This window comes from Actinomyces israelii DSM 43320 (genome assembly GCF_000711965.1).
Classification (GTDB): domain Bacteria; phylum Actinomycetota; class Actinomycetes; order Actinomycetales; family Actinomycetaceae; genus Actinomyces; species Actinomyces israelii.
In genome coordinates, this window is sequence record NZ_JONS01000005.1 from 114,220 (window position 1) to 155,849 (window position 41,630).

31 protein-coding genes, 2 tRNA genes, 1 pseudogene and 2 riboswitches (1 of these 36 running past the window's edge) are annotated in these 41,630 nt (G+C 73.0%); of the genes and pseudogenes, 11 read left to right on the forward strand and 23 right to left on the reverse strand.

Annotated features, from left to right (window positions below; genetic code table 11):
- A protein-coding gene (locus tag O145_RS03850) for an SDR family NAD(P)-dependent oxidoreductase (protein WP_043559954.1) crosses the window boundary here: on the reverse strand, positions 1 to 823 show its 5' portion. It extends 8 nt beyond the left edge of the window; the window shows 823 of its 831 coding nt (coding positions 1-823); the start codon lies at positions 821 to 823; the stop codon falls past the left edge of the window.
- A gap of 250 nt (positions 824 to 1,073) precedes the next feature.
- On the opposite strand from O145_RS03850, the pseudogene O145_RS03855 reads away from it, so the two are divergent.
- Both O145_RS03855 and O145_RS03860 read left to right on the forward strand, forming a co-directional pair.
- Positions 1,074 to 1,451, forward strand: a pseudogene (locus O145_RS03855) (macro domain-containing protein); the annotation flags it as partial.
- Positions 1,452 to 1,548: 97 nt separating this feature from the next.
- On the forward strand, positions 1,549 to 2,421 hold the full coding sequence (locus O145_RS03860; protein WP_043559957.1) for an exodeoxyribonuclease III: 873 nt from the start codon (positions 1,549 to 1,551) through the stop codon (positions 2,419 to 2,421).
- 87 nt (positions 2,422 to 2,508) lie between these two features.
- On the opposite strand, the gene O145_RS03865 is transcribed toward O145_RS03860, so the two are convergent.
- Positions 2,509 to 3,450 carry a serine hydrolase domain-containing protein gene (locus tag O145_RS03865; protein ID WP_043559959.1) on the reverse strand — a complete coding sequence of 314 codons (942 nt, stop codon included), beginning with the start codon at positions 3,448 to 3,450 and terminating at the stop codon, positions 2,509 to 2,511.
- A gap of 7 nt (positions 3,451 to 3,457) precedes the next feature.
- A complete protein-coding gene (locus O145_RS03870; protein ID WP_043559961.1) occupies positions 3,458 to 4,294 on the reverse strand; it encodes an NADPH-dependent oxidoreductase in 837 nt (278 codons plus the stop codon).
- A 705-nt stretch (positions 4,295 to 4,999) separates the two neighbouring features.
- Between O145_RS03870 and O145_RS03875 the strand changes: the two genes are divergently transcribed.
- Positions 5,000 to 5,785: a 3'-5' exonuclease gene (locus O145_RS03875; RefSeq protein WP_043559963.1), complete on the forward strand. Its 786-nt coding sequence runs from the start codon at positions 5,000 to 5,002 to the stop codon at positions 5,783 to 5,785.
- Between the two features lie 51 nt (positions 5,786 to 5,836).
- Here the strand turns inward: O145_RS03875 and O145_RS03880 are convergent, their stop codons facing one another.
- From O145_RS03880 to O145_RS03890, 3 genes are all read right to left on the reverse strand, one after another.
- Positions 5,837 to 6,961 (reverse strand): hypothetical protein, encoded by a 1,125-nt coding sequence (locus O145_RS03880; protein ID WP_043560054.1) that lies wholly within the window; start codon positions 6,959 to 6,961, stop codon positions 5,837 to 5,839.
- Between the two features lie 575 nt (positions 6,962 to 7,536).
- Positions 7,537 to 8,196 carry a dCTP deaminase gene (gene dcd, locus O145_RS03885; protein WP_043559965.1) on the reverse strand — a complete coding sequence of 220 codons (660 nt, stop codon included), beginning with the start codon at positions 8,194 to 8,196 and terminating at the stop codon, positions 7,537 to 7,539.
- Positions 8,197 to 8,273: 77 nt separating this feature from the next.
- Positions 8,274 to 8,858, reverse strand: a complete 585-nt coding sequence (locus O145_RS03890) for a TM2 domain-containing protein (RefSeq protein ID WP_043559967.1) — start codon at positions 8,856 to 8,858, stop codon at positions 8,274 to 8,276.
- Positions 8,859 to 9,063: 205 nt separating this feature from the next.
- Here O145_RS03890 and O145_RS03895 point away from each other — a divergent pair.
- Positions 9,064 to 9,134 (forward strand) — tRNA-Gly (locus O145_RS03895).
- 86 nt (positions 9,135 to 9,220) lie between these two features.
- Here O145_RS03895 and O145_RS03900 read toward each other — a convergent pair.
- Together O145_RS03900 and O145_RS03905 are read right to left on the reverse strand one after the other, a co-directional pair.
- Complete coding sequence (locus O145_RS03900; protein ID WP_043559969.1) at positions 9,221 to 9,613, reverse strand: DoxX family protein; 393 nt, start codon at positions 9,611 to 9,613, stop codon at positions 9,221 to 9,223.
- A gap of 251 nt (positions 9,614 to 9,864) precedes the next feature.
- Entirely contained in the window at positions 9,865 to 10,578 is a 714-nt protein-coding gene (locus O145_RS03905) for a M50 family metallopeptidase (RefSeq protein WP_043560057.1), read from the reverse strand.
- A 229-nt stretch (positions 10,579 to 10,807) separates the two neighbouring features.
- Between O145_RS03905 and O145_RS03910 the strand changes: the two genes are divergently transcribed.
- Both O145_RS03910 and O145_RS03915 read left to right on the forward strand, forming a co-directional pair.
- Positions 10,808 to 11,344 carry an NUDIX domain-containing protein gene (locus O145_RS03910; RefSeq protein ID WP_043559971.1) on the forward strand — a complete coding sequence of 179 codons (537 nt, stop codon included), beginning with the start codon at positions 10,808 to 10,810 and terminating at the stop codon, positions 11,342 to 11,344.
- Between the two features lie 42 nt (positions 11,345 to 11,386).
- Entirely contained in the window at positions 11,387 to 12,097 is a 711-nt protein-coding gene (locus O145_RS03915) for a TetR/AcrR family transcriptional regulator (RefSeq protein ID WP_043559973.1), read from the forward strand.
- A gap of 118 nt (positions 12,098 to 12,215) precedes the next feature.
- Here the strand turns inward: O145_RS03915 and O145_RS03920 are convergent, their stop codons facing one another.
- Together O145_RS03920 and O145_RS03925 are read right to left on the reverse strand one after the other, a co-directional pair.
- Complete coding sequence (locus O145_RS03920; protein ID WP_043559975.1) at positions 12,216 to 12,437, reverse strand: hypothetical protein; 222 nt, start codon at positions 12,435 to 12,437, stop codon at positions 12,216 to 12,218.
- Complete coding sequence (locus O145_RS03925) at positions 12,434 to 16,972, reverse strand: DNA helicase (RefSeq protein ID WP_043559978.1); 4,539 nt, start codon at positions 16,970 to 16,972, stop codon at positions 12,434 to 12,436. The genes O145_RS03920 and O145_RS03925 overlap by 4 nt, the downstream gene beginning before the upstream one ends.
- Before the next feature lie 620 nt (positions 16,973 to 17,592).
- On the opposite strand from O145_RS03925, the gene O145_RS19525 reads away from it, so the two are divergent.
- Entirely contained in the window at positions 17,593 to 17,859 is a 267-nt protein-coding gene (locus O145_RS19525; protein WP_267489911.1) for an ATP-binding cassette domain-containing protein, read from the forward strand.
- 1,598 nt (positions 17,860 to 19,457) lie between these two features.
- Here the strand turns inward: O145_RS19525 and O145_RS03940 are convergent.
- The 7 genes from O145_RS03940 to O145_RS03970 form a co-directional block, all read right to left on the reverse strand.
- Positions 19,458 to 19,530: transfer RNA gene (locus O145_RS03940), tRNA-Arg, on the reverse strand.
- Positions 19,531 to 19,599: 69 nt separating this feature from the next.
- A complete protein-coding gene (locus O145_RS03945) occupies positions 19,600 to 20,541 on the reverse strand; it encodes a universal stress protein (RefSeq protein WP_043559983.1) in 942 nt (313 codons plus the stop codon).
- Between the two features lie 196 nt (positions 20,542 to 20,737).
- A complete protein-coding gene (locus tag O145_RS03950; protein WP_043559985.1) occupies positions 20,738 to 21,505 on the reverse strand; it encodes a C40 family peptidase in 768 nt (255 codons plus the stop codon).
- Positions 21,505 to 21,660: riboswitch (cyclic di-AMP (ydaO/yuaA leader) on the reverse strand. Its footprint overlaps the gene before it by 1 nt.
- A gap of 210 nt (positions 21,661 to 21,870) precedes the next feature.
- The gene (locus O145_RS03955) at positions 21,871 to 22,650 is read right to left on the reverse strand and encodes a C40 family peptidase (RefSeq protein ID WP_043559987.1); all 780 of its coding nucleotides are present in this window, start codon (positions 22,648 to 22,650) and stop codon (positions 21,871 to 21,873) included.
- A gap of 1 nt (position 22,651) precedes the next feature.
- Positions 22,652 to 22,839: riboswitch (cyclic di-AMP (ydaO/yuaA leader) on the reverse strand.
- A 296-nt stretch (positions 22,840 to 23,135) separates the two neighbouring features.
- Entirely contained in the window at positions 23,136 to 23,810 is a 675-nt protein-coding gene (locus tag O145_RS03960; protein ID WP_043559989.1) for a metal-dependent transcriptional regulator, read from the reverse strand.
- 158 nt (positions 23,811 to 23,968) lie between these two features.
- On the reverse strand, positions 23,969 to 25,252 hold the full coding sequence (locus O145_RS03965; protein ID WP_043559991.1) for an MFS transporter: 1,284 nt from the start codon (positions 25,250 to 25,252) through the stop codon (positions 23,969 to 23,971).
- Positions 25,253 to 25,719: 467 nt separating this feature from the next.
- On the reverse strand, positions 25,720 to 27,177 hold the full coding sequence (locus tag O145_RS03970) for an NCS2 family permease (RefSeq protein ID WP_043559994.1): 1,458 nt from the start codon (positions 27,175 to 27,177) through the stop codon (positions 25,720 to 25,722).
- A 249-nt stretch (positions 27,178 to 27,426) separates the two neighbouring features.
- Between O145_RS03970 and O145_RS03975 the strand changes: the two genes are divergently transcribed.
- The gene (locus O145_RS03975) at positions 27,427 to 28,404 is read left to right on the forward strand and encodes an NAD(P)-dependent oxidoreductase (protein ID WP_043559996.1); all 978 of its coding nucleotides are present in this window, start codon (positions 27,427 to 27,429) and stop codon (positions 28,402 to 28,404) included.
- A 78-nt stretch (positions 28,405 to 28,482) separates the two neighbouring features.
- Here the strand turns inward: O145_RS03975 and O145_RS03980 are convergent, their stop codons facing one another.
- A complete protein-coding gene (locus tag O145_RS03980; protein WP_229118332.1) occupies positions 28,483 to 29,919 on the reverse strand; it encodes a DUF3027 domain-containing protein in 1,437 nt (478 codons plus the stop codon).
- 943 nt (positions 29,920 to 30,862) lie between these two features.
- Positions 30,863 to 33,283, reverse strand: coding sequence for a helicase-associated domain-containing protein (locus O145_RS03985; RefSeq protein WP_043559998.1), 2,421 nt, complete (start codon positions 33,281 to 33,283; stop codon positions 30,863 to 30,865).
- A gap of 277 nt (positions 33,284 to 33,560) precedes the next feature.
- Between O145_RS03985 and O145_RS03990 the strand changes: the two genes are divergently transcribed.
- Complete coding sequence (locus tag O145_RS03990; protein ID WP_229118333.1) at positions 33,561 to 34,559, forward strand: arginase family protein; 999 nt, start codon at positions 33,561 to 33,563, stop codon at positions 34,557 to 34,559.
- Positions 34,560 to 34,726: 167 nt separating this feature from the next.
- On the forward strand, positions 34,727 to 36,406 hold the full coding sequence (locus O145_RS03995) for a DNA repair helicase XPB (protein WP_043560000.1): 1,680 nt from the start codon (positions 34,727 to 34,729) through the stop codon (positions 36,404 to 36,406).
- A gap of 167 nt (positions 36,407 to 36,573) precedes the next feature.
- Here the strand turns inward: O145_RS03995 and O145_RS04000 are convergent, their stop codons facing one another.
- The 3 genes from O145_RS04000 to O145_RS04010 form a co-directional block, all read right to left on the reverse strand.
- Entirely contained in the window at positions 36,574 to 37,545 is a 972-nt protein-coding gene (locus O145_RS04000; protein ID WP_043560063.1) for a type 1 glutamine amidotransferase, read from the reverse strand.
- A 78-nt stretch (positions 37,546 to 37,623) separates the two neighbouring features.
- The gene (locus tag O145_RS04005) at positions 37,624 to 38,388 is read right to left on the reverse strand and encodes a hypothetical protein (protein WP_043560003.1); all 765 of its coding nucleotides are present in this window, start codon (positions 38,386 to 38,388) and stop codon (positions 37,624 to 37,626) included.
- Positions 38,385 to 38,867, reverse strand: coding sequence for a DcrB/PsbP domain-containing protein (locus O145_RS04010; RefSeq protein WP_043560005.1), 483 nt, complete (start codon positions 38,865 to 38,867; stop codon positions 38,385 to 38,387). Before O145_RS04010 ends, O145_RS04005 begins: the two co-directional genes overlap by 4 nt.
- 1,264 nt (positions 38,868 to 40,131) lie before the next feature.
- Here O145_RS04010 and O145_RS04015 point away from each other — a divergent pair.
- On the forward strand, positions 40,132 to 40,320 hold the full coding sequence (locus tag O145_RS04015) for an antitoxin VbhA family protein (protein WP_043560065.1): 189 nt from the start codon (positions 40,132 to 40,134) through the stop codon (positions 40,318 to 40,320).
- A gap of 428 nt (positions 40,321 to 40,748) precedes the next feature.
- Here O145_RS04015 and O145_RS04020 read toward each other — a convergent pair whose 3' ends face one another.
- A complete protein-coding gene (locus tag O145_RS04020) occupies positions 40,749 to 41,366 on the reverse strand; it encodes an Imm5 family immunity protein (RefSeq protein ID WP_169740316.1) in 618 nt (205 codons plus the stop codon).
- Positions 41,367 to 41,630: the final 264 nt, after the last annotated feature.

Sequence of the window (41,630 nt, forward strand, 5' to 3'; positions counted from 1 at the left end):
GCCCGCCCGAGCTCCCGCGCCCGGCCACGCGCCGCACGAGCCAGCGCGGGGCGAGCCGCAGGGCGGCGTTGACCGTCCGGTAGCGCGCGCTCGGCGTGCAGATGACCTGGCCCCGGCGCACGGCGTCCAGGGCGGCGCGCGCCACGTCCTCGGCCCGCAGCCAGACGACGCCCGGCCACGCCGTCTCGTCCATGCCGGCCCGCCGGTGGAACTCGGTGCGGGTCATGCCCGGGTTGACCACCGTCGCCGTCACCCCGGTGCCGCGTAGCTCGGAGGCGAGCCCCTCAGTGAAGGTCCGCACCCAGGCCTTGTGGGCGGCGTAGGTCCCCATGGCCGTCAGCGCCGTCACGCTGGAGATGTTGAGGACGGCGCCGTGGCCGCGCGTCACCATCCCGGGCAGCACCGCGTGCGTGAGCTCCATGACCGCATCCACCATGACCGCCAGGGCGCGCCGCTCCTGAGCCAGCTCGCCGCCCACGAAGGGCTGGCCGACTGCGAAGCCCGCGTTGTTGACGAGCAGGTCGATCGGACGGGCGGCGACGTCGTCAGCCCCGCGGGGGCGCTCGGTCGACGCGGCCGCACGCGCCACGGTGGGCTCCAGCCGCAGGCGACCGGCGACGGCCGCCCGGCCCGCAGGTGTTGACAGGTCCGCGGGCAGCACCTCGACGCCGACGCCGGCGACCTGGCAGAGCTGCTCGGCGACGGCCGTCAGACTCTCCCGGCTGCGCGCGACCAGGACCAGGTCATGGTGCGCCTCGGCCAGCTGCCACGCCAGCTCGAGGCCGATGCCGGCGGTGGCGCCGGTGATCAGTGCGGTTCCCATAGGAGGAGCCTAGATGATCGGCTCCCCGCGAGCGGCCTGTGCGCGTCCGCGTCGCCCGGCCAGTCCGAGATCGACGCTCTCGGACGAGATCGGCGGCGACGCCGTCTCTCGTGCGAAAATGTCCGTCCCGACGCAGAACGCAGGAGGAGCCCGCCCATGATCCAGCACGCCCGGGGCGACATCCTGGCGGCCGACGTCGAGGCGCTGGTCAACGCCGTCAACACCGTCGGCGTCATGGGCAAGGGGCTGGCCCTCGCAGTTCAAGCGGGCCTACCCGGACATGTTCGACAGCTACCGCGACGCGGCCCGGCGCGGGGAGCTGAGCCCAGGGCGCATGCACGTGTGGCCCACGCGGGCCGACGGCAACCCGAGGTACATCATCAACTTCCCGACCAAACGGCACTGGCGGTCGGCCTCCCGGCTCGCGGACATCGAGACGGGCCTGGCGAGCCTCGTCGAGACGGTCGTGGGGCTCGGAGTCTCCTCCCTGGCGATCCCGCCGCTGGGCTGCGGGCACGGCGGGCTCGACTGGGGACGGGTGCGCCCCCTCATCGAGGAGGCCCTCGCCGCGCTGCCCGGGGTCACGGCCGTGCTCTACCTCCCGGCCGACGACGCCCCGCACGGCTAGAAGCACGACGACGATCGCGCCGCGGACGCCCGCACGGCTGAGCCCGCCTCCCCGCCGTCCTCACTACCCTGCCCGCCTCCCCCGCTACCCTGGGGCCATGCGCCTGGCCACCTGGAACGTCAACTCCGTCCGCACCCGCGTCGACCGCGTCATCGCCTTCCTGGAGCGCGAGGACATCGACGTGCTGGCCATGCAGGAGATCAAGTGCAGGCCCGACCAGTTCCCCCGCGCCCCCTTCGAGGCCGCGGGCTATGAGCTGGCCGTGCACGGCCTGGACCAGTGGAACGGGGTGGCGATCGCCTCGCGGGTGGGGCTGACCGACGTCGTCACCGAGTTCCCCGGGCAGCCGGGATGGGCCAGGAAGGAGGGCGCGGCCGCCGCCGTCGAGGCCCGGGCGCTCGGGGCGACCGTGGGCGCGCGAGACGCTTCGGACGACGGGAGGGCAGGCACGACTGAGACGAGCGGACCAGGGGCGCCGTCGTCGGGCGCGGTGCGGCTGTGGAGCCTGTACGTGCCCAACGGGCGGGAGCTCGCCCACCCGCACTACCGCTACAAGCTGGCCTGGCTGGCGGCGCTGCGCGAGGACGTCGGGCGGTGGCTGGCGGAGGAGCCCGGGCAGGCGCTCGCGCTGGTCGGCGACTGGAACGTGGCGCCGCGCGACGAGGACGTGTGGGACATGAGCGTCTTCGAGGACGCCACCCACGTCTCGGAGCCCGAGCGGGCGGCCTTCCGGGCGTTCGAGGAGGCGGGGCTGGCCGAGGTGACCCGCGGGCGCGTCACCAACTACACCTACTGGGACTACCAGAAGCTGCGCTTCCCGCGCAACGAGGGCATGCGCATCGACTTCATCTACGGCTCGGCGGCGCTGGCGTCACGGGTGACCGGCGCGGCCATCGACCGCGACGAGCGCAAGGGCAAGGGCGCCTCCGACCACGTGCCCGTCATTATCGACATCGCCGACGCCGCCTGACGCGCTTACTACGCTCCTTTGTCCCTTACTGTACGAGGAAAAGGAGCGTAGTAAGGAACAAAGGAGCGTAGTAAGCGCGGCGGACGGTCAGAGGGCGAGGATCTGGTCGCTCAGCTCGGGCCACTGGGTCACGTGCACCCGCCTGAAGGGCTGCGCCCCCAGGAAGACCGCCTGGCGCCGCGCCACCGGGTCCACCCAGACGAAGGAGCCCGACTGGCCGAAGTGCCCGAAGGTCGCCGGGCTGTTGGCCGTCCCCGTCCAGTGCGGGCGCTTGCGGCCGCGCACCTCCACGCCCAGCCCGAAGTCGTTGGGCGCCTGCCGGCCGTAGCCCGGCAGCACGCCGTCGAGCCCCGGGAAGGCCACCGATGTCGCCTTCGCGGCCAGGTCCGCGCCGACCAGCCTCGGCGCGGCGAGCTCGCGGGCGAAGACCGCCAGGTCGCGAGCGCTGCCCTCACCCGAGTGCGCGGGCGACCCGGGCACGAGCACGCTGGACATGCCCAGGGGCTCCAGCACCGTCGTCTCGACCCATCTCTCCAGGGGCGTCGCCGTGGCCTCCTCGAGCCGCTCGCCGAGGATCTCGATGCCCCGGTTGGAGTAGATGCGCCGCGTTCCGGGGGCGGCCAGGACGGCGTCGGAGTCGAAGGCGATGCCGCTGGCGTGGGCCAGCAGGTGGCGCACCGTGGCACCAGGCAGGGCCGCCCCGGCCGGCCCGTGCGCCGTGCCCGCCCCAGCCCGCCCGTGCGCCGTGCCCGCCCCAGCCCGCCCGTGCGCCGTGCCCGCCCCAGCCGGAGCCTCCAGGTCGAGCAGGCCGCGCTCGACGGCGACCAGCGCGCTCCACGCCACGATCGGCTTGGTCACCGAGGCGAAAGGGAAGATCTCGTCGACGTCCCCCACCTCGATGAGCGTGCGCGCGCGTCCGTCGGTGTCCAGCTCCGAGGCGACCACGGCCACAGGGAAGCCGAACCCGGCGAGCGCGGACACGGCGCGCGGTGCGGCCGAGCGGTCGGGCGAGGAGGCGGACCGCGTCATGGCGCGCTCAGCTCAGGCACAGGAGCTGCTCGTGGAGGACCTCCAGGACGGGCGCGCGAGAGGCCGCCCCCTGCCCGAGCGCGCGGGCCATCTGAGCGGAGAAGGAGTCCACGCGCCGAGAGGTGTCGCGCAGGTCGTAGTACTGCTCGACCTCGGCGTCGTAGGCGGTCAGCGCGTCCGGGTGGTCGTCGAGCTCGGGGTAGGCGTCGGTCCCGACGACGATCTCGCGCGGCAGACGGGGCTTGTACTGGGGGTCCTGGGCGGGGTGCCCAACGAGCAGGCCCAGGACCGGGTAGGTGCGCGTGGGCAGGCGGAGGGCCTTGATGACGCGGCGGACGTCGCCGATGATCGAGCCGAGGTAGGTGGTGCCCAGCCCGAGTGACTCGGCGGCGACGACAACGTTCTGCGCGGCGATGACGGCGTCCTCGACGCCCTGGAGGAAGAGGTTGGTGCGCTCCAGGGGCTCCAGGGAGGCGCCGGCGCGCTCGCGCAGGGCGGCGTTGCGGTGCAGGTCGACGACGAAGACGAACAGCTCCCCGCGGTCCCCGCCCACGTAGGGCTGGCCGGAGGCGAGATGGAGCTGCTCGCGCACGGCCGGGTCGAGGACGCGGATGATCGTGACCTGCTGCTGGAAGGAGGAGGTGGCGCTGTGCCGGGCGACGTCGAGGAGGGTGGTGAGCGTGTCCTCGTCGATGCCCTCGTCGGTGTAGGCGCGGATGGTGCGGTGGGCCATCTGGGCGGCGATGGTCGAGTTGGTGACGGGGGTCGTGGCGGGCGTGCGCAGGGCTGCGGGCGCAGGGGGGTCGGTGGGCGCTGTGGGCGCTGTGGGCGTGGTGTCGGTCATGACTCGGAGCCTAGATGATTGATTCCGCGGGCGGACCGGAGACGGGCCAGGTGGGCGGGCCGAATCCTGCGTCTCTCGCCCCTCCCTTCGCCGAGATCGTTCGTACTCCGCATCAAGATCGATTCGAGGCGTCGGCCGGGCACCTGCTGGACGGCCGTCCCGACGCAGTCTTAACCGGCTCCCCGAGAACTCGGAGGCCAGCCTCAGCAGACAGGCGGTCACACGAGCGCAAGCTGCACATGGGAGAGCAGGGCCGTCGCAGGGATAGCGCAGGTTTCCGTTGAGATTCAGCGGTTTCTCAAGATGCGTCAAGATCGGTTGACGCGCTCCCATGTGCGCAGAGGGGGGTCTGCGCACATGGGAGAGGTATCTCGGTGCTCGTCGAGATCTCATTTCCGCATGATTCCGCGGTTTCGCTCGGCGCGCACCGCAAACGAATGTGCAGCACCCCCCGACCCGGCGCCCACGGGTGGGGTCGAGCGTCCTAAAAGTGCGGCAGGAATCGCGCTGCCCCACCCGGACGCACCGGGCCCGGCGGGCCGCACCAGGCCCGCAGGCGGCGAACCCCGGCGGGCGGCGGACGAGTGCGGCAAGTGCGGCGAGCAGGACGTGCCCGACGGCGGGCAGGCGCGGCGGGCGGACGGGCCAGCTGCCCGCCGTTCAGGTTCCGCATTGGTGTGGGCGGGCGCCTATACGATGCCGCCGATGCCCTTCTACCACCGCCCCGGCCGCGCACTGCGCCCGCTGCCCGCCCTGTCCCCCGCACCCGCCGCAACGCCGGCCGCTGCCGCGCCCGCCGCGAGCGCCGCCGACGTGGGCTACGCGGTCATCGACCTGGAGACCACCGGGCTGTCGCCGGCGAGGGACTCCATTATCGAGATCGGCCTGGTGCTCCTGGGCCCCGACGGCTCCACGCAGCGCAGCTGGACCACCCTGGTGGACCCCGGCGCGAGCGTGGACGTGGGCCCCACCTACATCCACGGGCTCGTCGCCGAGGACCTCATCGGCGCCCCGGCGCTGGCGGAGGTCGCCGACCTGCTCGTGCGCGACCTGGCCGGCCGCGCCGTCGTCGCCCACAACGCCCGTTTCGATGTCGGCTTCCTCACCCAGGCCTTGGGCGCTCTCGACCGCCTGGGCCGCGGAGCCCGCATCCCGCGGGTGTGCACCATGGAGCTCGCCCGCAGCTACATCACCACCCCGTCGCGGCGCCTGGTGATGTGCTGCGAGTCGGCGGGCGTGCGGATCGGCAGCCACCACTGCGCGCTGGACGACGCCCGCGCCTGCGCCGGGCTGCTGCGCCACTACATGTCCGTGGGCCGCGAGCGAGGGGACGACGTCGTCGCCTGGTCCCGGTCCCTGGAGTCGGCGGCGGCCTTCAGCGCCTGGACGTGGGACGAGGCCGCCGCCCGGGCGCAGGAGGACCGACTGGTGCCTCGCGCCGACGACGGCGTGCTGCGCCTGCCGCGCGAGCTCCGTCGGCCCGCCGGGTGACGGGCCGGGCCGGCTCGCGACGGGCGGACCCGACCGGGGCGCGACCGGCGCTCACTCCAGGGCGACGAGGAACCCGTCGTCGTCGACCGCGACCCCGTGGGCGGCCCCGGCGATCACCTGGGCGATCCTCTCGATGAGCTCGCGCGCGGCGCCGCGGGTGCGCCGGCCCACCCGGGAGATCGTCTCGCTGCGCGCGTCGGCGGGGTCGCGCGGCACCCAGACGACGCCGTAGGAGACCACGCCCCCGGAGGCCCACGACTCGCCGCGCACCGCCAGGGGCATCTCGTCGGTGCCCAGGACCCGCACCTCGATCATGCCCCGGCTGGGGAGCTCGGGGTCGACGTCGGCGACGACGGCGTAACCGTCGCGCATCTCCTCGATGGGCTCGCCCGTGGCCATGGCGCGGTCCTCGATCTCCCCCATCTCGCGCCGCTGCCGCTCCGCCCGGCGCCACGCCTCGTCCAGGGCGTCCTCGCCGATGGAGGCCACGAGCCGCTCCAGGGCCTCCTGTCCGACGGCCTCCAGGCCGCCGGGACCGAAGATGTTCATGGTGTCCATGCGCAGGCGGGCGCCGGGTGCGACATTGCCGATGAGCGTGGCAGAGGCGTCCGGCGCGATCCACACGGGCGCGTACACGGTCAGGGAGATGGAGGTCTCCGGGTCAGGGGTGATGAGCACGGGCCGCGGTTTGCCTCCGCGGACCTCGGGGTCGCCCGCCAGGCGCAGCGCCCCCGCGAGGCGGCGGGCCATCGCCCGCATCCGGGTCAGGGCGATGAGCTCGGTGCCGGTGGGCTGGGCCAGTGGGAAGGCGTCGGAGAGCGCGTCGATGCCGGTCAGCGCGGCCGGCAGCGGACCGGAGCGCGTCGGCTTGCACTCCAGCAGCATGACCTGCGCCGCCCAGGGCGGCAGGTCGAGCAGGCCGCGCAGCTCGTCGTCCAGGTTCCAGGGCCCCTGGAGCTCGGCGCCGGGAAGCAGCTGGAGACGCGAGGCGCCGACCCATCCCGAGTGCAGGTCCTGGGACATGGCGAGGGCCTCGACCTCGTTGGCGGTGATGTCCTTGGTCATGACCAGCAGGTGGCGGGTGTCCACTCGCCCTATGGGCAGGGTGCCGACGGCGGAGAAGGTCGCGGTCTCGGTGGGCAGGGACAGAGCGAGGTCGCCTGCGCCGATGGTCATCGTGGGCGCGTCCACCTGGCTGTTCATGGTGGGCGGGGCTGCGTGGCTGCTAGCCTGACGGACGGAGCCGCTGGCTCTGCGGCCGGAACCGCCCGCACCGCGAGTCGAGCCGACGCCCTCCCGGGCCGAGCCGGCCCTGCGGCGGGCCGGGTCGCCCGCCCGCTCGACCGCGCTGACCCGCCGGGGCGAACCGGCAGCCCCGGCCGCGGCGCCGGGAGAAGCGGCAGCCCCACCGCCCTCACGCGCAAAGCCGCCGATCCCCGGCGCAGAGCCCCCGGCCCGACGACCCGTGGCGCCGGCCTGCGGAGCAGACCCGCTCACCCGACGGGCCGCACCACCGGCGTCGTAGACAGAGCCACCAGAGCCACCAGAACCCCCGGCCTCCCGAGCAGGGGGGCCTGCCCAGCGGGGCGTGCCCGCCCAGGTGCCGGCGCCTCCGGCCTCCTGGTCGGAGGCGCTCGCCCGACGGGCCGCGCCGTCGGAGTCCCGGCCGGTCCCGGCGGCCCGATGCGACGCGGCGGACCGGCGGGTCGGGGCACCGGCCCGGTGGTTCGTGCCGCCAGCTCGGTGACTCGTCATGCCTGCTCCTCGGTTCCGGCGGGGGCTGCGTCGTGCGGAGGGGCGCCCTCCGCGGTCGATGCGTCTGGATGCTCGATATGCTCGATGCGAATCCGGTGGAAGGACTTGTGGCCGCGCGACGCCGTCGGACCGCGCTGCCCCTGGTAACGCGAGCCGTGCGCCCCCGAGCCGTAGGGGGCCTGCGCGGGGCTGGACAGCCGGAAGAAGCACAGCTGGCCGACTTTCATGCCCGGCCACAGCTTGATGGGCATGGTGGCCGTGTTGCTCAGCTCGAGCGTGACATGCCCGGTGAAGCCAGGGTCGATGAATCCTGCAGTGGAGTGCGTGAGCAGGCCGAGGCGCCCCAGGCTCGACTTGCCCTCCAGGCGGGCGGCGACGTCGTCGGGCAGGGTGACGCGCTCGTAGGTGGAGCCGAGCACGAACTCGCCGGGGTGGAGGACGAAGGGGTCGTCTGGGCCGACGTCGATGAGGTGGGTGAGCCCGTCCTGCTCGACAGCCGGGTCGATCACCGGGTAGCGGTGGTTGTCGAACAGGCGGAACCAGCGATCCAGTCGCACGTCGATCGAGGCGGGCTGGACCATCTCGGGATCGTAGGGGTCGAGGACGACACGGCCGACGTCGAGCTCGGCGCGGATGTCGCGGTCGGAGAGCAGCACGGGGCTGATTGTGCCAGAGGCCAGCGGCCCGAGGGCGCGGGCCCGCGCGAGTCCGGCGCACGCGCGCGGGCCTGACCTCAGCTGGACAGGGGCACGCCGCGGGCGTCCACACCCCAGGGCTGAGAGCCGGGCTGTGCGCTCAGGATGAGGATGCCCTCGACAAGGGCCCAGATCTGGATGCCCAGGACGATGAAGATCCCGATGACGATAATGGAGAGGACAAAGCCGACGATGGTCCCCACCAGCTGGCCGATGGCCTTGTTGGTGTAGCCCAGGTAGAAGTTGTGGACGCCGAGCGTGCCCAGGAAGATGCCGAGCAGGCCTGCGGCGACCTTGGACTTCTGGTCGTAGTAGCCGACGCCGGCCTGCGGGTAGGGCATCTGCCCGGGGGCGGCGCCGGGGTAGTAGCCCTGCTGGGCCCCGGGGTCCTGCGCGTAGGCGGCCCCGCCGGGCTGCTGGAACCCGGGCTGCTGGAACCCGGGCTGGGCGCCCGACGGCGCGGAGGCGTAGGGGCTCGCAGCCGAGTAGGGGGCGCCCGACGGCGCGGAGGCGTAAGGGCTCGCAGCCGAGTAGGGGGCGCCCGACTGGTTGACGTCGGCGCCGGAGGCGGAGCCGATGGGCATCGTCGGCGGGTACTCAGAGGGGTCGTACGCGTTACTCATCAAGAGCCTCTCACGATGTGGGTGGGGAAGGGCCGCCCGAGTGCGACGGCTCGTGGCACAGGCTAGCGGCTTCTCCGGTCAGACTTCCACGATGGGAAGACGGTAAGAAGTAATACGCCGCCGACGCCGCCCCGGCCCCCGGGGCACGTTTTCCGGTCCGAGCCCATGTGGGGTATGCTGCTCCAGCACCTTCCAGCAGGTGAGCGCGGGTGTAGTTCAATGGTAGAACTTCAGCTTCCCAAGCTGACAGCGCGGGTTCGATTCCCGTCACCCGCTCCGGCAGGGCCCGGGACCGCGATGGTTCCGGGCCCTCTTGCTGCAGGGCGCAGTGACCAGCCGCGGCCGCTCGCCGCAGCGCGGGGTCAGCACCTGCGCCCGGCCACCACGAGCAGCAGGCCGCCGGTAATGGCGGCGTTGCTCAGGGTCCCCGAAACGGCTGTGCGCCGCTTGGCCTTGTCCGCGATCTTCCAGAAGGGGTGCCCGACGACCGTCGTCGGGATGAGCATGCTCACAAGTACGGCAGCGGACAGGCGCGGTGCTACGCCCAGGGCGAGGGCGCCGCCGGCGAGCACCATGCCCGCGCCGTTGAGCCTGACCAGGTCCTCCCCCGCCACCTCGGTGACGACGCCGTACTCCTCCTTCGCGGCTTCGACCTTGGGGGCGAGCAGGCGGGCGCCCTTGAACTGGCTGATACCGCCATTGATGAAGACGCCGGCCAGGAGGCCTCGGGCGAGAAAGGTGACAGGACCGGTCATGGTGCTCCTCGGGTGAGTAGTCAGGGTGTCTTTGCACCAGCGTATCGGTCGAAGCCGCCCGGCACTGTGACGCCCGGCATCCCCGCGTCCTCGGCCTCGGCCCTGACCGCGGGCGCGCTTCAGGTCGTTGACCACCCGCATGCACGCCTGTGCGGGCATTCTCGGCCTTCTCGACCGTCCTCGTCCCGGCCGCTTAGGCGCTGGGCCCCGGCCGCCGTCGTCTGCCGGGACTGCGGCGCCCGGCCCGGCGCTCAGGTCAGGGCGCCCCATATGCTCCACGCCACGACGCCGGTCGCGGCGGCGTCGACGAGGAACCAGGTGACCAGCCACAGGCCGGCCGGCACACCGGTGAGCGCCGCGAGCGTGCGATGGTCCTGCGCACCGTCCCGGGAGGCGGCGACGTCGCGCAGGGAGTCCCAGGCTCCCACGAGCAGCGCCAGGCCCACCCCGGCGACAAGACCGGCGCGCAGCGGGGCGCCGGCCGTGCTGTCGCTCCACCACCACAGGCCGAATGTGAGCGCCCCCACAAGGGCGACGAGGACCACCGTGCGCACCGAGCGGGACATGACGAGCAGCACCATGAGGGCCACCAGGGTCAGGATCAGGACGAGGCCGCCCCACCCCGCCAGCGCGGCGAGAGCGACCAGGGCGCCGAGCACCGCGGGCGCGGGATAGCCCGACCAGGTGGTGAAGACCCGTCCGGGGCCGCGCTCCTTGCCCGCGGTCACGGCGTGCCCGGCGAGGTTCTTCTCGACGACGAAGCCCTGGAACTTCCGCCCCACGAGCATGCCGGCCCCGGCGTGGCCGGCCTCGTGCACGATGGTGACCAGGGTGCGCCCCCAGCGCCGCGCCGTCGGGAAGGCCAGGACCGCCGCCAGGACCGCCAGGGCGATCCACAGGGCGAGCTGGTCGGAGGCGATGCGGGACAGGGGGTCGGACCACCAGGAGCTCCAGTCAGTGTTCACGTCCGGAAGTGTGCCACACTCCCCCTCGCCGAGATCGGTCCGGTTCCGCGCCGAGATCGGTCCGAGGCGCCCGCCGGGCACCAGTCCCCCCTCCCCGCACAGCGAGGCTCTCACAGAAAAGCACAAATATCCTCAGGGACGCGCGCCGCCCCCCTCCCCGCACAGCGAGGCTCTCACGCTCGGACCGGGCCCCGCGCCCCACTGGAGTCAGTCATCTAAAGTCCCGGGCATGACCGATCTCCCCTCGTCGCGGCTCGTCGTGGCGGCCGCCGTCGTGGACCGCCTCGCCCGCCCCACCGTCATGCTGTGCGCCGCCCGCTCCTACCCGGCCGAGCACGCCGGCCAGTACGAGCTGCCCGGCGGCAAGGTCGAGCCCGGCGAGACCCCGACCCGGGCGCTGGCGCGCGAGCTGGCCGAGGAGCTCGGCCTGACGGTCGTCCTCGGAGAGGAGGTCCGCCCGCCCTCGGGCCTCGCCGTGCCGGCCCCGGCGCCCGCCCCCGCCGCGGCCGGGTCCGCGCGCCTCCCCAGAAGCTTCCCCGACGACGACGCCCCCGCCTGGCCCGCCATGCACGGGTACCGGATGCGCGTGTGGCTCGCGGAGCCGGCCGACCCCGACCACGGCCCGCAGCGCGGGGGCGCGCACGAGTCAGTGCAATGGGTCACCTGGGACGATCTCGGGGCGCTGCCCTGGCTGGAGGCCGATCTGCCCATCCTGGCGGCGATCCGCACCGCGGCGACCCCGCCAAGAGCCGCACATCCTTTCTGACGGTTCTCGCGATTCCGTCACCTCGTAGGTTAGGGTGGCCATATGCCGAAGATCATGGGAAGCTCGCTCGCCGAGCACCGCGAACGAACCCGTACCGCCCTGTTCGACGCTCTGTCGGAGCTGATGGCCAAGCGCTCCTTCGACAAGATCACCCTGTCCGACGTCGCCTCGCACGCCGGCGTCGGGCGCACCGCGGTCTATAACCACTTCGCGGACAAGGAGGACCTCCTCCTGGCATTCATGGAGCACGAGACGGCCCGCTACGCCGAGGAGCTCTCCGCCGCGCTGGCGGGGGTCGAGGACCCCATTGACCGGCTGCGCGTCTACGTGCGCCAGCAGGCCCTGATCAAACGGCACTTCCACTTCCCCTCCTCCGGGCCGCTGGCGAACTCGGTCTCCCGCGGCACGGCGGGCCGGCTGCGCGCCCACGCCGGGCTCATGGCGCAGATGCTCGCCCAGATCCTCACCGACGCCGTCGCCACCGGGGCGATCCCGCCCCAGGACCCCGCTCAGGTCATTCCGCTCGTGCACGCCTGCGTCATGGGCGGTCGCCCGACACCGACGGAGCCGGCCGCCCGCGCCGCCTACCTCGACGCCCTGGACACCTTCGTGCTGCGCGCGGTCGGCGCCCCCGTGCCGGAGCACGGGGTCCCGGCGGTGCCCCCCACCCACGCCACCCAGGACATGAGCGACGAGGCGCAGGCCGAGATCTCAGTGCCCTCAGTGCCCTCCGTGCGCGCCGTCGCGGGCTGACCGGTCGCCGATCGGCCCGGGCCGCGGCGCACGCCCCGGCTGCGCGGCCCAACCGATCTCGGCGCGGAAGTGAACCGGTCTCGAGCCGGAATACGACCGATCTCGGCGAAGGCTCGGCTCACCCCCAGTGCGGTGGGACGTCGCGCAGGAGCTGGGCGTCATTGGCGCTCTCCTCGCCGTCGCGGCGCCCGCTCACCCCGCCCTCGCGGGCGCGCGCATCGGCCAGGGCGTCGAGGCTCTGACGGCGCTCGGTCTCGGCGTCCGCCTCCGGGCTCTCGCCGCGCGCGACCCGCGCCCGGTCCTGCGGCGAGAGCGCGACGACGCGCCGCCTGCCGCTCACCGCGTCCGCCGCACGGCGTTGGAGAGCACCGCGCTGATGCCCGCGCCGTGGCGCGTCAGGGCGAGCGCGGCCCGGAGCTCCTCGACCTCGGACCGCTCGTCGCGCTGGACGCCGTCGGAGCGTATCCACGCGATCATGTCGTCGAGCTGGTCGTCGGAGTAGGCCTGCAGCGGCAGGCCCTCGGCGATCGGGGGCCGCTGGGCCCGCCCGGCCTGCGAGCCGGCGGCCTTCGGGCCCGGGCTCGCCGCCCGGCCGATCGCCCTCGTCCCACGGACCGCTCTGGGCGGGGACGCCGCCCCGCGCGGGGACGCCGCCCTGGCCGGCGACGACGCCGCGTGCGCGGGCGAGGGCACCACCGCGGGCGGGGGCGCCGCGGGAGGCGGCGGGGCCATCTCCTCGGTGTCCTCCAGGTCCTCCATGTTCGTCGGGAGCCTCGGCGCGCCGGGCACCGGCTCGCTCCTGGAGCGCTCGGTGAGGACCGACATCACCAGCGCCTCGACGCGGCGCGCCTCCGCCTCGGGGTCGACGAAGACCCCGGCCGAGAATGCCGTGTGCACGAGCCAGCCCCGCCGCTGGAGCCGCTCCACCCAGTGGCGGTCGCGGCGCCGCAGGCTCGGCTCGGCGACGTAGGCGTCATCGTCGGTGACCACCGCCACGAACAGCTCTCCGGGGTAGTCGGGGTGGCCGATGGCCAGGGGGATGCGCGGCCCGCCGGGCACGCCGTAGCGGGGCACCACCTCCAGGCCCTTGCGCCACAGGTGCTCGGCGAGGTCCACCAGGAGCCGGTCGGGCACCGCGGCGTCCTCGATCTCCACGGCGTCCGTCCCCGAGGCGCGCAGGAGCACCTCGCGCAGCAGCCGGGCCCCCGGGGCGTGCAGCCGCTCGGGGTCGAGGTCGTCGGGCCCCAGGCAGGAGACGACCTGGGTACGGCCCCGGGAGACGCACAGCGCCTCCACCAGGCCCACCATGCCCCCGGCCCGGGAGACGGAGCCGAAGCTGTGGATGGTGCGGCCGTGCGGCGTCTTGGCGTAGCCGACCGAGACGATCGCGTGGTCCCGGCGCAGCGAGCGCGCCTCGGACAGGTCCACGACGACGAAGGGCTCGGCGATCCCGGAGGCGAAGAACTTCTCCAGGGCCACCGAGCCGGCCGCGGCGCCGGCGACGGCCTTGCGGATCTCCTCGGCGTGTCGGGCGTTGAGGGCCACGACCGCCAGCGAGCGCTCGGGGCGGCCCAGCGCGTGGTCGATGACCAGGTCGACGACGCGCTCGACCTCGGCCTGCACCGACTCCACAGCCATCTGCCCGGGGGCGGGCATGCCGCGCCCGTCGACGAGGTCGAGTGACAGGCTGGAGGTCCCCGGCGGGGAGGGCACGGCCTCCACGACCCCCTCGTAGCCGTTGGTCGCAAGGAAGGCGGCGATCCGCGGGTCGAGGGTGTTGCGGCCGGTGGGCAGGGTGACGCTGGGCAGCAGCGGCCCGAGCTCGGCCGCCAGGCCGGTGGTGGCCCGCCGCGGGTCGCCCACGACCAGGACCTGCTCGGCCCGCACGAAGGCCGGCATCACCTGGGCAACCGGCATGTGGGCGCTCGCGTCCAGGATCGCCAGGTCGACCACGGCCTCCGGCCTGAGCACCTGGGGGACGAGCGTGGGCGGCACGATCCACACCGGCTTGGCCACCATGGCCACTGGGTGGGCGGCGATGATGTCGCGCAGCGGCACGCCGTCGTCGCGCGACAGGGCGCGGTAGAGCTCGCGCGCGGACTCCTTGTCGGTCTCGACGGCGGTGCGCACCCGGCGGGCGCAGGCGTGAGCCACGGGCGCCGCCAGGGAGGCCACCTGGGCGGTGTCCAGCTCGCGCAGCGAGTCGGCCAGGTCGTTGAGGGCGTGCGCGTCGAGCCCGCCCAGGGCCGGGTCGTCGCGCAGGATCTGCGCCAGCAGCGAGGACCACCAGCAGTAGGTGAGCTCGTCCTCGATCTGGCCGGCGTCAATGGCGCGGTCGGACAGGTCCTGGGCCAGCGCCGTCAGGCCCAGCTCGTCGAGCTGGGTCACGACACGGCCGAGCTCGGGGAGGATCTGGGCGGTGGTGTCGTCGTCGGCCAGGGCGCGCACGCGGGCCTCGAGGTCCTTCAGCGGCATGGCCATGAGGTCCGGGGCGTCCGGCGCGCGCCCGAGCACGGGCTGGACCTCAGCGACGGCCTTGCGGGCCCGGGTGGCGACCGCCTCCATCTCGTCCAGCCCGGGCGGCAAGGTGGGCCAGCCGCCGTCGGGGTCGTGACGGCGCCAGACCTCGCGGCGCTGCTGGACCTTGACCAGCTCGGCGTGCAGGTCGTCCACGTCGCGCCCCGGACGCACCAGGTCCTTGGCCTGCCGGATGAAGCGGCGACGGGTCGAGGCGCCCATCTCGATGTCGCGCTCGTCGCGCCACCGCCTGGTGGCCGTGGCGATGACCATGTCGGCGGCCGAGCGCTCGAAGACCTCGGGCGTGAAGACGTCGAGGGACTCGCGCACGCCGTCGAGCATCTCCAGCTGCTCGCACCAGTCGGCGAGGGTGGCGGCGCGGGTGAGCCCGGCGCCGAGGGCGACCTCCTCGGTGTGACGCACGACGGCGGGCAGGAGCCCGTCGGCGAGCCTGCTCAGCTGGGCGAGCACGTCGGTGGCCTCGTCGATGTCGGCGATGGTGATGCCGTTCCAGGCCGAGGCGCGCGTGCGCGGGGAGAAGACGCCCAGCATGTTGGCGCGGGTGAGGAGCTCGACGGCGCGGGCGCGGCCGTCGTCGTCGAGCCGCTCCAGGCGCCCCGGCGCGACCCGCTCCTTGGTGCGGGCACGCACGCGCCCGGTGGTGAGGTCGGCGAGCCGCTGCAGGGCGTCGTAGGCGGACACTCCCCAGGGCTTGCGGGGCTCGTGGAGGGCCTCGACGTAGCGGGTCAGCCGGGTGCGCACCGCGGTCAGGCGCTCGCGCATGCTGACGATGGCGGCGACGTCGAGCTCGGGCGGCATTGAGCCGAGGGCCTCCTTGATGCCCTCGCCGGCGTGGCGGCGCCAGGAGGCGTCCTCGGTCAGGTCGAGCACGATGTCGCCGAGCCCCAGGTCGCGCAGCGCATCGGCGACGGCGTGCCCGTCGGCGCTGGTGGCGGGCACGTGCAGCACGGTGCGGCCCGAGGCGGCGGCGTCGGCGACGACGGCGGCCAGGGTGGCGGCGACGTCGGAGCCGGGAGGGGCGTCCAGGAGCAGCGAGGCGCCCGAGCCGACGGCCTCGACGGCGTCGAGCTGGGCGGGGTCGAGGTCGCCTGCGCCGCGCTCAGCCTCGGGCACGCGGTCCTCGGCGCGGGGGGCGGGCAGCTCGACGTCGAGCGCGTCGCGGGCGATGTCGTCCCCGGCGAGCGCGGAGACGAGGGCGGAGGTGCGGGCGCGCTCGACGGTGGCGTCGAAGTCCTCGATGAGCGCCTGGCCGGGGTGGACGAAGGCGCCCACGACGAGGCGCTCGTGGATCTCGAAGCCGGGCAGGTACTCCCGGCCCAGGCCCCCGAGGCGGGCCAGTGCGGCGCGCGGGGTGAAGCCCTCGGCGGACAGGGCTGCGTGGGCGATGGCCTCGACGTCGGTGGTCGAGCCGTAGCGCCGCAGGGCCCGGGTGAGCACGGGGTTGAGCTCGATGGAGGGGTCCAGGGTGAGGGAGGCCTCGGCGGTGGCGCTGGACAGCCGCACGGGGCGCAGCAGCACGGGGGCGTTGACGTTGCGCACGATCATGCGGCCGCCGGCGGGGCCGGCTCCGGGGCTCGCGGATGCGGGGCCGGTAGCTCCAGTCGAGCCGGCCGCGGCAGCGGGGGTGCCGGCGGTTCCGGTAGTGGGACTCGCGGCGGCGGAGGCGGCGCTGGGGCTCGCAGCGGCGGCCGGGCCGGAGACCTCGGCCGGGCTGGAGGCCCCAGGACTGGTGGCCCCGGCCGGGCTGACGGGGCTATCCGCCGAGTCGGCCGCGTCGTCGGCCCTGGGGCCGCTCTCCGCGGGGCCGCCCCGGGACCGCGACGCGAACGGGATGCCGAGCTGCGGCGCGGGCTCGTCGGCCGGCACGGTCTCGGTCCAGGTCGCCACGCCGATGGCGAGGTAGACGGGGGCGACGCCGAACTGCCGGGCCAGCCGGTCCGTGTGCCCGGCGACGTCCTTCAGGCTCTGGCGGGCCTGCGCCAGGGCCTCGCTCTCGCGCACGAGATTGCCCAGGTGGGTGGGGCGTCCGGCGTACAGCTGCGCCAACCCGGAGGGGTGGGCGGTCGTGAGGTCTACGACGGCGTCGAGCAGCCCGATGTTGTCCAGGCTGGAGACTCCCCCCAGGTCGATGAGCTCGTCACGCCAGGCGGTCAAGGCGTTCTCCACCACCGCCCGGCGCTCCGGGGACGCGGGCGGGGCAGGAGGCGCGGCGGGCGGTTCGGGCTCCTTCCGAGGCGCGGGTGGCGAAGGAGCGGACGCCGCAACGCCTTCGGGCTGAGCCGTCGGTCCGCTGGTGCGGCGCCGGCTGCGTCCGAATGAGAAGAGTGAAGGCGTCATATCCCCAACATATCGGCAGGAGGGCGCCAAAGGGCGCAGACGCACCGGGGCGGGTCGCGCGGGTCTCGTCGGATGCGGTCTGGGCCACCGGCAGAGCGGACGCGTTCGTCGAAGCCGCCGGATGGTTCAACCCTATGTCCGCAGGCGCCCCCGCGCACAGCCCCCTCGCCGAGATCGGTCCGGTTCCGCGTCGAGATCGGTCCGGTTCCGCGTCGAGATCGGTCCGGTTCATTCGCCAACGAGCCGGCCGGGAAGGCCTTGGCCGGCACCGACGGGGCTGTGGCTATGGCCGCCGACCTGCAGGCAGTCAAGGGGCGCACGAATGGCCTACGGGCCGATTCATGCATCACACTTCGACAGCATAAGATATGCATAAGACGATCAGCGGAACTCACTCGCATAAAGAGGAGGCCTCTCGATGTTCCGTGCGGACGTACGCAAGATGATTCTCGGCGGCGTCCTCAAGGGCGCGCGGAGCCGTTCAAGTCTGCGCGCAGATGGGATTCCCCGTGCCGGACTCCTGCCCCTCCTACGCCTACCCCACCTTTGATTACTGACCCGATACGGCAGCGAGTCCGCTTCGCATGTGGGCCACGGAACTGACTGCCGTTGACCTGCACGTGAGTCTGAGGCGTCACCCGGCCCTCAGGGGCATCGACCTGTCGTGCTCGGGCGGCACCACCGCCCTCGTAGGCCCCAACGGCAGCGGCAAGTCCACCCTGCTGCGCACGATCATGGGACTGACGGCGGCGACCTCCGGGCTGATTCACGTCGCCGGGCGCTACACGATGCGGGAGGCACTCGACTATGCGACCTGGACCTCGCCCAGCAGGCCTCCTTCCGCAAGGTCATCGCAGAGCCGGCCCAGGAGTCCGCAGTCCTGCTGACCACGCACCACACGGAGGATGTCGAGCGTCTGGTCGACAACGTCGTCGTCATATCGGAGGGGAGCACGGTATGGAGCGGTGACGTGACCGGGCTCGAAGACCCCGCGGAACAGGACACGGATGAGAAGCCTCCGGCCCCGGGCTCGTGGATCGAGGCCTCCGTCTCGGGTCTTCTCTCCGAGAATCACGGCGGAGGCCACTCGTAATGGGTCGTAATGGGTCGTAATGGGTGCAGAACAGAGACGGTGGTAACCAGGTGTGGAATGGGGTGTCCGCCTGTACCTGGGCCGCCGGCCTGCTCGCCGTCGTCCTCGTCAAATCCTTCGGGCGCTAGTGGGGGTGGGAGTACGAGTGGCTATGGGCCATGGGCACCCTCTCCTTCTCCTCGATCTTTCTCGTCCCCCTGTGTGCAGGTATTGCCGGACCTTCCAGGGGGCGAAGGCCGACGTTCGGACGCATGTGGAGCCGTACCTCGCCGCGCTTCAGAGCGTCGGCGTCGAGACACCCGATCGAGTGACTCAGGAGTAACGACGGCGGCGACTCTCTGGTTATCGAGTCGAACGACATTGCGGACCCAGACGACCAGAGAATCAGGAGCTCTCTGCTCGACTGGCTTGGTCGCGACAGATGCGCGTCGTGGAGCGGGAACCGAGATGAGGACCCTTCACGGATCATCTGGGACTGGTTGACTGGTTGAGTCCTGCGCGCCGAAGGCGTTCCGAAGCATTTCGTGACAAACGTGGATCTGGCCTCCATGAGTATTGAACAGCAGGACGAGACGCTGCGCACCGCGGTCAGCCGGCTCGCGCAGTGCAAGCGGTGACCAGCGCCACCGGAGCTCATTGGGCCGGGGGACACGCCTCCTGTCGCAGGGCCAGAATCGGAGGCTATCGGCCACGGCACAAGCGCTAGCATCGCCCTATCGACCGGCGCTGGTTAGTGGTGCTGCGCTATCTTCGTGTGCCCGAGGTCGCGCTCGCCTGTGCCCTGTCGGTCTGCTGTGCCTTCTTCCTCCCCAGGAACCCGTCCCGGTACCCGGGCGGCTGAATGTCTACGCGGTTGTCATCAACGCGGTCCCCGTCCTGCCCGCACTCGCCATCATGGCCTCAGCGGCGAGCGTGGGGGCGCGCGAAGCCGTCTCCGCTCGCGGAAGGCTGAGAGTGCTCGCCCCAGCCCTTCTTATCAACAGCGCCCTGATCGCTCTCACCAGCGCAATCGCCTGGACCGCCGGAGTCCGGACCTTCGCTCGCAACGGACTTATCCTGTCCTTCGCCGGCACAGCCCTCGCCATATGTGTCGGCACCAGAGCGGCAGGCGTCCTGGTCGTCTGCGTCAACTGGCCTCTTGGGGCGGACGCGCCCGATGAAACGAGATGGCGGTCCTGGCTCATGGCCTCGGCCGGTCGGACCTCCGCGTGGGCACGTGGCGAGCTCACGACCACGTGCGTCCGGCCCGGCTCAGGTACTGCCTGAACCGATCTCGACGCGGAAGTGAACCGATCTCGACGAAGGGGCGGGAGGCGGGGCGGCCGAGGAGCGGGGAAGGGACTGCCCGGGCCGGGCCCGACCGTCGTCGGACCCGCCCGGACCTCCCGCCAGTGCCCCCGGCGCGATTCGAACGCGCGACACCCGCTTTAGGAGAGCGGTGCTCTATCCCCTGAGCTACGAGGGCACAGCCCAACCCTACCGCACGCTGCGCCGGGCTGAGACACCCGGCGCCGCGCAACGGATCACGCCGTGGTCAGGCGCGCTTCCAGGGAGTGCCCGGGTTGCGCGAGGCGGGGCCGTCGTCGCCCTTGGTTCGGGCGGGCACCACCATGACCGGGCAGGAGGCGTGCGACAGGACGCCCTGGCTCACCGACCCCAGCAGCAGCCCGGAGAACCCGCCGCGCCCGCGCGAGCCGACGACGACCAGGTCCACCGCCGTCGAGAACTCCGCCATGAGCTCGGCCGCGTTGCCGTCCAGGGCGTGGCGGCGCACCACCACCGCGGGGTGCCCCTCGACCGCGTCGGCCACGGCCCGGTCCAGGCCGGAGCGGACGTCGGCGAGAACCTGCTCGCGGTCGACGGCAGCCGGCAGCCACGCCAGGGCGCCGGCTCCGGAGGCCATGGGCACGGCGGCAATGGCGGTGAGCTCGGCCTCCCAGGCCTCGGCCTCGTGCACGGCCCAGCGAAGCGCCTTGCGGGCCGACTCCGAGCCGTCCACACCGACCACGATGCGGCGCACGGGCGTGTACTCGGCGCCCTCGGTGTGACGGGGCACCACGACCGTGGGGCAGTGGGCGTGCGCCGGCAGCGCCGAGGAGACGGTGCCGAGCAGGCGGTCGGCGAAGCCCCCGCCGCCCCGGGTTCCGACGACGGCGAGCGCCGCCTCGCCGGACAGGTCGACGAGCACCCCGGCGGGGTCGCCGGTCTCCAGGGAGCTGGTCACCGCCACGTTCCTGCCCTGCACCCGGGCGACCGCTTCATCGACGACGGCCTGGGCGCCCGAGCGCACGGCCGTGTCGTCGAGAGCCGCGTACCCGCCGTCGAGAGAGGCCGTGGTGAAGGAGGGCAGGGAGTATGCACACAGAATATGCACCCGCCAGTCGTTGCGCGCGGCTCTGGCCACCGCCCAGTCGACCGCACCGAGAGACTCCGGTGATCCATCGACTCCGACCAGGATGACTCCGTCTTCGGACATGACTTGTGCCCCTTTCTCCGGGCGCCGGGAATCCGATACGGATCATTCTGCCCCGCAATGCCGTGTGCTCAAAGCCACTGAAAGCCACCGCCGCGTGTGGACTGCGTCAACAAGCCGCCTCCACCCGGAACGCGCACGACGGCCGCCCCGGAGGGGGCGGCCGTCGTGCTGCGGATGACAGGCGGTATGGGCGGCCTCAGGCGACCCGCACGTAGCCGATCGGGGTCTCGTAGATGTCGCGGTAGACGACGCCGGTGGCCTCGGTCCCGGCGTCGATCATCTTGCCGTCCCCGGCGTAGATGCCCACGTGGTGGCCGAAGTAGACGATGTCGCCGGGCTGGGCCTCGGCGGCGGAGACGAGCCTGCCCGCCGACCCCTGGGCCTGCGCGGTGCGCGGCAGGGAGATGCCCATCTGCGCGTAGACGTACTGGACCAGGCCCGAGCAGTCGAAGGCGTCCGGGCCGGCGGCACCGGAGACGTAGGGGCGGCCGACGTACTGCATGGCGATCGCCACGGCGCCGCCAGCGTTGGAGGCGGGCGCCGGAGCCGTTGAGGCGGAGGTCTCGGAGGCGTTGGTGGCCGTCGTCGCGGAGTCGTCCGTCTTCGCGGCCGTGTCGGCCTGCGGAGCAGGTTCCTCGGGGGGAGCCTCCGCGGTGACCTCCTCGGCCACGTCGGCGTCGGTCTTGTTGGCAGTGGCGTTCGGGGAGATCTGGATGGCCGGGTTGGTCAGAACCGCATCACGCGCACCGGCTGCGAGCGCGCCGACACCGGTGTCCTTCAGCGATCCGGCGGAGTCGGCAGCCTCTGTGCCACTGGCGGCCGACGCGCCGGAGGCGATCATCGTCAGTGCGAGCCCCGAGGAGGCGGCGGCGGCGAGGCTGCGACGCGCCACAGGGGTGACGGACGTGACGGGACGGGAATCCTTGCGGTGACGGGCCCTGGGGCGAGGCTTGGTGGTGGACATCTTTCTCCTTATTGAGCTGCCGAGGTGAGCTGTCGGGTTCGGACTGGAGAAGCCCGGCCTGCTCCCGCAGGCTTCACCCCATAGGCCCGCAGTTCACCCGCGGGCCAGTCGTGGTTCCCCCGTTCCTGCCGTGGTTCGGGAAAGGAGCCCCGGCTCGAGCGGCAGGACAAAGCCTCGAGCCAAGGATCGCGGGGATGGCCTCGCGACATGGGTAACGGTACCCGAGAAGTACCGAAGTGTCACGGCATGATCACGCGCACGGATGTGGGAGTCCACACTTTCCCGTCGGGCACATCCTCCCAGAGGATGAAAAACCGCCCCGGCCCTGGGGAGACTGGGGCGGCTCCGGAAGCGAGGGCGACGCGTCAGATACGCAGGAAGGTGCCGCCGCCGCGAACCGGAAGGTAGCGGACGCCGGTGCTCTCGTCCTCGGCGGAGACCATCATGCCGTCGCCGGCGTAGATGGCCACGTGGCCGGACCACCAGATGACGTCGCCGGGCTGGGCCTCGGCGGCCGAGATGACGGTGCCGGCGGCGCGGATGCCCTCGGAGGAGTGGGGAAGAGAGACGCCGAACTGGCCGTAGACGTAGGAGACCAGCCCGGAGCAGTCGAAGGCGCTCGGGCCCGAGGCGCCCCAGACATAAGGGGAGCCGACATACTGCATCGCCAGGGCGGCGATCGAGCCGGCGGAGGACTGGGCGGGCGCAGAGGGCGCGGACTCCTGCTGCTCGGCGGGAGCCGAGGCGGGCTGGGCCTGCGTCGCGGGCTGCTCCTCCTGCTGCGGCGCGGGAGCGGCCTCCTCGGCGGCGGGCTGCTCGGCAGCGGGGGCCTCCGCGGTGACGTCCGCGTACTGGTCGGTGGGCTCGAGCCTGGAGGTCGTCGAGGTGGTGATGGCCGCGTTCGTGTTGACGGCCTCGCGCGCCTCGTTGGCAAGGGTGTCGACGCCCGCCTTGGTCAGCGCGCCGGCGGACTCGCCGACGTCGGTGCCCTCCCCGGCGGCGTTGGCGCCGGAGGCGATGATCGTCAGAGCCAGACCTGAGGACGCGGCGACGGCGAGGCCTCGGCGCGCGACAGGACCGGCGTCGGACAGTGGGGTCAGCGGGGGGGCGGCCTTGCGGTGACGGGCCTTGACGCTTGAAGTCACTGGTTTCTCCTGAAAGAGCCTACGGAGTTAGCTGTCGGGTTCGGGCGGGAGACGCCCGGCCCGCTTGCGCGGGCTTCACCCCAAGGCCCGAGCCGGCCGCATGAGCCGGAGCGGACCGGAGAAGTGGTTCCCCCGGGCCTGCCGATGGTGTGTCGGGAAGGAGGAGGCGAACATCGGCAGGCTTAGGCTCTGTCCACCTCTCCGCAGTCGACGTCGCCGACCGCACCGGCAACGTTAGCGGATTTTTATCTCCTGTGGGAAGTCGTCGGGACGCCGACCCGCTGTGCGATCACCCACGAGGGTGAGTGTGCTGTCATACCGCCGATCCGACCGCCCCGATCGTGACCTTTTCGTGACTTATGAGGGCCGTCGACGGCGGCCGCGGACCGGGAGGGCGGGTCCTGGGCCGGACGTACTCAGACGCAGGGTGGCGGCACCGCGGCCGACGACGGGTGGCGACGCCAGGCCGCTTCCCTACTGCTACCCTACTGCCTGCGCAGGAAGAGGTGGCGCGCGAAGTCGTGAGAGAGCACCACCGGCTCCTGCGTGGGGCCGACCACGCGCACGCCGCCGGCGGAGGTGCGCAGGCGAACCGTCTCGCCGACCCGGATGCCGGCGTCCTCGACCCGGGCGATGAGCTCCGCGTTGGCCTGAATGGGCTCGCCCACGCGCGCCACGACCGCGGCGAGCTCTCCGGTCCGGCTCAGGCGCGTCGCGCTGACCTCGCCTGCGCCGGGCGCGGGATGCACCGCCGCACAGGGTGGGATGGTGTTGCCGAACGGGTCCGTGTCGGTGTCCTGGAGGATCTGCGCCAGCCGCTCCTCGACCTGCTCGCTCATCACGTGCTCCCAGCGGCACGCCTCTTCGTGAATTAGGCGACGGTCCATGCCGATGACGTCCAGAAGCAGTCTTTCGGCAAGCCTGTGCTTGCGAATGACCTCGGTGGCGCGGGCGCGCCCGACCTCGGTGAGCTTGAGCGAGCGGTCGTCCGCGACGTGGATGAGGCCGTCGCGCTCCATGCGGGCGACCGTCTGGGAGACCGTGGGCCCGGAGTGGTCGAGGCGCTCAACAATGCGCGCTCGCAAGGGAAGAACGCCGTCCTCCTCCATCTCGTAGACGGTCTTGAGGTACATCTCTGTGGTGTCGATGAGCTCGCTCACGGCCAGGGCCTCCTCACGATTCGACGACGCTGTGCGGGCCTCGCACGGACGGCGGGTCCCAGCCGTCCCGCGCCCCTGGTTCCAGGATATCCGGGCGCCATCGAGCCGCCTCGCAGCATGGGGCCGGAACCGGCCTCCCGCACGACGCCGGGCCCGGCTCACCCGGCGGCGTCGTCCCCGCCCTCCCGGCGCCCGGGCCCGCCGCCCAGCAGGTGGGTGCGGGTGGTGGGGTACAGGCTCACGTGCCAGTGGCGCCGGGCCCACACGACGGCGACCAGGGCGACGACGACGGCCGCGGCCCCGCCCACCGCCAGGGACATGCGCGGCCCCCAGGTGTCCGAGACCCACCCGATCAGCGGCGCACCAATCGGCGTCACGCCCAGCAGGCACATCATGTACAGGCTCATGACGCGCCCGCGCACCTCCGGCGCGGTCGTCAGCTGCACCGTCTGATTGGCGCCGGTCAGGACGGTGAGCACGCACAGCCCCACCGGCACCGTGGAGGCGGCGAAGAGCCAGTAGGTCGGCATGACGGCCATGACCAGTGTGAAGACCCCCAGGAGGAGGACGGCGCCCACCACCGTGCGCACCCGCGGGCAGCGGCGCCGCGCCGCCCACAGCGCGCCGGCCAGCGAGCCGACGGCGAAGACCGAGGAGACCGTGCCGTAGGCCTCGGACTCCAGGTCGAAGGCGCTGCGCACCATGGCGGCCATGGTGACCTGGAAGTTCAGCGTGAGCATCGAGACCACCGAGATGACCACGATAATGACCATGAGGTCGCCGCGGTGGCGCACGTAGGCCAGCCCCTCGCGCACCTGCCCCTTGGCGCGGGCGGCGCGGGGCAGATCGTAGAGCTCGGCGACGCGCATGGTCACCAGCGCCAGGGCCGGGAAGAGGAAGGTGAGCGCGTTGATCACGAACACCCAGCCCGCCCCGACCCAGGCGATCACCAGGCCGGCGGCCGCGGGCCCCAGCAGGCGGGCGGCGTTGAAGGAGGCGGAGTTCAGGCCGACGGCGTTGGCGAGGTCGCCCGAGGGCACCATTCGCGCCACGAAGATCTGACGGGCGGGGGCGTCGTAGGCGCTGGCCACGCCGGTGGCGAGGGCCGCGAGGTAGACGTGCCACAGCTGGGCGCGCCCCGCCAGGACGTCGGCGGCCAGGAGGGCCGAGACGACCCCCATGACACTCTGGGTGGCCACCAGGAACCGGCGCTGGTCCACGCGGTCGGCGACGAGCCCGGCGTGCGCGCTCAGCAGCAGGGCCGGCAGGAACTGGAGGGCGGTCGTGGTCCCCGTGGCGGCGGCGGAGTCGTTGGTGAGGATGCGCAGCACGAGCCAGTCCTGGGCCACGCGCTGCATCCACGTGCCGGTGTTGGTCACAAGGGCGGCGAAGAACCAGACGCGGTAGTTGTGGAACTTCAGCGACTCGAAGATGCGGCTCACGGTGGACGACGGCTCCGTTTTCTGTTGACGTGCGCGCAGCGGGCGGGCCCGCGTCCGACGACGGGGTCGGCGCCGGCCGGCAGTGGGCCGGGCCCAGTGAGGGGCAGGGGCGCACGATCGGTGTCCGTCGACGCGCAGCCGGTGCCCGGCGCTGGGCTCCGCGCTCCCGCGGGACGCGCGCGTGATTGTGTGGATCGGTTGATTTTACGCCCGCGTCGGTCCGACGGGGGCGCACCGCGGCGCGAGCGCGTGACGGCAGCCGGCGGCCGTCTTTCAACCCGGTACGTCGTCGGCGACCAGCATGTCGAGGTCGCATGGATGATCGATTCCAACAGGGCGCAGGCCCGGCCCGCGGCTCCCCTCCGTCGAGATCGGTTCGGTTCCGCGCCGATCTCGAGCCGGAAGTGAACCGATCTCGGTGAGGGGGAGGCGGGCGGGCGCGCCCCGAGGCGCTCGCCGTCGTCGGCTCAGGCGACCCCGAGGATCGCCTTGATGGGCGTGAGCGTGAAGTAGATGATGAACATCAGGGAGGCCACCCACATGAGCGGGTGGATCTCCTTGACCCGCCCGCGCGCCAGCTGGACGACCAGGTAGGCGATGAAGCCCGCGCCGATGCCGTTGGTGATCGAGTAGGAGAAAGGCATCATAATGATGGTGATGAAGGCCGGCAGGGCGATCTCCGGGGACTTCCACTCGATATCGGTCACCTGGGTCATCATGAGGAAGCCGACAATGACCAGGGCCGGGGTGGCGGCCTCGTAGGGCACCATCGAGACGACCGGCGCGAGGAACATGCTCAGCAGGAACAAGACGCCGGTGACCACGGAGGCCAGGCCGGTGCGCGCCCCCTCGCCCACGCCCGCGGCGGACTCGACGTAGGAGGTGTTGGAGGACACGCCGCCCAGGCCGCCCGCGATCGCGGCCAGGGAGTCGACGACGAGGATCTCGCGGGTCCTCGGCGGGGTGCCGTCCTCGCCGAGGAGGTCGCCCTCGGCGCCGATGGCGACCATGGTGCCCATGGTGTCGAAGAAGTCGGCGAGCAGCAGGGAGAAGACGAGCAGGACGACGCTCACGACGCCGACCCTGTCCAGGGATCCCAGCAGGCTGAAGTGCCCCAGCGTCGCCGGGTCCGGAAGCTCGACCGGGGAGCCGGACAGGGAGGGGACAGACAGGGACCAGCCCGTCGGGTTGGTCTGCGCGTCGAAGGCTCCCAGGTGGGCGGCGGCCTCGATGACGGCCGCGAGCACGGTGGAGGCGACGATGCCGATGAGGATGGAGCCCTTCACCTGGCGCACGTGGAGGATGATCATGAGGAACAGGCCGAAGAGGAATACGAGCACGGGCCAGCCCTGCAACGAGCCGCCCAGTCCCAGCTCCAGCGGCGTGCCCCCGGCGCGGACCACCTTGGCGTCCACCAGGCCGATCAGGGCGATGAACAGGCCGATGCCCACGCTGATGGCGGTCTTGATATGAGCGGGGACCGCCCTGAAGACGGCCTCGCGGAAGCCGGTGAGGACCAGGACGAGGATAATGATGCCCTCGAGGACGATCAGCCCCATGGCGTCGGCATAGGTCATGCCGCTGGTGCCCACGAGCGTGTAGGCGACCATCGCGTTGATGCCCAGCCCCGCCGCCAGGGCCATCGGGTAGTTGGCGACCAGGCCCATGAGGATCGTCATGACGCCGGCGATCAGGGCGGTGCCGGCGGCGATCTGCTCGGTGGTGCCCAGCGGCGCGACGCCCTCGTGCGGGGTGGACAGGATGAGCGGGTTGAGCACGAGGATGTAGGCCATCGTGAAGAACGTGACGACGCCGCCGCGGATCTCGCGGGCGAGCGTCGAGCCGCGCTCGGTGATGTGGAAGAAGGAGTCGAAGACCGAGCCGCGGGAGGCCGCTTTCTGGGATGTGGGGGTGTGCGTACTCACAACCCGATCCTTTCAGATGAGACCGGGCGGGCGCGCGGCACGCCCGCTGTGCGGACATCTCGGTCCTGCGACGGTCGCCCCGGCCCGGCGCGGAGGGCGATCGGGACCAGAACGGGCCGCCACAGCGGCGAGCGGGTCGCCCCGGCCCGGCGCGTCGGTCCGGCGGTGGTCGCGGCCCCCGGATCGCCGTCGTCGCCTCTCCTGCTCGGCGCCGGGACGAGGCCGCCGGCGTCGTGGGAGGCTGGGGGCATGAAGATCCTCCTGACCGATGCCGGTTACATCGACCCCTCCCCCATCCGCGCCGCCGGTCACGACGTCGTCCTGTTCAGCGAGGTCGAGCCCGTCCCGGCCGAGCACCGCGACGCCGAGGGCATGGTCCTGTGGGGCGGCGGCGGGCCGGGGCGCGCCGACGTCCTGGCGCAGATGCCCGGCTACCTCACCCGCCTGCGCTGGATCCAGACGCTGGCCGCGGGGCCGGACAACGTCCTGGCCGCCGGCTTCCCGGACTCGGTGGCGATCACCTCGGGGCGCCACTTCCACGACCGCACGGTGGCCGAGCACGCGGCCGCCCTGGCGCTGGGCTGCGTGCGCTCCCTGCCGACGGCGGTGCGCGCGGCCGACCGCCACGAGTGGGACCGGGCCCTGGGCGGGGCCCACCCGATCCACGACCCGCAGCGCCTGACGACCCTGTACCAGGCGCGCACGCTCGTATGGGGCTTCGGGGCGATCGGGGCCGCCACGGCCCGCCTGCTGACCGCCTTCGGGGCGAGCGTGCGCGGGGTGGCGCGCTCGGCCGGGGATCGGGCCGGCTTCGAGGTCATCGCGGCCTGCGACATCGAGTCGGCCCTGCCGCAGACCGACCTGCTGGTCATGGTGCTGCCGAGCACGCCACAGACCGCGGGGGCGCTGAGCGCCGAGCGGCTCGCGCTGCTGCCGCGCCGCGCCGTCGTGGTCAATGTGGGCCGCGGCACGACGGTCGATCAGGCCGCCCTGGAGGCGGCCCTGCGCTCGGGCACCATCAGCGGGGCGGGGATCGACGTCACCGACCCCGAGCCCCTGCCCGCCGGCTCGACGCTCTGGGACGCACCGAACCTGCTGCTCACCCCGCACGCCGCCGGGGGCCGCGTGGTCGGGGCGGTGGAGCGGATCATCGCCAACGCGGCTGCGGTCGACGCGACGCCGCCCGGCGAGCCGGTCAGCGGCCTGGAGGCCCTGGTCATCCGTTGACGGAGGTCCGGGTCGGGGCCGCTCGCGCCGTCGCCCCGGACCGGTCTCGGCGCGGAACTGGACCGGTCTCGGCGCGGATTACGACCGATCTCGACCGGGCAGACGGGCTTCCAGCTCGGCCAGGGTCGTGGGCCCCTCGGCCTCGGGTGCGGCGCCGTGCTCCGGCGGCCTGGCCGTCAGGCTCGCCACGGCATCGCGGGCGGCGGCCGCCCGCTCGGCGGGCTCGTCTGCGGCCGAGGGCCTCCGCGGCGCCTCGGAGGCGTCCTCCCGCGGCGCCGTCGTCCTGCGGGTGCGGGCAGGGCGCCGCGAGCGGGACGTGCGCGCAGGCTCCTCCTGGGGCGTGACGGGGTTCTCGACCGACTTCTCCGGCTTCTCGGGCCTTCTCGGCTTCTCCGTCTCCTCGTCCGCATCCGGCGCGCTCTTGCCTGGGGCCGGCACCAGCGCCATCGCCCCGCGGGAGCGGCGCGCGCGCCTCCTGCCCGGGCTCTTCCCCGCCTTCGCGGGCGCTCGCCCGGCCCTCCCGGTGGCCGGCTCCTCCTCGACATCGGGCGCGCCCGCGGCCCCGGAAGCGCTCTCGTCCCCGGCAGCAGCCTCGGCATCGGCCCGCTCGGCGGCCTGGCCGCGGCCGCCGCGGATTGAGGCGCCGTCGGTGCCCAGCGGCTCCAAGGCCCTGTCATCCATGTACGACGGCGTCACCGGCCACTCGGGCCCCTGGTCCGGCAGATCGGTCTCGGAGTGGGCCCCGCAGCCGTGGTCGAGGGACACGACCCGGCCGTCGTCGATCGCCAGCTCGTTGGCGCACACCCCGAAGACATGACGCATCCGCCCGGCGATGGGCAGGAGGAACCCGCAGGTCGAGCAGCTCGCGTGCGCCTTGCGGACGCCGTCGGCGTCCGGGCCGTGCTCGCTGTCGTACCACCGCTGGGCGGCCTGCCGGATGCCCTCGGGGCTGAGCACGCGGGCACGGCCCAGGTCGAGCTCGTCCAGGGCGATCGTGTCGCCCTCCTCGCCCGCGGCCTCCCAGCCGGGCTCGAGGCGCTCGTCGGTCTCGCGCCTGGGCAGGCGGTCGGAGCGGCCGATGTCACCGGAGCGGAGACGATCAGCCCAGGGCACCCACGGCGGGGCGAGGAGAGCGCCCTCGCCCGGCAGGAGCTCCAGCTCGCAGACCGTCGCGGTGCGGCTGCGCGGCGGCCGCGCCATGGTCACCGCCCAGCGCCAGCCGTCGTAGCCGGCCAGGTTGCACTCGAACAGGTGGGTGACCAGGCGCTCGGCCTGCAGCTTGGCGGCCGTGTGCTCGCCCACCGCCAGCGGCTCGGTGATCTCGTACAGCGCCTCCCGGGCGCGCTCGACGGCGGCCGGGGAGGTTAGGGTCCGGTCCTTGGCGGCCGCCGTGCTCTCCGCCTTGGTCGGCAGGGAGCCGGGCCGTTCGACGTCGGCCTGATCCGGCGCCCCCTTCGGGACTGCGGAGCCCCCGGAGCCGGTCGCGGTTGATGCATCTGTCGCTGCGTCAGTCACCCGCCCAGTGTAGAGGCGCCCCGGCGGGGCCGCTCAACCGGTTCCAGGAGGCCCGCGAGCGCGCGTCGCACAGCCCTGAGGTCGCGGCGGACCCTATCGAGCCCGTTGCGGCCCGAGGGCTCCGGGCGGGCCGCAACGGCGGCGGCCTCGGCCGCCAGAGCATGAGCGTCATCGACAATGGCCTTCAGATACCGCGCTCTCCTCGCCGAGATCGGTTCGGTTCCGGCTCGAGATCGGTTCACTTCCGCACCGAGATCGCCGTTGCGATCAGTGGGCCGCCGGTGGGGAATGCGGTAGGTGGCCCCCACCGCCCCGCGAGCGCCTGGTTCATCGAGGCGCACGGATGAGCGCCTGTGGGGCGGGCCGTGACCCGGTGCGGCGTCCGGGACTGGGAACGAAGGAACGCGTCTGCGCCGTGGGGCTGCGGGAAATACGCTCGCCCTGAGGGGCTGCGCGAACGGGTTGCACATGGGAGACGGGGCCTCACCAAGGCGACTACCTACTTTTCCGCACGATTCCGCGATTTCCTGACTTCCGTCACGACGAGTTGACGCGCTCCCATGTGCGCAGACCCCCCTCTGCGCACATGGGAGCGCGTCAACCAATCCTGACGGTTGGAGCAGATCCGCATAATTCCAACGAAAACCCGCACCTGCCCCGTCGGGCCCCCTCTCTCCCATGTGCGGACCACCCCACAACCCACCCCGCCCTCACCCGGATACAGGCTAGGCGGCATGCGCGGACGCCGCAGGAGCCGGCGATCCTGCCCACGCAACCGCACCAACCAGCCAACACGCCCGCCAGACCCAACGGACCGATCTCGAGCCGGAACCGGACCGATCTCGACGAAGGGGGAGAGGTGGCGAAGGAAGGAAAGAGAAAAAGAGAAGTTATAGAGAAAGGAAGAAGAAAGGATGAGATGGAGGAGAGCGGGCCGCCCGGCCTACTCGCCGTTGACCGACACGATCCGGTGGACGGCCACCGTCAGCTCGGTCTGGCGCACGACGTCGGCGATCCGCACCCGCCCCGGCTCGACGGCGAGCACCCGCACCCGCCGCTCCTGCACGGCCCCGTCCGGCCCGGCCAGCCGCAGCCGCAGCTGCGTTCGGGAGGCCTGGGCCTGACGCAGCAGGGCCAGGGCGTGCACGGGGTCGGTGGCGGCGCTCGCGGGAACGCCGGAGTCGGTGCTCATCTGCTCCCCGGCTCGCAGTCGCGAGACCAGCGCCGCGAGCTCGCGCTTTCCGAGACGGCGGCGGCGCACCGAGTGCTGCGAGCCGGGGTACGCCGGCTCGGGCGCCCGCACCCCGCCACGCCGCGCCCGCTCGGCCTCCCCGGCGACGAGCAGCCGGCCGGAGGCGTCCTCCAGGACGGGGGCGAGCCCGGCCGAGCGCAGCTCGCGCAGCACCCGCCCCGTCGGCACCGACGAGGCCAGCACGCCGGGGCCGACCTCCGCCAGCGCCAGGCCGGCCAGCTGCGGGTCGCCGACGATCCCGGCCGCCACCGCCGGGTCCCCCACGCGCAGCACGCTGACGGCCTCGCGCACGCGCACAGCACCGTGACGGCGAACGGCGTCCTCGATCAGGACCGTCAGGGCGGAGGGCAGCGGCGTCGGGCTGTGGGCCGCCAGCTCCTCGACAATGTCCTCGCCGGAGCAGCCGGCGTCCAGGGCCCCGCGCACCGAGTCGGCGGTGAACCGGACGGTCAGGGCCCCGCCGCGCGACTCGATCACGGCGCAGCGCTCGAGCACCGCCGCCAGCGCCGGGACGGGCCGCCCCGGGACGATCGCGGTGAGGTCGGACTGGACCAGCAGCATGTCGACTGGGTCGGGCAGGTCGGCGGCGAGGGCCTCCTCCAGCCGGGCCAGGAGCCGGTCCTCCTCCGACTCCCGGTCATCCGGCCCGTCGGCCCCGAGGCCGCCTCCGGCGCCGGCGGCATCGTCGCCCCACCCACTCAGTCCGGCGCCGCCGTCGTCCCAGAGCGAGGATCCGGCCAGGAGGCGCCCGGCGCTGCTCAGCGCCCCGCCCCCGGTCAGGCCGAGCTGCTCGGCCTCGGCCAGCACCGCCGTCACCGCCCCCTCGGGCACGGGCCGCCGCGGCCTGGCGAAGGTCAGCGCGGCCCGCACCCACACCGGGGTGACCGCCGTCCCCACCGGCAGCGAGGCGAGCAGCCTCAGCACGCGGCGGCGCAGGGTGCGGGCCCAGGCCGCCTCGACGTCGGCGCCCAGCACAGGACGCAGGATGCCGTCGTCGCCGCGCCGGCCGACGAGCCAGGCGGTGCGGGCGCTGGCGGGCCAGGCGACCACCAGGGCGGCCCAGCGCTCGGGCAGCTCGGCCCTCAGCCAGGCGGCGGCCGTGCGGGCGGGCACCCAGGCGGTGCCGTCGTCGTCGAGCCCGAGGAGCCCGGTGGCCGCGGCGGCCTCGATGAGCGAGGCGGCGGTGGCGGGCTCAACGCCGAGGACCTCGGCGGTGCGGCCCAGCGCGCGCACGCCCACGCCGCCGGTGCGCAGGATCGGCCCGCCCTCGCGGCCCCACTCGTCGAGCAGGGCGCCCACCAGGCGGACGGTCTCCTCACCGTGGCGGGTGGCCTCCGCGGCGACGGCGTCGGCGGACAGGACCTCCAGGTCGTCCGGCTCGGGTGCCCTGAGGGGCTCGCGGGTCAGGCGGCCGCCGCGCAGCGCGAGTGCGACTTGCCGGGGCATGACGAAACGGGTGCGGCCGGCGGTGTCGTGGTCGCACGCCAGCCAGCCGCGGCGCACGAGCTCGGCCGCGCCGGGCGCCTTGCCGCCGACGCGCAGCGTGCCCACGGGCGGCCCCCACGTGAGGGCCCGCAGCATGGCGAGCGCGGCCTCGGAGGCCTTGCCCGCCTCGGCGCGCAGCTCAGACAGGGGCGGCGGGAGGGCGATCGGGTCGACGGCCGCGGGCCCCAGGCCGAAGGGGTGCGGGCCGAAGGCGTCGGCCAGGCCGGTCACGGGCCCGGAGTCGATCACCAGGGCGAGCCGGGCGAGTCGCTCCAGGCGGGCGGCGACGTCCTCGGGCTCCAGGTCGAGCGCCGCGGCCAGGGCGTCGGCGTCCTGCTCCTCCAGGGCGACGACGGCCTCGGCGACGGCGAGGGTGGGGGTGTCCAGGTGCGCCAGGGCCGCCTCCACGCTGGGGCGCGCGCCGGCCCGGGCGGCGAGCGCGGTGAAGGAGGCGGACGGCGGGGTGGTCAGGTCGGGGCGGGCGGTGAAGAGCCCGATGACGTCGGCGTCTGGCAGGGCTGCCAGGTGCGCGGCGAGGTCCTTCAGGCTCGCGCCGCCGGCGGTCGGGGCGCGGGGGCTCCGTTCGCTGCGTTTCTCGTCCCCGCCGCACTGCTCCCCTATGCTCATTTTCACTACTCTAGTGCCCCTGTGCGTGCCCGGCACCCGCGGAGGACGCCACCGGGGCGGGCGCCCCGCGCGCTCCCCCGACGCCCGGGGCGGGCGCCGGAGGCGGACGAGCGCGAGCTGCGCGTGATCGGCGCTCCCCCGACGCCCGGGGCGGGCGCCCCGCGCGGCCGCCGCGGCGACCCGAAGCGAGCGGCTCGGCCCCGGAGCGAAACGATCCCGGTCGCATCCCTACGTTATTGCTCACTCATACGCGCCGCCCGCCGGTTACAGTGGACGAGTGGGCAATGACGCTGAACCGACCGCATCGACCGAGCCGACCGAGCCAGCGGCATCGGCCAGTCCTATCATCCCGGGCTTCCTGCCGTCCTACCCCGCCGCCACCGACCCCGCCGCCCTGCGTCTGATCTGGCCGCAGTGGCAGGGCGCCGGCTACGACAACGCGGGGCTCCTCGTCCCCGAGCTGCCCGTCCAGGTCGCCCGCCGCGGCTACGTCGCCGGCGCCCGGGCCCTGGCCGCCATGCTCCCGCCGTCGGGCGGCCCCACCGAGATCGTGCCGGTGTCCCTGGAGGAGCTCGCCGGGCCCGACGGCGCCGAAGGCTCCACCGGCGGCATCGAGTCGCGCAGCGCCGTCCTGGTCGGCATCGACGCCGCCCTGGACCGCATCCGCGCCCACCCGGAGGCCCGGCGGATCCTCACCATCGGCGGTGACTGCTCGGTGTCGGTGGCCCCCTTCGCCCACCTGGCGGCGCAGTACCGGGAGGACCTGGCCGTGGTCTGGGTCGACTCCCACCCCGACACCGATACCCCGGACACCGGCTACGACGGCTACCACGCCATGGCCGTGACCGCCCTGGCGGGCAAGGGCGACCCCGAGGTCCTGGAGCACCTGCCAGCCGCCATCGACCCGTCCCGTATCGCGCTGGCCGGCCTGCACGACTGGGTGGACGACGCCTACGCCCATGTCGCCCAGTGGGGTCTGGCCGTCTTCGGCCCCGAGGACCTGCGCGCCGACAGCGGGGCTCTCATCGACTGGTTCCGCTCCACCGGCGCCTCCAGGCTCGCCATCCACCTCGACGTCGACACGATCGACTCCGACGAACTGCCCCTGGGTCTTGGGCTCATTCCCGGGGGACTGAGCGCCGCACAGGCCCACCGGCTCGTGGCCGACCTGGGCGAGGCGGGCGACGTCGTCGGGCTCACGATCGCAGAGTTCCTCCCCCGGCGGCTCCTCGCCCTGGGCGCGGTCCTGGCCGACCTGCCCCTGGTCAACGGCTGATCGCGAACGACGGCTCCCGGCGCCCGAGCCCCGGCAGCCGGGCGCAATGGCCGCCATCCGCGGCCCGGGCGCGGCCGTGGCGGCGACCCAAAACCACGGAAACGCTGTGAACAATGCATCGCCCGAATCACGGCGGGAGCGGCACCGCTCTTGGGATACTTCGTATCATGCCAGCCCCTGCGACGCCCGACGGCCCCCTCATCGTCCAGTCCGACAAGTCGGTCCTGCTGGAGGCGGCCCACCCTGACGCCGACGACGCCCGCCGCGCCATTGCGCCCTTCGCCGAGCTGGAGCGGGCCCCCGAGCACATCCACACCTACCGGATCACCCCGCTCGCGCTGTGGAACGCCCGGGCGGCCGGGTTGGACGCCGAGACCGTCGTCCACGTCCTGATCACCTACTCGCGCTTCCCAGTGCCCCACGCCCTGCTCACCGAGATCGCCGAGACCATGGGCCGCTACGGGCGCCTGCGGCTGGTCGCCGACCCGGCCCACGGCCTGGTCCTGCACACCACGGACGTGCCGGTCCTGGAGGAGGTCATGCGCTCCAAGCGCACCCAGGGCCTGCTGGGGACCCGGCTGGGGGAGGCCGACGTCGTCGTCCACCCCTCCGAACGCGGCCACCTCAAGCAGGTCCTCATCAGGCTGGGCTGGCCCGCGGAGGACCTGGCCGGCTACGTCGACGGCGAGGCCCACCCGATCGCCCTGCGCGACGACCCGGCCGGGGTGCAGTCGCACGCCCCCGGGGCCTTCGCGCTGCGCCCCTACCAGGCCGAGGCGGTGGAGAGCTTCTGGTCGGGGGGCAGCGGCGTCGTCGTCCTGCCCTGCGGGGCCGGCAAGACCCTGGTGGGGGCCGCCGTCATGGCGAGGAGCTCGACGACGACGCTCATCCTGGTCACCAACGCCGTCTCGGCCCGCCAGTGGAAGGAGGAGCTCATGCGCTTCACCTCCCTGACCGCGGACGAGATCGGCGAGTACTCGGGGTCCCGCAAGGAAGTCCGGCCCGTCACCATCGCGACGTACCAGGTGCTGACCACCAAGCGCAAGGGCGTCTACCCGCACCTGGACCTGCTGGACTCCCACGACTGGGGGCTCATCGTCTACGACGAGGTCCACCTCCTGCCCGCCCCGATCTTCCGCATGACGGCGGACCTGCAGGCGAGACGCCGCCTGGGGCTGACCGCCACGCTCGTGCGCGAGGACGGGCGCGAGGACGAGGTCTTCTCCCTGATCGGGCCCAAGCGCTACGACGCCCCCTGGAAGGACCTGGAGAACCAGGGGTGGATCGCCCCGGCCGTGTGCACCGAGGTGCGCCTCGCCCTGGACTCCGGGGAGCGGATGGCCTACGCGACCGCCGAGAAGGAGGACAAGTACCGTCTGGCGGCCGCCACACCCGCCAAGCTGGAGGTGGTGGACAAGCTGCTGGCCCGCCACCGCGGGGAGTCCGCGCTGGTCATCGGCCAGTACGTCGATCAGCTCGAGGAGCTCGCCGAGCACCTGGACGCCCCGCTCATCACCGGGGCCACCACGGTGCGCGAGCGCCAGCGGCTCTACGGGGCCTTCCGCGCCGGGGAGGTGAGCACGCTCGTGGTCTCCAAGGTCGCGAACTTCTCCATCGACCTGCCGGGCGCCAGCGTGGCCGTGCAGGTGTCCGGCTCCTTCGGGTCCCGCCAGGAGGAGGCGCAGCGGCTGGGGCGGATCGTGCGGCCCAAGGAGGACGGGCGCCAGGCGCACTTCTACACGGTCGTCACCCGCGACACGATCGACCAGGAGTTCGCCGCCCACCGGCAGCGCTTCCTGGCCGAGCAGGGCTACGGCTACGACATTATCGACGCCGGAGACCTGTAGGGCGGGCCCGCGCCGGCCCCGCGCCTGCGCCGCCCCGCCCCCGGGCCTCCCGGGCCTCCCTCGCGCCGGCCCCGCCCCGTCGAGATAGACATTTTCGGATGAGGTAGACGGTTTCGCCGTCTACCTCATCCGAAAATGTCTATCTCGACGTCTGGATCTTGCCGTCGTCAGCCCTGCACGACGGCGGGCGCCGCGGCTGCGCGGCCGGTGCGGGCGGTGTGAGCCGCGTGGGCCCGCGCGTTGCGCACCAGGATCCGGGCCAGGGCCCTGCCGAAGGCCTGGATGACCGGCTCGACCCTCTCGGCGTCGGCGCGGGCGCGCGCACCCGCCTCGACGGCCTCGGCGGGCAGCTCGGAGTCGGGCAGCGCCTCGGCCTCCTCCTCGCCCTCGACGACGCCCAGGGCGCGGGCCGCCGACCGGGCCCGCCAGTACTCGATGCGCGCCGGCGTGGACTCGGGGTGGTGCTGGAGGGCCAGGAGCTTGCCCGCGCGCCACGCCTGCACCGGGGCGCCGGCGGAGGCGGCCAGCAGCGTCGCCTCCTGGGGCAGGCGGACGACGCCGTCGTCGTGGGAGACGATGACGGGCAGCCGGGTGCCGTCCCGGGTGGGGACGCCGGCCCTCACCGCGGCGCGCACGGCCTCGTCCACGATCTCGGAGAAGACGGCGTCGCCCGCGGCGGCCTCGGTCAGCTCCAGCTCGACGACGCCGCCCTCGCCCCCGTGCGGAGAGGGGACCGCGGTGGCCCCGCCCAGCGCCTCGGCGGCGACCTGGGCGCCCAGGCAGATCGCGACCGCTGGCACGCGCTCGGCCACCGCATCCCGCAGCAGGGCGCGCAGGTCCGCCAGCCAGGGGTGCTCGACGTCGTCATGCGCGCTCATGGCCCCGCCCAGGACGACGAGGCCGCCGTCGATCTGGGACAGGTCGGGGATCGCGTCACCGGACCAGGGCCGCACCATGCGCAGGGAGGCGCCCTCGGCGAAGAGCCACTCGCCCAGGCGGCCCAGGGGCGCGAAGGCCTCGGGCTCGACGACGGTGACCACCGGCGCTGAGGTCGGCACCGACGCAGGTGCGGCTCCCCGCTCGGGCCGGGCGGCGCGGGCGGCCGCCACCGCCGCAGATGAGTTCGGGTTATCAATCATGGCCACAAGGGTGACCTCTCCCTGTCAGAGCCGCAACACGAGGGCGCGGGCGCGCAGGCGGGCCGGGGCGGGCGCCCCTCAGGGCATGGCCCATATCCAGGAGCTGATCGTGGCCCAGACCTCGGTGCCGAGCACGGGCCGCAGAGGGATGTTCGTCGGAGTGCCGTCGGGGTCGGTGAGGGGGCCGGGCTGCTCCATGATCTCGTAGAGCATGGTGCGCACGCCGAGGGTCAGCATCTGCCCGGTGAGGGTGAAGCCGTCCCGGTCCCGGTCCTGGCGCATGCGCATCACCATGGTCCACTGCCCGGCCTCGGCGTCGCGGACGAAGCTGGAGGCGCGCGGCCCGTTGCGCCCAATGACCTGCATGAGACGCACGGCAGCCTCGATGTCCGCCAGGCGCGCGGCGGAGGCGAGGGTGTCGAAGATCTCCTCGGGGCCGTCGTCGATCACGGGCCGGGGGTAGAGGTGGTCGTTGGCCAGGGCGATGTGGGGGACCTCGACGTCGTCGCAGGCGTAGATGTGGACGCCGTCGGCGTCGTAGCGCGCAATGGTGCACCGCGGCGCGGCCAGGAAGATGACCAGGTCGCGCACGCTCACCGCATCGGCCGGGTCGAGGCGGCGCAGGACGTACCGGGCGTCGGCCGCCACGAGGCCCGCGAGCACGCCCCGGGCCGCCTCCGTCGGGCCGTAGGGGTCGATCACGCCCAGGTCCTCCAGACCGGCCAGGGCGCCTTCCGCGTAGGTGGCGCGCTCGGCGGCGGGCCCGGTGAGCATGCGCTCCAGGACGTCCCACTGGGCGGCCTCCAGGATGATGATGCCGCGGCCGGTGTCGAAGGAGCTCATGCCGCCACCTCCAGGGTGTCGCTCATGGCCAGGAACTGTTCGGAGACGGCGCCGAACTCGCGGGTGGCGCACGTGAAGGTCACGGTCCACAGGTGGGTGCCCTCGGCGCTGCGATCCAGCCAGGCCACCTGGAACAGGGTCAGGGCCTCGTCGTCGAGGATGTAGATGCCGCTGCGCAGCCGCCGCCCCTCGGGGCTGCCGGCGGCCGGGAACTCGTCGATCATGCGCATGCCGGGGACGCTGTCCGCCATGACGCGGGCCGAGCCGACCAGGACCTCCTCGGGGTCCTCGTCCGGGGCGAGCGTCGTGCGCACGGCCACGAGGTTGGGGGCGTAGGTGCGGGTGGCGGGCACGGCCGCCGCCACGTACCGCACCGTGTCGCCCGCGGCGTCGAGCAGGCCCGCGGGCAGTCCGGACAGGTCCTCCAGGGTGATCGTCTGCCACCCCGGGGCGAGCCGGACATTGATTGTGTCACGCATTGTTCTTCCCATCCCTTGCGTGCGGGGGTCTCCGGCCCGGCGGGCCCGGGCCGGCGCCGGGGCCCCTGCGGCCCTCGGGGCCAGGCCCGGCGCCGGCCGTCTCGCCGGTGAGGCCACCAGCGTAGCGTCGAGGCGGGCGCGCGTCCGCGGGCTCCGTCTTGTCAGTGGCTCGTCAGTGGCCTGTCAGTGGCCGACGGCGGTCGGCGCGGTGTCGGCGGAGGGCCCGGCGGGCGGAGAGCAGGCGGGGCCCGCCCGGCGGCACGACGGGCGGCGGGCTGTCGGCGGGTGGAGAGCCTGCCCGGCAAGCACGACGACGGCGAGCGGCCCGCCCGGCGGCACGGCGGGCGGTCGGCGGGCGGGGAGCCTGCCCGGCGGCACTCCCGGGCTTGCACCGTGGACGGGGGAAGCGTCTTGACCCGCTCGCCGCACGGACGCGGCAGCCCCGAGCCTGCGTCGTAGGCAGGGGAAGCGCATGCTCCTCCATCAGCCGGCCAGCACCTGCGGGATCACCTCATCGAGGTATGGCCGGAATTAAACAAAATCGTTGTCTGGCGGCGTGATTGGGAGACGCTCCGGGGCTTGTCGTCGGGACGGAGGGGCGGCTTGGCGGGTTGGCGGGTTAGCGCCTGGGGTGATCATTCCCAGTTCGGCCCAGCCCTTGCCGCCGACGTGGCGGAGGTCTGCTCGCCCTTCCCGGGGCCTGCTCGGGCTGGTCGGTGGCCCTGATGCGGTCGTGTCGTGGGCGCGTCCGGGCAGGGTGGCCGGGAGCCGGGCCAGGTGGCCGGCTAGGGTGCAGGCGACCGGACGCGTTGTGCCCGGCGGTCTTGCGCTTTCCCGACTAGCGCTCGGGGTGGTTCTTCCAGGTAGACAGGGTATCGGTGTGCCGTCGACGATCAGTTTTGAGGCGGGATCAGGTTGCCGACGGTCGGTGGTTCCTGGGGCGATCGCCTGAGTGATCACGGAGCGCGGGGCACTGTGGAGACGTTGGACACCGCCGGCAACCGGGCCCCTCCCAGCCCGCGCTGGGCGCGGGTCTCGATGGTGCTGGCCACCGGGGTCTTGCCTGCCGCGTCGCGTCCGGGGATAGCGCTCTTGGGGCCGCCCGGGCAGGGGCCTGTTGGTCTCCACCCGCCCCAGAAGCGGCCGGGAGTGCTTCGAACCACGCCGCCAACGGGATTCTGGTGCCGTCCAGCAGCTGTCAGGCCTCGAATGCCAAGACGGATTATGTAAAGTGGACCTGCAAGGCGAGCGAGAGGGGTGTGTCGTGATCACGACGACCGCGGCCGAGCGCGGCCAGCGCGTGTCTGAGGCGATTCACAGCGGCCAGATGGAGGGCCTGCCGGTGACAGTCGCGGGGCGTCAAGATGCCCAGGAGTACGTCGCCGGTCGCATCAGCTCGGATGAGTTGGTGGCACGAGCACGCGCCCGCTATGGACTCGACCGAGCCCGTTGACCCGTACCTTGACCCCGAGACAGATCTGCTGAGGAACAAGGTCGGCGCACGTACAAGGGCCACTCTCGACGAAGCCGAGGGCGACCTTTCGTTCGCCCGGCTAGTGCAACTCATGGATCGACCGGTGAGGCCGACCGGAGACCTCGATGAGTTGCGCTCGATCCATCGGCACCTGTTCCAGGATATAGCTGGAACGACTTATACGCCGTCAGGGCCGCAGAGGACCGCTCCCACAGCCGCACGTCATGCTGGGACGGCCCTCCAGGTGTAGGTCATCTGGAGGGCTGGCCCAGCATGACGCCATCAATTGACGACGACGAACAGGGCGGCAGGACCGACTGCGGCCCGCCGACGTATGGTCCCGCCACCTTGGCGGAAAGAACAACCTCGACAGCAAAGAGCCGCACTAGTCAGGCCCCACCAGTAGATCAGTCGGTCAGCACCTGCGGGATCGCCTCATCCAGGTACCACGTCCAGAACGCCCGACGAGCAGGCACATCGGTCTTCTCAATCGACATCCAGTTCAGGGCGTTGCTGGCAGCGCTAGCACAACAGTAACTCGTCTCAAGCGAGTCCGGAAGCAACTCATCGTCATCTGCAATATCATCGGCTGAGGTATCGTAGTCGGGATTGCGATAACAAGCAGACGTCACCATATGTGATGTCCCATTGGCAACCAGATATGCAGGTTGGGTAATGGAATTGAAATTCTTCACCTCATTGTCCATCTGGACGGTGAAGGAGTCTGCACGCCTGTCGGCCTGTTCTGGGTCCGCCTGCTGGTCGATGAGCTCCTGTGCCAGGGTGAGCATCTCCTCGACCCTGCCATCGCCGGGGAAGGCCCGGTCCCAAACGTGCTGAACGTGCCGCACGCACATCATATCCAACTCGATCCGGTGTCGGTATGACGTTTCGTCGTCCTGGGGGTCCAGCATTGCTTTCCAGATCCGCGTGCGGGTCGCCAGGGTCAGGATCGCCTTGTCGCTGGCGGCCAGCTCGGCCCGGCCGGCCTCAACCTCTCGACCCACTGCATCCATGTCGATCATGCGCCCTATTCTCCTCCGTGCGCCGCACCCGGAGAAGCCCGACCGCCAACGGTACTCATCTCGGCGGTCAGCCCAGCCCAATGCGCCGACAGCGGTAGTTCGGGATCCAGGCAGATGCCCGTGTTTACAGGAACCCTGCCGCCCCGGCCGAACCCCTCTACGGGCACTGCCCCCTGTGGGCGTCAGTCGGCCAGCACCTGCGGGATCGCCACGTCCAGGTACCACGTCCAGAACGCCCGACGAGCCGGCACATCCGTCTCCTCA

Excerpts from the sequence above, each read along its gene's own strand:
- O145_RS03860 (WP_043559957.1), top strand. The coding sequence starts at position 1,549 with ATGCGCCTGGCCACCTGGAACGTCAACTCCGTCCGCACCCGCGTCGAC.
- O145_RS03865 (WP_043559959.1), bottom strand. The coding sequence starts at position 3,450 with ATGACGCGGTCCGCCTCCTCGCCCGACCGCTCGGCCGCACCGCGCGCC.
- O145_RS03870 (WP_043559961.1), bottom strand. The coding sequence starts at position 4,294 with ATGACCGACACCACGCCCACAGCGCCCACAGCGCCCACCGACCCCCCT.
- O145_RS03875 (WP_043559963.1), top strand. The coding sequence starts at position 5,000 with ATGCCCTTCTACCACCGCCCCGGCCGCGCACTGCGCCCGCTGCCCGCC.
- O145_RS03880 (WP_043560054.1), bottom strand. The coding sequence starts at position 6,961 with ATGACCATCGGCGCAGGCGACCTCGCTCTGTCCCTGCCCACCGAGACC.
- O145_RS03890 (WP_043559967.1), bottom strand. The coding sequence starts at position 8,858 with ATGAGTAACGCGTACGACCCCTCTGAGTACCCGCCGACGATGCCCATC.
- O145_RS03900 (WP_043559969.1), bottom strand. The coding sequence starts at position 9,613 with ATGACCGGTCCTGTCACCTTTCTCGCCCGAGGCCTCCTGGCCGGCGTC.
- O145_RS03910 (WP_043559971.1), top strand. The coding sequence starts at position 10,808 with ATGACCGATCTCCCCTCGTCGCGGCTCGTCGTGGCGGCCGCCGTCGTG.
- O145_RS03915 (WP_043559973.1), top strand. The coding sequence starts at position 11,387 with ATGCCGAAGATCATGGGAAGCTCGCTCGCCGAGCACCGCGAACGAACC.
- O145_RS03925 (WP_043559978.1), bottom strand. The coding sequence starts at position 16,972 with ATGACGCCTTCACTCTTCTCATTCGGACGCAGCCGGCGCCGCACCAGC.
- O145_RS03945 (WP_043559983.1), bottom strand. The coding sequence starts at position 20,541 with ATGTCCGAAGACGGAGTCATCCTGGTCGGAGTCGATGGATCACCGGAG.
- O145_RS03950 (WP_043559985.1), bottom strand. The coding sequence starts at position 21,505 with ATGTCCACCACCAAGCCTCGCCCCAGGGCCCGTCACCGCAAGGATTCC.
- O145_RS03975 (WP_043559996.1), top strand. The coding sequence starts at position 27,427 with ATGAAGATCCTCCTGACCGATGCCGGTTACATCGACCCCTCCCCCATC.
- O145_RS03985 (WP_043559998.1), bottom strand. The coding sequence starts at position 33,283 with ATGAGCATAGGGGAGCAGTGCGGCGGGGACGAGAAACGCAGCGAACGG.
- O145_RS03995 (WP_043560000.1), top strand. The coding sequence starts at position 34,727 with ATGCCAGCCCCTGCGACGCCCGACGGCCCCCTCATCGTCCAGTCCGAC.
- O145_RS04000 (WP_043560063.1), bottom strand. The coding sequence starts at position 37,545 with ATGATTGATAACCCGAACTCATCTGCGGCGGTGGCGGCCGCCCGCGCC.
- O145_RS04005 (WP_043560003.1), bottom strand. The coding sequence starts at position 38,388 with ATGAGCTCCTTCGACACCGGCCGCGGCATCATCATCCTGGAGGCCGCC.
- O145_RS04010 (WP_043560005.1), bottom strand. The coding sequence starts at position 38,867 with ATGCGTGACACAATCAATGTCCGGCTCGCCCCGGGGTGGCAGACGATC.
- O145_RS04020 (WP_169740316.1), bottom strand. The coding sequence starts at position 41,366 with ATGATCGACATGGATGCAGTGGGTCGAGAGGTTGAGGCCGGCCGGGCC.